Source organism: Rhizobium sp. 768_B6_N1_8, from assembly GCF_051811225.1.
In the GTDB taxonomy this organism is placed as follows: Bacteria; Pseudomonadota; Alphaproteobacteria; order Rhizobiales; family Rhizobiaceae; genus Rhizobium.
The window spans coordinates 1,677,942-1,732,989 of record NZ_JBPWPV010000001.1 but is presented as its reverse complement, the minus strand read 5'-3'; the positions used below and the strand labels follow the sequence as shown (position 1 = coordinate 1,732,989).

At 60.5% G+C, this 55,048-nt stretch carries 60 protein-coding genes, 2 tRNA genes, 1 pseudogene and 1 riboswitch (1 of these 64 running past the window's edge); of the genes and pseudogenes, 30 read left to right on the top strand and 33 right to left on the bottom strand.

The window, feature by feature from the left end; translation table 11 throughout:
- Together AB8B33_RS08855 and AB8B33_RS08850 are read left to right on the top strand one after the other, a co-directional pair.
- A protein-coding gene (locus AB8B33_RS08855; RefSeq protein ID WP_439015078.1) for an anhydro-N-acetylmuramic acid kinase crosses the window boundary here: on the top strand, positions 1-738 show its 3' portion. It extends 387 nt beyond the left edge of the window; the window shows 738 of its 1,125 coding nt (coding positions 388-1,125); the start codon falls outside the window, past its left edge; its stop codon occupies positions 736-738.
- Positions 735-1,262: a GNAT family N-acetyltransferase gene (locus AB8B33_RS08850; RefSeq protein WP_439015077.1), complete on the top strand. Its 528-nt coding sequence runs from the start codon at positions 735-737 to the stop codon at positions 1,260-1,262. Before AB8B33_RS08855 ends, AB8B33_RS08850 begins: the two co-directional genes overlap by 4 nt.
- On the opposite strand, the gene AB8B33_RS08845 is transcribed toward AB8B33_RS08850, so the two are convergent.
- Complete coding sequence (locus AB8B33_RS08845; RefSeq protein WP_113325620.1) at positions 1,255-1,932, bottom strand: alpha/beta hydrolase; 678 nt, start codon at positions 1,930-1,932, stop codon at positions 1,255-1,257. The genes AB8B33_RS08850 and AB8B33_RS08845 overlap by 8 nt on opposite strands.
- Positions 1,933-2,149: 217 nt before the next feature.
- On the opposite strand from AB8B33_RS08845, the gene AB8B33_RS08840 reads away from it, so the two are divergent.
- The 9 genes from AB8B33_RS08840 to AB8B33_RS08800 all read left to right on the top strand — a co-directional run bounded on the left by AB8B33_RS08840 (position 2,150) and on the right by AB8B33_RS08800 (position 10,245).
- Positions 2,150-3,316 (top strand): cysteine desulfurase family protein, encoded by a 1,167-nt coding sequence (locus tag AB8B33_RS08840; RefSeq protein ID WP_439015076.1) that lies wholly within the window; start codon positions 2,150-2,152, stop codon positions 3,314-3,316.
- Positions 3,317-3,457: 141 nt separating this feature from the next.
- Positions 3,458-4,927, top strand: coding sequence for a Fe-S cluster assembly protein SufB (sufB, locus tag AB8B33_RS08835; RefSeq protein WP_310388190.1), 1,470 nt, complete (start codon positions 3,458-3,460; stop codon positions 4,925-4,927).
- Between the two features lies 1 nt (position 4,928).
- Positions 4,929-5,174, top strand: coding sequence for a hypothetical protein (locus tag AB8B33_RS08830; protein WP_439015075.1), 246 nt, complete (start codon positions 4,929-4,931; stop codon positions 5,172-5,174).
- 79 nt (positions 5,175-5,253) lie between these two features.
- Positions 5,254-6,009 (top strand): Fe-S cluster assembly ATPase SufC, encoded by a 756-nt coding sequence (gene sufC / locus AB8B33_RS08825; RefSeq protein ID WP_439015074.1) that lies wholly within the window; start codon positions 5,254-5,256, stop codon positions 6,007-6,009.
- A 23-nt stretch (positions 6,010-6,032) separates the two neighbouring features.
- Complete coding sequence (sufD, locus tag AB8B33_RS08820) at positions 6,033-7,307, top strand: Fe-S cluster assembly protein SufD (RefSeq protein ID WP_439015073.1); 1,275 nt, start codon at positions 6,033-6,035, stop codon at positions 7,305-7,307.
- 12 nt (positions 7,308-7,319) lie between these two features.
- Positions 7,320-8,561, top strand: a complete 1,242-nt coding sequence (locus AB8B33_RS08815) for a cysteine desulfurase (RefSeq protein WP_112968179.1) — start codon at positions 7,320-7,322, stop codon at positions 8,559-8,561.
- Positions 8,562-8,571: 10 nt separating this feature from the next.
- Positions 8,572-8,946 (top strand): SUF system Fe-S cluster assembly protein, encoded by a 375-nt coding sequence (locus AB8B33_RS08810; RefSeq protein ID WP_113325606.1) that lies wholly within the window; start codon positions 8,572-8,574, stop codon positions 8,944-8,946.
- 76 nt (positions 8,947-9,022) lie between these two features.
- Positions 9,023-9,418: a Fe-S cluster assembly scaffold SufA gene (gene sufA / locus AB8B33_RS08805; RefSeq protein ID WP_113325605.1), complete on the top strand. Its 396-nt coding sequence runs from the start codon at positions 9,023-9,025 to the stop codon at positions 9,416-9,418.
- A gap of 206 nt (positions 9,419-9,624) precedes the next feature.
- The gene (locus tag AB8B33_RS08800) at positions 9,625-10,245 is read left to right on the top strand and encodes a LysE family translocator (RefSeq protein WP_113325604.1); all 621 of its coding nucleotides are present in this window, start codon (positions 9,625-9,627) and stop codon (positions 10,243-10,245) included.
- An 11-nt stretch (positions 10,246-10,256) separates the two neighbouring features.
- Here AB8B33_RS08800 and AB8B33_RS08795 read toward each other — a convergent pair whose 3' ends face one another.
- Together AB8B33_RS08795 and AB8B33_RS08790 are read right to left on the bottom strand one after the other, a co-directional pair.
- Positions 10,257-10,562 carry a flagellar basal body protein gene (locus AB8B33_RS08795; RefSeq protein WP_113325603.1) on the bottom strand — a complete coding sequence of 102 codons (306 nt, stop codon included), beginning with the start codon at positions 10,560-10,562 and terminating at the stop codon, positions 10,257-10,259.
- Positions 10,563-10,686: 124 nt separating this feature from the next.
- Positions 10,687-11,271, bottom strand: a complete 585-nt coding sequence (locus tag AB8B33_RS08790; protein ID WP_439015072.1) for a TetR/AcrR family transcriptional regulator — start codon at positions 11,269-11,271, stop codon at positions 10,687-10,689.
- Between the two features lie 134 nt (positions 11,272-11,405).
- Between AB8B33_RS08790 and AB8B33_RS08785 the strand changes: the two genes are divergently transcribed.
- Positions 11,406-12,374, top strand: a complete 969-nt coding sequence (locus AB8B33_RS08785; RefSeq protein ID WP_439015071.1) for an SDR family NAD(P)-dependent oxidoreductase — start codon at positions 11,406-11,408, stop codon at positions 12,372-12,374.
- Positions 12,375-12,426: 52 nt separating this feature from the next.
- Here the strand turns inward: AB8B33_RS08785 and AB8B33_RS08780 are convergent.
- From AB8B33_RS08780 to gcvT, 5 genes are all read right to left on the bottom strand, one after another.
- Positions 12,427-12,502, bottom strand: a tRNA-Thr gene (locus AB8B33_RS08780).
- Between the two features lie 297 nt (positions 12,503-12,799).
- Positions 12,800-13,045: a DUF982 domain-containing protein gene (locus AB8B33_RS08775; protein WP_025668662.1), complete on the bottom strand. Its 246-nt coding sequence runs from the start codon at positions 13,043-13,045 to the stop codon at positions 12,800-12,802.
- A gap of 129 nt (positions 13,046-13,174) precedes the next feature.
- Complete coding sequence (gene gcvP / locus AB8B33_RS08770; RefSeq protein WP_439015069.1) at positions 13,175-16,039, bottom strand: aminomethyl-transferring glycine dehydrogenase; 2,865 nt, start codon at positions 16,037-16,039, stop codon at positions 13,175-13,177.
- Positions 16,039-16,401 (bottom strand): glycine cleavage system protein GcvH, encoded by a 363-nt coding sequence (gene gcvH, locus AB8B33_RS08765; protein WP_439015067.1) that lies wholly within the window; start codon positions 16,399-16,401, stop codon positions 16,039-16,041. Before gcvH ends, gcvP begins: the two co-directional genes overlap by 1 nt.
- Before the next feature lie 24 nt (positions 16,402-16,425).
- On the bottom strand, positions 16,426-17,562 hold the full coding sequence (gene gcvT / locus AB8B33_RS08760) for a glycine cleavage system aminomethyltransferase GcvT (RefSeq protein ID WP_439015066.1): 1,137 nt from the start codon (positions 17,560-17,562) through the stop codon (positions 16,426-16,428).
- Positions 17,563-17,717: 155 nt separating this feature from the next.
- Positions 17,718-17,809: riboswitch (glycine riboswitch) on the bottom strand.
- A 259-nt stretch (positions 17,810-18,068) separates the two neighbouring features.
- Between gcvT and AB8B33_RS08755 the strand changes: the two are divergent.
- Positions 18,069-18,545, top strand: a pseudogene (locus AB8B33_RS08755) (copper chaperone PCu(A)C); the annotation flags it as partial.
- 65 nt (positions 18,546-18,610) lie between these two features.
- On the opposite strand, the gene AB8B33_RS08750 reads toward AB8B33_RS08755, so the two are convergent.
- On the bottom strand, positions 18,611-18,874 hold the full coding sequence (locus AB8B33_RS08750; RefSeq protein ID WP_439015065.1) for a hypothetical protein: 264 nt from the start codon (positions 18,872-18,874) through the stop codon (positions 18,611-18,613).
- Between the two features lie 121 nt (positions 18,875-18,995).
- On the opposite strand from AB8B33_RS08750, the gene crcB reads away from it, so the two are divergent.
- The 7 genes from crcB (at position 18,996) to AB8B33_RS08715 (ending at position 24,623) form a co-directional block, all read left to right on the top strand.
- Positions 18,996-19,373, top strand: coding sequence for a fluoride efflux transporter CrcB (crcB, locus tag AB8B33_RS08745; RefSeq protein ID WP_439015063.1), 378 nt, complete (start codon positions 18,996-18,998; stop codon positions 19,371-19,373).
- A 96-nt stretch (positions 19,374-19,469) separates the two neighbouring features.
- The gene (locus AB8B33_RS08740) at positions 19,470-20,462 is read left to right on the top strand and encodes an RluA family pseudouridine synthase (RefSeq protein WP_439015061.1); all 993 of its coding nucleotides are present in this window, start codon (positions 19,470-19,472) and stop codon (positions 20,460-20,462) included.
- Positions 20,459-21,112 (top strand): HAD-IA family hydrolase, encoded by a 654-nt coding sequence (locus AB8B33_RS08735; RefSeq protein WP_439015059.1) that lies wholly within the window; start codon positions 20,459-20,461, stop codon positions 21,110-21,112. Before AB8B33_RS08740 ends, AB8B33_RS08735 begins: the two co-directional genes overlap by 4 nt.
- Positions 21,113-21,121: 9 nt before the next feature.
- On the top strand, positions 21,122-21,907 hold the full coding sequence (locus AB8B33_RS08730) for an ATP12 family chaperone protein (RefSeq protein WP_439015057.1): 786 nt from the start codon (positions 21,122-21,124) through the stop codon (positions 21,905-21,907).
- Positions 21,908-21,975: 68 nt separating this feature from the next.
- Complete coding sequence (locus AB8B33_RS08725; RefSeq protein ID WP_439015055.1) at positions 21,976-22,428, top strand: hypothetical protein; 453 nt, start codon at positions 21,976-21,978, stop codon at positions 22,426-22,428.
- Between the two features lie 138 nt (positions 22,429-22,566).
- The gene (locus AB8B33_RS08720) at positions 22,567-24,099 is read left to right on the top strand and encodes an acyl-CoA carboxylase subunit beta (protein ID WP_439015053.1); all 1,533 of its coding nucleotides are present in this window, start codon (positions 22,567-22,569) and stop codon (positions 24,097-24,099) included.
- Positions 24,100-24,227: 128 nt separating this feature from the next.
- Complete coding sequence (locus AB8B33_RS08715) at positions 24,228-24,623, top strand: DoxX family protein (protein ID WP_439015052.1); 396 nt, start codon at positions 24,228-24,230, stop codon at positions 24,621-24,623.
- 165 nt (positions 24,624-24,788) lie between these two features.
- Here AB8B33_RS08715 and sugE read toward each other — a convergent pair whose 3' ends face one another.
- The 12 genes from sugE to AB8B33_RS08655 form a co-directional block, all read right to left on the bottom strand.
- The gene (gene sugE / locus AB8B33_RS08710; RefSeq protein ID WP_439015051.1) at positions 24,789-25,103 is read right to left on the bottom strand and encodes a quaternary ammonium compound efflux SMR transporter SugE; all 315 of its coding nucleotides are present in this window, start codon (positions 25,101-25,103) and stop codon (positions 24,789-24,791) included.
- 168 nt (positions 25,104-25,271) lie between these two features.
- The gene (locus AB8B33_RS08705; protein WP_007826122.1) at positions 25,272-25,715 is read right to left on the bottom strand and encodes a YaiI/YqxD family protein; all 444 of its coding nucleotides are present in this window, start codon (positions 25,713-25,715) and stop codon (positions 25,272-25,274) included.
- Positions 25,716-25,725: 10 nt separating this feature from the next.
- Positions 25,726-26,199: a GNAT family N-acetyltransferase gene (locus AB8B33_RS08700; protein ID WP_113323418.1), complete on the bottom strand. Its 474-nt coding sequence runs from the start codon at positions 26,197-26,199 to the stop codon at positions 25,726-25,728.
- Positions 26,199-27,326, bottom strand: a complete 1,128-nt coding sequence (locus tag AB8B33_RS08695) for an S-(hydroxymethyl)glutathione dehydrogenase/class III alcohol dehydrogenase (RefSeq protein WP_007826120.1) — start codon at positions 27,324-27,326, stop codon at positions 26,199-26,201. Before AB8B33_RS08695 ends, AB8B33_RS08700 begins: the two co-directional genes overlap by 1 nt.
- A gap of 135 nt (positions 27,327-27,461) precedes the next feature.
- Positions 27,462-29,471 carry an acetyl-CoA carboxylase biotin carboxylase subunit gene (locus AB8B33_RS08690; RefSeq protein WP_439015049.1) on the bottom strand — a complete coding sequence of 670 codons (2,010 nt, stop codon included), beginning with the start codon at positions 29,469-29,471 and terminating at the stop codon, positions 27,462-27,464.
- A gap of 100 nt (positions 29,472-29,571) precedes the next feature.
- On the bottom strand, positions 29,572-30,276 hold the full coding sequence (locus tag AB8B33_RS08685; protein WP_113323420.1) for a hypothetical protein: 705 nt from the start codon (positions 30,274-30,276) through the stop codon (positions 29,572-29,574).
- 64 nt (positions 30,277-30,340) lie between these two features.
- Entirely contained in the window at positions 30,341-31,300 is a 960-nt protein-coding gene (locus tag AB8B33_RS08680; RefSeq protein WP_113323421.1) for a DMT family transporter, read from the bottom strand.
- Between the two features lie 63 nt (positions 31,301-31,363).
- Positions 31,364-32,089, bottom strand: coding sequence for a lipoyl(octanoyl) transferase LipB (lipB, locus tag AB8B33_RS08675; RefSeq protein ID WP_439015047.1), 726 nt, complete (start codon positions 32,087-32,089; stop codon positions 31,364-31,366).
- 266 nt (positions 32,090-32,355) lie between these two features.
- Positions 32,356-32,440 (bottom strand) — tRNA-Leu (locus tag AB8B33_RS08670).
- 174 nt (positions 32,441-32,614) lie between these two features.
- Positions 32,615-32,986, bottom strand: a complete 372-nt coding sequence (locus AB8B33_RS08665) for a hypothetical protein (protein WP_439015045.1) — start codon at positions 32,984-32,986, stop codon at positions 32,615-32,617.
- 330 nt (positions 32,987-33,316) lie between these two features.
- Entirely contained in the window at positions 33,317-33,820 is a 504-nt protein-coding gene (locus tag AB8B33_RS08660; protein WP_439015043.1) for a BON domain-containing protein, read from the bottom strand.
- A 78-nt stretch (positions 33,821-33,898) separates the two neighbouring features.
- Complete coding sequence (locus AB8B33_RS08655; protein WP_439015041.1) at positions 33,899-34,393, bottom strand: peptide deformylase; 495 nt, start codon at positions 34,391-34,393, stop codon at positions 33,899-33,901.
- A gap of 243 nt (positions 34,394-34,636) precedes the next feature.
- Between AB8B33_RS08655 and mgtE the strand changes: the two genes are divergently transcribed.
- A complete protein-coding gene (gene mgtE, locus AB8B33_RS08650; protein ID WP_113323426.1) occupies positions 34,637-36,052 on the top strand; it encodes a magnesium transporter in 1,416 nt (471 codons plus the stop codon).
- A gap of 64 nt (positions 36,053-36,116) precedes the next feature.
- The gene (locus AB8B33_RS08645) at positions 36,117-36,509 is read left to right on the top strand and encodes a MerR family transcriptional regulator (protein WP_037102513.1); all 393 of its coding nucleotides are present in this window, start codon (positions 36,117-36,119) and stop codon (positions 36,507-36,509) included.
- Here the strand turns inward: AB8B33_RS08645 and AB8B33_RS08640 are convergent, their stop codons facing one another.
- Together AB8B33_RS08640 and AB8B33_RS08635 are read right to left on the bottom strand one after the other, a co-directional pair.
- Positions 36,510-37,529: a heparan-alpha-glucosaminide N-acetyltransferase gene (locus AB8B33_RS08640; RefSeq protein WP_439015038.1), complete on the bottom strand. Its 1,020-nt coding sequence runs from the start codon at positions 37,527-37,529 to the stop codon at positions 36,510-36,512. It abuts the gene before it with no gap.
- Positions 37,530-38,297 (bottom strand): DUF599 domain-containing protein, encoded by a 768-nt coding sequence (locus AB8B33_RS08635; protein ID WP_113323430.1) that lies wholly within the window; start codon positions 38,295-38,297, stop codon positions 37,530-37,532. It lies immediately after the preceding gene.
- Between the two features lie 486 nt (positions 38,298-38,783).
- On the opposite strand from AB8B33_RS08635, the gene AB8B33_RS08630 reads away from it, so the two are divergent.
- Both AB8B33_RS08630 and AB8B33_RS08625 read left to right on the top strand, forming a co-directional pair.
- A complete protein-coding gene (locus AB8B33_RS08630) occupies positions 38,784-40,190 on the top strand; it encodes an L-serine ammonia-lyase (protein WP_439015036.1) in 1,407 nt (468 codons plus the stop codon).
- 61 nt (positions 40,191-40,251) lie between these two features.
- Positions 40,252-40,689 (top strand): DUF1489 family protein, encoded by a 438-nt coding sequence (locus AB8B33_RS08625; RefSeq protein WP_310388143.1) that lies wholly within the window; start codon positions 40,252-40,254, stop codon positions 40,687-40,689.
- 54 nt (positions 40,690-40,743) lie between these two features.
- On the opposite strand, the gene AB8B33_RS08620 is transcribed toward AB8B33_RS08625, so the two are convergent.
- From AB8B33_RS08620 to AB8B33_RS08590, 7 genes are all read right to left on the bottom strand, one after another.
- Positions 40,744-41,019 carry a hypothetical protein gene (locus tag AB8B33_RS08620; protein ID WP_310388317.1) on the bottom strand — a complete coding sequence of 92 codons (276 nt, stop codon included), beginning with the start codon at positions 41,017-41,019 and terminating at the stop codon, positions 40,744-40,746.
- A 112-nt stretch (positions 41,020-41,131) separates the two neighbouring features.
- Positions 41,132-42,715, bottom strand: coding sequence for a serine hydrolase (locus tag AB8B33_RS08615; RefSeq protein ID WP_439015035.1), 1,584 nt, complete (start codon positions 42,713-42,715; stop codon positions 41,132-41,134).
- Between the two features lie 119 nt (positions 42,716-42,834).
- Positions 42,835-43,581 (bottom strand): hypothetical protein, encoded by a 747-nt coding sequence (locus AB8B33_RS08610; RefSeq protein ID WP_439015033.1) that lies wholly within the window; start codon positions 43,579-43,581, stop codon positions 42,835-42,837.
- 217 nt (positions 43,582-43,798) lie between these two features.
- On the bottom strand, positions 43,799-44,404 hold the full coding sequence (locus tag AB8B33_RS08605; protein WP_439015031.1) for a transglutaminase-like cysteine peptidase: 606 nt from the start codon (positions 44,402-44,404) through the stop codon (positions 43,799-43,801).
- A 383-nt stretch (positions 44,405-44,787) separates the two neighbouring features.
- Complete coding sequence (gene pip / locus AB8B33_RS08600; RefSeq protein WP_439015030.1) at positions 44,788-45,747, bottom strand: prolyl aminopeptidase; 960 nt, start codon at positions 45,745-45,747, stop codon at positions 44,788-44,790.
- Between the two features lie 198 nt (positions 45,748-45,945).
- Entirely contained in the window at positions 45,946-46,557 is a 612-nt protein-coding gene (locus AB8B33_RS08595; RefSeq protein ID WP_007816614.1) for a PilZ domain-containing protein, read from the bottom strand.
- 122 nt (positions 46,558-46,679) lie between these two features.
- Positions 46,680-47,297, bottom strand: coding sequence for a PAS domain-containing protein (locus AB8B33_RS08590; protein ID WP_310388132.1), 618 nt, complete (start codon positions 47,295-47,297; stop codon positions 46,680-46,682).
- Between the two features lie 292 nt (positions 47,298-47,589).
- On the opposite strand from AB8B33_RS08590, the gene AB8B33_RS08585 reads away from it, so the two are divergent.
- On the top strand, positions 47,590-48,369 hold the full coding sequence (locus AB8B33_RS08585) for a rhomboid family intramembrane serine protease (protein WP_439015028.1): 780 nt from the start codon (positions 47,590-47,592) through the stop codon (positions 48,367-48,369).
- A 99-nt stretch (positions 48,370-48,468) separates the two neighbouring features.
- Positions 48,469-48,903 (top strand): CBS domain-containing protein, encoded by a 435-nt coding sequence (locus AB8B33_RS08580; protein WP_439015026.1) that lies wholly within the window; start codon positions 48,469-48,471, stop codon positions 48,901-48,903.
- Positions 48,904-48,971: 68 nt separating this feature from the next.
- On the opposite strand, the gene AB8B33_RS08575 is transcribed toward AB8B33_RS08580, so the two are convergent.
- The 3 genes from AB8B33_RS08575 to folE form a co-directional block, all read right to left on the bottom strand.
- Entirely contained in the window at positions 48,972-49,940 is a 969-nt protein-coding gene (locus AB8B33_RS08575; protein ID WP_310388127.1) for a patatin-like phospholipase family protein, read from the bottom strand.
- 117 nt (positions 49,941-50,057) lie between these two features.
- On the bottom strand, positions 50,058-50,510 hold the full coding sequence (gene hisI, locus AB8B33_RS08570) for a phosphoribosyl-AMP cyclohydrolase (RefSeq protein ID WP_439015024.1): 453 nt from the start codon (positions 50,508-50,510) through the stop codon (positions 50,058-50,060).
- A 25-nt stretch (positions 50,511-50,535) separates the two neighbouring features.
- Positions 50,536-51,150 carry a GTP cyclohydrolase I FolE gene (folE, locus tag AB8B33_RS08565; RefSeq protein WP_037102484.1) on the bottom strand — a complete coding sequence of 205 codons (615 nt, stop codon included), beginning with the start codon at positions 51,148-51,150 and terminating at the stop codon, positions 50,536-50,538.
- Between the two features lie 307 nt (positions 51,151-51,457).
- Between folE and AB8B33_RS08560 the strand changes: the two genes are divergently transcribed.
- The 4 genes from AB8B33_RS08560 (at position 51,458) to thrS (ending at position 54,970) form a co-directional block, all read left to right on the top strand.
- Positions 51,458-51,904, top strand: coding sequence for an iron-sulfur cluster assembly scaffold protein (locus AB8B33_RS08560; RefSeq protein ID WP_037102481.1), 447 nt, complete (start codon positions 51,458-51,460; stop codon positions 51,902-51,904).
- A 3-nt stretch (positions 51,905-51,907) separates the two neighbouring features.
- Positions 51,908-52,312: a membrane protein insertion efficiency factor YidD gene (gene yidD / locus AB8B33_RS08555; RefSeq protein WP_310388121.1), complete on the top strand. Its 405-nt coding sequence runs from the start codon at positions 51,908-51,910 to the stop codon at positions 52,310-52,312.
- A gap of 1 nt (position 52,313) precedes the next feature.
- A complete protein-coding gene (locus AB8B33_RS08550) occupies positions 52,314-52,841 on the top strand; it encodes a DUF1697 domain-containing protein (protein ID WP_439015021.1) in 528 nt (175 codons plus the stop codon).
- 122 nt (positions 52,842-52,963) lie between these two features.
- Positions 52,964-54,970, top strand: a complete 2,007-nt coding sequence (thrS, locus tag AB8B33_RS08545) for a threonine--tRNA ligase (protein WP_439015019.1) — start codon at positions 52,964-52,966, stop codon at positions 54,968-54,970.
- Positions 54,971-55,048: the final 78 nt, after the last annotated feature.

Here is a 55,048-nt window from a genome sequence, read left to right as displayed (position 1 = left end):
CGATCAGGCATTCCCGTCGTCTATGATATGCGCGCCAATGACATGGTGCATGGCGGGCAGGGCGCACCGCTGGTGCCGGCCTATCACGCCGCCCTTGCCGGCCGGTTTCAGAAGGAAGGGCAGGCCGTCTGCTTCGTCAATATCGGTGGCATTTCGAACCTCACCTATATCGGCGCAGAAGGGCGCATTGCCGCCTTCGACAGTGGCCCCGGCAATACGCTGATCGACCAGTGGGTGGAGATGCAGACCGGGAAGACCTACGATCCCGGCGGCGAGATCGCCGGGCGCGGACAGGTGGTGCCCGATATTGCCGCCCGTTATCTCGGCAGCCCGTTCTTCAAGGGCAATATCCGGCGCTCGCTCGACCGTGGCGATTTCAATCCGCTGGCAGATGGCGAGGCGAGCCTGGAGGATGGCGCGCGCACGCTTGCGCATGTAGCTGCCGCCTCGATCGTCAAATGCGCCTCCTATCTGCCCGAGAGCCCTTCGGTCTACATCGTCTGCGGCGGCGGACGGCTGAATGGGACAATCATGGCGGAGTTTGCCGATATGGCCGGGAAGACCGGTTCTCGTGTCATCACTGCAGAAGAGGCCGGTTTCGACGGAGATGCGATGGAGGCGGAGGCCTGGGCCTATCTGGCCGTGCGCTCGCTGGAGGGACTGCCGCTCACCTATCCCGGCACGACGGGCGTCAACCAGCCGGTAAGCGGTGGTGTCCTGGCGGAGCCGGCCAGATGAGCGGGGAAGTCATTTTCGAAACGCCGCGCCTTGTCGCTCGGATGTGGGAAGACGGCGATGCCGACCTGATCCACGACCTGCATTCGACAATCGAGACGACACGCTACATGTCTGGCGGAGCGCCCTGGTCACGCGAAAAGTGCGAGGAGCGGCTGCGAACATATCTTGCCGAGCAGGCGCGCGACGGTACGACGAAATACAAGATCGTCAGCCGACAGGACGGCCACTTCATCGGACGTGCCGGGATCTCGATCTACCACACCGGCGAGTATGAGATGGGTTATGCTTTCTACGCCCGAGAATGGGGCAAAGGCTATGCAACGGAAATCGCAGCAAGCCTTGCCGACTGGTTCTTCGCGAGAGATATTGCGCCGCATTTCATCGCTTTTACACACCCCGACAATCTCACCTCGCAGCGCGTATTAAAAAAGATCGGCATGCGAGAGCGCGGGCCGATCTTTATCGAAGGTGTTGAGGGCGTGGAATTCGAGATGACGGCCGCCATGCGGCAGGCCGTTACCTGATGCGCTTGGCTGCCGGTTCCGGCACCAGTTCGCCGTTCAGGCGGCGGTCAAGATAATCCTCGCACTCGGCCATCAGCGTGTCGACCTGGCCGTTGAAGAAGTGGTTGGCGCCAGGCACGGTGCGGTGGGTGATGAGAATGCCCTTCTGCGTCTTGAGCTTCTCGACGAGGCCGTTGACGTCCTTTTCGGGGGCTACCTTGTCCGATTCGCCATTGATGATGAGGCCGGAGGACGGGCAGGGCGCCAGGAACGAGAAGTCATAGGTATTCGGCTGCGGGGCAATCGACATGAAACCTTCGATTTCCGGACGGCGCATCAGAAGCTGCATGCCGATCCAGGAGCCGAAAGAGTAGCCGGCGACCCAACAGGTCTTCGAATCGGGATGCAGGCTCTGCACCCAGTCGAGCGCGGAGGCGGCATCCGAAAGCTCGCCCGCACCATGGTCGAATTCGCCCTGGCTGCGGCCGATGCCCCGGAAATTGAAGCGCAGTGTCGTAAAACCGCGCTTCTGGAACATGTAGAAGAGCTGGTAGACGATCTGGTTGTTCATCGTGCCACCAAACTGCGGATGCGGGTGCAGAATGACGGCGATCGGTGCGCTTTTTTCCTTGGAGGGCTGGTAGCGGCCTTCGAGACGGCCGGCTGGGCCGTTGAAAATAACTTCGGGCATCGGTACTCCGGGTTTTATTTCGCGTTCACGCCACGTTTGGCGACAACATGACTTGACGACAGTTGTCAGCTTTTCTAAAACGCAGTTTAGAACAATTCGAAACTTGCATGGCGATCCACGCAGCGTGGAACGTGTCATAAGGCAAGCCCGGCGGAAATTTCAAGAAAAATGCACCGCCGCGCCCGAAGCAAGCTCGTCAAGCGCAGGACCGAAGACAATGGCGCCGCCACGCCTTTATCTCGATTGGAACGCAACATCGCCGATGCACCCTGCAGCGCGTGACGCGATCATGCGCGCCATAGACGTGTTCGGCAATCCAAATTCCGTGCATGGCGAGGGCCGTGCCGCCCGCGCCGCCATCGAGAGCGCGCGCCGCAAGATTGCGCTGCTGACGGGGTCCGACCCCGCCAATGTGATCTTCACCAGTGGTGCGACCGAAGCGGCCAACATGGTGCTGACACCAGAATTCAGCATGGGCCGCACGCCGCTGAAGCTCGGTCGTCTCTATCATTCCGCCGTCGAGCATTTGGCAGTCCGCGAAGGTGGCCGTTTCCCGAAGGACAGGACGACCGAGATTCCGGTGACGGATGCCGGCGTCGTCGATCTGAAAGCGCTTTCCGACCTGCTCGATGCTCACGACAAGACGACGGGCCTGCCCATGGTGGCGATCATGTTCGTCAACAACGAGACGGGCATCGTCCAGCCGGTTGAAGAGGCGGGCAGGATCGTGCGCGCGCATGGCGGGCTCTTCGTGGTCGATGCGGTGCAGGCGGCCGGCCGGCTGCCGATCGAGATCGGGCAGATCGGCGCGGATTTCATGATCATTTCCTCCCACAAGATCGGCGGCCCGAAGGGCGCCGGCGCACTCGTCACCCGCGGCGAAGCGCTGATGCCGAAGGCCCTGATCCGCGGCGGTGGGCAGGAGAAGGGTCACCGGTCAGGGACACAGAATTCTCTGGCGCTGATCGGTTTCGGGGCTGCGGCGGAAGCCGTGCTGCAGAACCTTGAGGAGCGCAATGCTGCGATTGCCGTGCTGCGCGACCGGCTGGAAGCCGGCATGCACGCGGCAGCACCCGACGTCATCATTTACGGCGCCGGCGGCCCGCGCGTCGCCAACACCATTTTCTTCACGCTTCCCTGCATGAAGGCGGAGACCGGTCAGATCGCCTTCGATCTTGAAGGCGTGGCACTTTCAGCGGGTTCGGCCTGCTCCTCCGGCAGGGTAGGCGAAAGCCATGTGCTGACGGCGATGGGCCGTGATCCGAAGCTCGGGGCTCTGCGCATGTCGCTCGGCTTTTCGACGACGAAAGAAGACGTGGACAGGGCGATTGCAGCCTTCGCCAAGATTGCCTCCCGGCGAAAGCTGGCGGGCGAGGCGGCCTGAACGCCTCACAAACTTGCGGAAACGCAAATTTCTACTTGCCAACAGGGCTGAAAAGTCCCTTTTGGCCACTTACATCAGGGGTAAGTAATTGCCCCACTGACAAGCTGCCGGACCTTTTATCCGGCGAGATTGGAGAGTGACATGCCTGCTGTCCAGGAAACAGTCGATCGCGTCCGCGAAATCGACGTGGACCAGTATAAATACGGCTTCGAAACCGTCATCGAAATGGACAAGGCACCCAAGGGCCTTTCCGAAGACATCATCCGCCTGATTTCCACCAAGAAGCAGGAGCCGGAATGGATGCTCGAATGGCGCCTCGAAGCCTACAAGCGCTGGCTGACGATGGACGAGCCCACATGGGCGCGCGTCGACTACCCGAAGATCGATTTCAACGAGATCCACTATTACGCGGCGCCGAAGAGCACGCCGGGTCCGAAGTCGATCGAAGACGTCGATCCTGAAATCCTCAAGGTCTACGAGAAGCTCGGCATTCCACTGAAGGAACAGGAAATCCTGGCCGGCGTGCAGAAGCCGAAGATCGCGGTCGATGCAGTGTTCGATTCCGTGTCGGTCGTAACGACCTTCAAGGAGGAGCTGAAGAAGGCCGGCGTGATCTTCATGTCGATCTCGGAAGCCATCCGCGAGCAGCCGGATCTCGTGCGCAAGTACCTCGGCTCCGTCGTCCCGACGACCGATAACTACTATGCGACGCTGAACTCGGCCGTCTTCACCGACGGTTCCTTCGTCTTCGTGCCGAAGGGCGTGCGTTGCCCAATGGAGCTTTCCACCTACTTCCGCATCAACGAGAAGAATACCGGCCAGTTCGAGCGCACGCTGATCATCGCCGAGGAAGGCGCTTACGTCTCCTACCTCGAAGGCTGCACCGCGCCGCAGCGCGATGAAAACCAGTTGCATGCCGCCGTGGTCGAGCTCATCGCGCTCGACGATGCCGAGATCAAGTATTCCACCGTCCAGAACTGGTATCCGGGCGACAAGAACGGCAAGGGCGGCATCTACAACTTCGTCACCAAGCGTGGCGATTGCCGCGGCGACCGTTCGAAGATCTCCTGGACGCAGGTCGAGACCGGTTCCGCCATCACCTGGAAGTATCCGTCCTGCATCCTGCGCGGCGATGACTCCAGAGGCGAGTTCTACTCGATCGCCGTGTCCAACGGCCATCAGCAGATCGACAGCGGTACCAAGATGATCCATCTCGGCAAGAACACGTCGAGCCGCATCGTCTCCAAGGGCATCGCCGCCGGCGTTTCGCAGAACACCTATCGCGGCCAGGTCTCCGCCCACCGCAAGGCCTCGAATGCGCGCAACTTCACGCAATGCGACTCGCTCTTGATCGGTGACAAGTGCGGCGCCCACACGGTGCCCTATATCGAGGCGAAAAATTCGACGGCGCAGTTCGAGCACGAGGCGACCACCTCGAAGATCTCCGAAGACCAGCTGTTCTACTGCCTGCAGCGCGGCATTCCGACCGAGGCTGCGATCGCGCTGATCGTCAACGGCTTCGTCAAGGAAGTTCTGCAGGAACTGCCGATGGAATTCGCCGTCGAGGCGCAGAAGCTGATCAGCATCTCGCTCGAAGGCAGCGTCGGCTGACATGAGCGAGGCGGACAAGAAGCGAATTCTTGAACGCCTGACGAATATGCGCGGAGAGATCCTGTCGAAGATAGGCCCCCGCGAGCAAAGATACGAGACAGCAGTGCCGCCGGAGCAGCCTTATATGTTTCTCCGGCAGCGCATGGAAAAATCGGCAAAGATGTTTCCGGATATCCCGGAATTTCTCGAAGGGCCTTGGCTCATAACGGTCGCGTTTCTCCGTGTCATTCGTTTCTTTTGGCGGTAGCGCCGAGCACAATATGCAGATGTCTTAGAAATTGCGCGAGGCTCCGATGAGCTACGCAGACCAAACGCAGGAACCAAAGATGCTTGAAATCAAGAACCTTCATGCCCGCATCGCCGAAGATGGCACCGAGATCATCCGTGGCCTGAACCTCACGGTGAAGGCCGGCGAAGTTGCCGCCATCATGGGCCCGAACGGCTCCGGCAAGTCGACGCTCTCCTATGTGCTGTCCGGCCGCAGCGATTACGAAGTCACCGAGGGCGACATTCTCTATAATGGCGAGAGCATCCTCGAGCTCGATCCGTCCGAGCGCGCCTCCAAGGGCATCTTCCTGGCCTTCCAGTATCCTGTCGAAATTCCTGGTGTCGCCACCATGCAGTTCCTGAAGGTGGCGATGAACGAGCAGCGCAAGGCACGCGGCGAAGACGAGCTGACGACGCCGGACTTCATGCGCCGGGTCAAGGACGCTGCGGCCAAGCTGCAGATCAACACCGAGATGCTGAAGCGCCCGCTGAACGTTGGCTTCTCCGGCGGCGAAAAGAAGCGCGCCGAAATCCTGCAGATGGCGCTGCTTGAGCCGAAGCTTTGCGTGCTCGACGAAACCGACTCCGGCCTCGACATCGACGCCCTGAAGGTCGTGGCCGATGGGGTCAACGCGCTGCGTTCGCCAGATCGCGCCGTTATCGTCATTACCCACTACCAGCGCCTGCTCGACTATATCGTGCCGGATACCGTGCACGTTCTCTACAAGGGCCAGGTCATCAAGTCCGGCGACAAGACGCTGGCCCATGAGCTGGAAGCCAACGGTTACGCCGACATCATCGGCGCCGCAGCCTGAGCGTGGCGGAAAGGACGACGTCCATGAACATGCAAACGACGAGCCGCCTGACCGCGGCCGAAGCGGCGCTGATCGAAGCGTTCAACCAGCAGATCGGCGAACTGCCGGGCAATGGCGCGGTCACTGCGCTCCGCGACCGGCTGCTCGACGACCTGAAGAGGGAAGGCCTGCCGACGCGCCGCGTCGAAGCCTGGCACTATACGGACCTGAAGAACCTGCTGCGCAACATTCCGGCCCAGGCGGGTGACGCCGGCTCGGAAGCGCTGGAGCCGCTGGTTGACGGCTCTCCGGTTCTTGCCGTGATCCAGGGCAAGCCTGTCCACAAGGCTTCTGCCGGCGATCTTTCGGTTTCGGTCTATTCCGAAAAGCTGACCGACGGTTCGGCCGCCGCCAATCTCGACGCGCTCAGCCGCGACGATGCGGTCGGCCGCATCAACGGCAGCTTCGTCAAGGACGGCTATGTGATCGACGTGCCTGATGGCACCGAGCTCGAAGAGCCGCTGGAAATCCAGTTCGTGCATGCCGGCGGCGACATTCATACCCGCCTACCGGTTGCCTTCGGCGCCAATGTGAAGGGTGTCGTCATCGAGCGTCACCAGTCGGTGACCGACAATGCCGCACTCGTGTCGCATGTCAGTGACATCACGGTCGGGCAGGGCACGGAACTGACCTGGATCATCCTGCAGCAGCAGGGGACTGAGGATACGCATCTCGGCCAGATCCGCGTCGATCTCGGCGCTGACGCCAAGTTGAAGCTCTTCGTCATCAATGCCGGCGGCAAGCTGGTGCGCCAGGAGCTGAATATCAAGGTGACGGGCGAGGGCGCCGATCTGACGCTGCGCGGCATCAATCTGCTCGGCGCCGAGACGCACACGGACGTAACGATGGTGCTTGGCCACGACGTGCCGCACACCGGCTCGACGGAAGTGATCCGCAACGTCGTCTTCGATCGCGCCAAGGGCGTCTTCCAGGGCATGATCCGGGTCGCGCCCGATGCCCAGAAGACCGACGCCAAGATGGCCTGCAACACGCTGCTGATGTCCGACGATGCCGAATTCTCGGTCAAGCCCGAGCTCGAAATCTTCGCCGATGACGTGCAGTGCGGCCATGGTGCGACGGTTGCCGATATCGACCACAACCATCTCTACTACCTGATGGCCCGCGGCATTCCGGAGAACAAGGCGCGCGCGATGCTCGTCAACGCCTTCGTTGCCGAGATCGTCGAGGAATTGGAAGACGAAGCCCTGGTCGAGGCGCTGGAAGGCGTCATTTCGGCCTGGCTGGAAAAGCACGCCTGATCGGATATCGCCATGGACAAGATCGTGCCGGCAACCGCCTATGATGTCGAAGCCATCCGCAGGGATTTCCCGATCCTTGCGGAGAAGGTGCATGGCAAGCCGCTGGTCTATCTGGACAACGGCGCCTCCGCACAGAAGCCGCAGGCGGTGATCGATGCGATCTCGCATGCCTACAGCCACGAATACGCCAATGTGCATCGCGGCCTTCACTACCTGTCGAATGCCGCAACTGAAGCCTATGAAGCGGCGCGCGAAAAGGTTCGCCGCTTCCTGAACGCGCCTTCGGTTGATGACATCGTCTTCACCAAGAACTCGACCGAGGCGATCAACACCGTCGCCTACGGTTGGGGCATGCCCAAGATCGGCGAGGGCGATGAGATCGTGCTGACGATCATGGAGCACCACTCCAACATCGTGCCCTGGCATTTCATCCGCGAACGGCAGGGCGCGAAGCTCGTCTGGGTTCCTGTCGATGACGAGGGCGCCTTCCATATCGAGGATTTCGAGAAGAGCTTGACCGACAAGACCAAGCTCGTCGCAATCACCCATATGTCGAATGCGCTCGGCACCATCGTTCCGGTCAAGGAAGTCTGCCGCATTGCCCATGAGCGCGGCATTCCGGTGCTGATCGACGGTTCGCAGGGTGCCGTGCATCTGCCCGTCGACGTGCAGGATATCGATTGCGACTGGTACGTCATGACCGGTCACAAGCTCTATGGCCCGTCGGGCATCGGCGTGCTCTACGGCAAGAAGGACCGGCTGAAGGAGATGCGGCCCTTCCAGGGTGGTGGCGAGATGATCTTCGAGGTGAGCGAGGATATCGTCACCTATAATGATCCGCCGCACCGTTTCGAGGCTGGCACGCCGCCGATCGTGCAGGCGATCGGGCTTGGTTATGCGCTCGACTATATGGACAAGATCGGCCGCGAGAATATCGCGGCCCACGAGGCGGATCTGACTGCCTATGCCGAGGAGCGGCTCAAGGCGGTCAATTCGCTGCGCGTCTTCGGCAATGCGCCCGGCAAGGGCGCCATCTTCTCCTTCGAGTTGGCGGGCATTCATGCCCATGACGTCTCGATGGTGATCGACCGCCAGGGTGTTGCCGTTCGCGCTGGCACGCATTGCGCCATGCCGCTCTTGAAACGCTTCGGCGTGACCTCCACATGCCGTGCATCCTTCGGCATGTATAATACCCGCGCCGAGGTGGATGCGCTCGCAGATGCGCTCGACTATGCGCGCAAGTTCTTTGCTTGAGGAAGAAGCCATGAGCCTGAATGAAGAGAAGATCGACGTACGCGAAGGCATCGTGCATTCCAGCATTCCCGAAGCGGAGCTGGCGCGTCTCAGCGACGACGTGATCGGCGCTCTCAAGACCGTCTATGACCCGGAAATTCCAGCAGACATCTTCGAGCTCGGCCTCATCTACAAGATCGACATCGAAGACGACCGCATGGTGAAGATCATGATGACGCTGACGGCCCCCGGCTGCCCGGTTGCCGGCGAAATGCCGGGATGGGTGGAAAATGCCGTCGGCGCTGTTGAAGGCGTTTCGGGCGTCGAGGTCGCCATGACCTTCGATCCGCCGTGGACGCCGGAGCGCATGTCCGAAGAGGCGCAGGTCGCTGTCGGCTGGTATTGATCGATTAAGGTGATCGCCTTACATTGAATCATGAAGCACCGGATCTTGACCCCGGTTGCGGAAGGAGATTGAGCCCATGGGCTTTGCAGTAATGAGCATGACGGAAGCTGCCGCAGAACGCGTGAAGGCGATCGTTGGCAACGGTGGACCGGATGCCAAGGGCATTCGTGTCGGTATCAAGAAAGGCGGCTGCGCCGGGATGGAATATACCATCAACCTGGTGATGGAGGCCAATGCCAAGGACGACCTGATCGAGCGTGACGGTGCCAAGGTCTGGATCGAGCCGTCAGCCGTTCTCTACCTGCTCGGCACCGAACTCGGCTTCGAAACGACGACGCTACGTTCCGGCTTCATCTTCACCAATCCGAACCAGACATCGGCCTGCGGCTGCGGTGAGTCCGTCGAGCTGAAGCCCGCCGATCTGGCAGCGCTTGCCGCACGCGGCGATGCCGTGGTTCCGGCTCAGCATTAAAGCGTGTCGCGATCTTTCCGATCGCGTGACGTGCTTTAAGTCTTTGTTTTGCGCATATCGTTATCGCAAAACCGCTGCACACTTTTGCGCGACATGCTAAGCAATTTTTCATTGAAATTGCCTGATGGCCGCCATAATTGGCGGCCTTTTGATTTTTATGAGCCTGTCCGAGACCGACAAGCGACCAAGAAGAAACGAAGCGGACAATGCTCTTTCTGTTCCTGAAGGGCGCCCTGCTGGGCGTCATCATCACCGCGCCGCTCGGGCCGATCGGAACGCTCTGCATCAACAGAAGCCTCGAGAAGGGGTTCTGGTACGGTTTTTCCGGCGGGCTGGGGACGGCGCTGGGTGACGCGAGCTACGCGCTGGTCGCGGTGACCGGGATTGCTGTTTTCTCCGAGGCCATGTCGACAGCCACTATTCCGCTGGCACTCGGCGGCGGGCTGATGCTGCTCTGGCTCGGCTGGCGGGGACTGAAGAACAAAGGAAAGATAAAGGCTGCGAAGATCGATGCGGCCGACTTCCTGCACACGACCATCTCGACCTTCCTGCTGACCATCTCCAATCCGGCGACGATCCTCTCCTTCGGAGCGCTGTTTGCCGGCCTCGGCCTGACCGAAGAGACGCGCCGCTTCAGCTCGGCGATGATCGTCTCGGGCGTCTTCCTGGGGTCGCTCCTCTGGTGGTTTTGCCTCAGTGGCGCGGTCAGCCTTGCAAGAGACCGGCTCTCGGCCGATTTCACGGCGAAAGTCGGCCGAGCGACGAGCTATATGCTGATCGCCTTCGGCGCGGTGGCGCTCGGTTCGGTGGCTTATTCGATCGTATAGCGAAGGGCGCTTTAATCGCGCTTGATGCTCATCAGCACATCCCAGAGATCGGCCCCGGTCTCAAAGACTGATGCGTTTGCCTTGTAGCTCTGTTCGGTCTCGACGAGGTCGGTCAGCTCGGTCGCGAAATCCACGCCCTGATCCGTCTCGGTGACGCTTGCCTGCACGCCTGAAGGTTCGACGGACTGGAAGCTGGTGTTCAGCCGGCCATAACCCGGCGTACTCGCATTGGCGACATTGTTGGCGATCGCACTTGCGCGCGTCGACTGCGCCAGCATTCCCGAGAGAGCCGTATGCGTAATTGCAGAAATGCTCATCGACCGTTTCCCTATTTCCGGACATCCAGCGTTTTACCGACAAGGATTTAGGGAATGCTGAACGGCTTCGGTTAGCGAAAGGCGAGGGGATCTGGGACGGCTGTGCCGGAATGGCACGACAGCCTCAGCGACCGGCTTTCATACCCGCAATCAGGATATCGATGAGTTGCCTCGCTGCATTCCGCCAAGCCGGGCCGCAGCTGATGCTTGCGCCGCCCGCCAGCGCGCGCAAAATGTCGAGAGGGTCCATCGCCAGACGGATTTCTCCGGTGGCGACTGCGCGCTCCACCAGCAGATTGACGGCACCGATAATCAAATCGGCAGAATCCGCATAGAGCTCGGAGGTGCCGCCAACAAGCGAATCCAGCACTTCGGACATGCCATGTTTCGTCACCACATAGTCGACGAACTGGACAAGCCACAGGCGGAGCGCTTCGACAGGCGGATGCGTTTCGGCGAGGCTTTTAGCGGCAGCGGCAAGCTGCGCCGTCTCATTGCGGTAGATGGCGGAAACCAGTGCATCGCGCGTCGGGAAATGACGATAGAGCGTACCGATGCCGACGCCGGCAATGCGGGCGATTTCCTCCAGGCTGGCGCTGGAACCCTTTTCGGCAAATACGGTCTTTGCCGTTTCCATCAACAGAAGGCGGTTGCGTTCGGCATCCGCACGCGGCTTTCGGACGGTGGACCCGTCACTTTTTTCGGCCATTTACGAGAAGTCCCCTTGATAAGCGGAGGCGCCCTCCGTATTTATCTGGAGGCATCCTCCTTTTATTCCATTTGAGGCCGGTGGGCAATGGTTCACCAGTCCGGAGCGGTGCGTCCATGATCAAGGAGATAATCATGAGTGGACTTTTTGGCGCGACATCGACCACCGACGAGGTGCTCGCCGGCGTCGATCTCAAGGGCAAGCGCGTGCTGGTGACGGGTGTTTCGGCTGGCCTCGGCGTGGAAACCGCGCGCGTGCTGGCAGCCCACGGGGCGCAGTTGGTGGGCACGGCACGTGACCTTGCAAAGGCGAGGGCGGCAACGGAAGTCGTGCGCGCCGGTGCTGCCAATGGCGGCAGCCTCGATATCGTCGAGCTCGATCTTGCCTCTCTGGCAAGCGTGCGCGCATGCGCCGATGCGCTCATTGCGGATGGCCGCCCCTTCGATGTCGTCATTGCCAATGCCGGAGTGATGGCCGCTCCCTTCGGACGCACCGCCGATGGTTTCGAAACGCAGTTCGGCACCAACCATCTCGGTCATTTCGTGCTGGTCAACCGCATCGCGTCACTCGTCAAATCCGGCGGCCGCGTGGTGATCGTCGCATCCTCGGGCCATCGCATGGCACCTTTCAGCCTCGACGACCTCAATTTCGAGAGCAAGACCTATGAGCCCTGGGCAGCCTATGCCCAGTCGAAGACCGCAAATATCCTGTTCGCGGTGGAGCTCGACCGGCGTCTTGGCGAGCGCGGCATCCGTGCAACGGCACTGCATCCCGGCGGCATCCAGACCGAGCTCGGCCGTCATCTCGACCCCGGCATGATCGAAGGCATAATGGCGCAGATCAATGCGGCACTCGCCGCCGAGGGCAAACCGCCCTTCCAGTGGAAGACGATTCCCCAAGGTGCAGCTACCTCCGTCTGGGCAGGTTTCGTCGCCCCGGCAGATGCGGTCGGCGGCAGATATTGCGAGAATTGCCACGTCTCCGAAGTGACGGATGCCGAGATCAGCCCGATTTCCGAGGGGGTGCGTTCCTACGCGCTAAATCCCGAGACGGCCAAGGCATTGTGGGCCAGGAGCGAAGAGCTGGTTGGCGAGCGCTTCTAAGCAGCAAATCGTCCCGCTTCGACGCAGATAGAAAGCAGGGGGACTGGGAAACTGGTGCCCCTGCCGAGGAATTGAACCTGGATCGGCTGCAAACCAGACAGCTGCTCTTACGTTGAGCTACGAGGGGCGTAGTGTCTTTGTGCCAGAAATTACGTTCGCAGGCGAACGGAGTTTCGATCGACGGTTAGAGAGTAAGGTTAACCCGGCGCGTAAGGCGATACAGGAGAAGGGTGCCCGGTACAGGGGCAGGCGACCCTTCTCCCTGCTGGTTTTACAGCGTCCAGCAACGATAGTTACGCAGAGAACCGAAAATGGTTCACTAGTGCGGATGAAAGTCCCGAAAAAGTCTGGCGGCTGTCCTTCATCGTCAGGAATGCATAGCTGCGCATCATCCGTCTCCGCAGCTCCTTGCCAATCGCCGCCGTTCAGGCCTTGATATCGAGGCCCGCTTCGACTGCGGCGGCGATGAATGCTTTGCGTGCATCCTCGCCGGTGCGCTTGCCCTTGATGACGTCGGCGCAGATCAGCAGCGCCTGGTCGAGTGCGGCGCCATCTTCCGTCGGCCAGTCCTCGATCATCGCCCAGGAGGCAGCCTGGGTATTATCGATGGTCACGTATTGGCCGGGCTCTTCGAGGGCGAGGAGTACAGGCTTCGACCATGGCGCCTGCATTCTGGCTTCGCTTTGATCCTGGGGCATTTGTTGTGGCCTTTCTTCGCGCATTCTCTACCAGAATTAGGAAAGCCCCTCCCATGATGGAAGGGGCTTGGATTGCTCAACGCTGGGCGTCTGGCCTGACTGCTATTCAGCTGCCTCTGCGTAGGCCTCAACCGGCGGGCAGGTGCAGATCAGGTTGCGGTCGCCATAGACGTTGTCGACGCGGTTGACCGGCGACCAGTACTTGTCCACGCGGAAGGCACCGGGCGGGAAGCAGGCCTGTTCGCGCGAATAGGGGCGATCCCATTCGCCGACGAGGTCTTCGACCGTATGCGGAGCGTTCTTCAACGGGTTGTTCAGCTTGTCCGAACGTCCCTCTTCGATGTCGCGGGCTTCCTGACGGATCGCCAGCATCGCTTCACAGAAGCGGTCGAGTTCGGCCTTGGTCTCGGACTCGGTCGGCTCGATCATCAGCGTGCCGGCAACCGGCCAGCTCATGGTCGGTGCATGGAAGCCGCAGTCGATCAGGCGCTTGGCGACGTCATCGACGGTCACGCCGCAGCTGTCGACCAGCGGGCGGGTGTCGATGATGCATTCATGCGCCACACGGCCGGCAGCCGACTTGTAGAGCACGTCGTAAGCGCCCTTCAGACGAGCCGCGATATAGTTGGCGTTGAGGATCGCAACCTTCGTCGCCTGCGTCAGGCCTTCGCCGCCCATCATCAGGCAGTAGCTCCAGGAGATCGGCAGGATGGAGGCCGAGCCGAAAGCTGCTGCGGAGACCGCACCCGAACGGCCGTCCGTTTCCGGATGGCCGGGCAGATGAGGCGCCAGATGCGACTTGACGCCGATTGGGCCCATGCCCGGACCGCCGCCGCCATGTGGGATGCAGAACGTCTTGTGCAGGTTGAGGTGCGAGACGTCGGAGCCGATGTCACCAGGGCGGGACAGACCGACCATGGCGTTCATGTTAGCGCCGTCGAGATAGACCTGACCGCCGTGCTGATGCACGAGGTCGCAGATTTCCTTGACGGTTTCCTCGAACACGCCATGCGTCGACGGATAGGTGATCATGCAGCAGGAGAGATTATCCGCATACTGCTCCGCCTTGGCGCGGAAATCGTCGAGGTCGATATCGCCGTTTTCACGGACCTTGACGACCACGACCTTCATGCCGACCATCTGGGCCGAAGCCGGGTTGGTGCCATGCGCCGAGGTCGGGATCAGGCAGACGTCGCGGTGACCTTGGCCGTTCGCAATGTGGTAATTGCGAATAGTCAGAAGACCCGCATATTCGCCCTGCGCGCCGGAATTCGGCTGCATGGAGAAAGCGTCGTAGCCGGTGACAGCGCAGAGCTTTTCCGTCAGGTCATCGATCATTTCGCGATAGCCGAGCGCCTGGTCGGCCGGCACGAAAGGATGGATGTCGGAAAATTCCGGCCAGGTGATCGGCAGCATTTCGGCCGTGGCGTTCAGCTTCATCGTGCAGGAGCCGAGCGGGATCATCGAGCGGTCGAGCGCCAGATCGCGGTCCGAGAGCCGGCGGATGTAGCGGGTCATTTCGCTTTCGGCGCGGTTCATGTGGAAGATCGGGTGTGTCAGGTATTCGCTGGTGCGCAGCAAATCCTTCGGCAGGCGATAGGACGGCTCGAAATCGGCAATCTGGAAATTGCCGCCGAAGGCGCGCCAGACGGCTTCCAGCGTTGCCGGGCGGGTGCGTTCGTCGAGCGACATGCCGATCTTCGTCTGGCCGACCTTGCGAAGGTTGACGCCTTCGGCGACGGCTGCGCGCAGGATGAGGCCCTGCATGTGGCCGACATCGACGGTGATCGTGTCGAAGAAGGTATCCGGCTCGACCTTGTAGCCGAGCTTTTCCAGGCCCTTGGCCATCAGCACGGCCTTTTGGTGGACCTGCTGGGCAATCGCCTTGATACCCTTGGGACCATGGAAGACGGCATACATGGAGGCCATGACGGCGAGCAGGACCTGCGCGGTGCAGATGTTCGACGTCGCCTTTTCGCGGCGGATATGCTGTTCGCGTGTCTGCAGCGACAGGCGATAGGCGCGGTTGCCACGGGCATCGACGGACACGCCGACGAGACGGCCGGGCATGGAGCGCTTGATGGCATCCTTGACCGACATATAGGCCGCATGCGGGCCACCGTAACCGACGGGAACGCCGAAGCGTTGCGAGGAACCGATCGCGATATCGGCGCCCATTTCGCCCGGCGACTTCAGAAGCGTCAGCGACAGGATATCAGCGGCAACGACAGCGATGGCGCCCGTCTGGTGCAGGCGGGAGATCAGGCCGCTGAAATCGCGCACATGGCCGTGCGTGCCCGGATACTGGAAGATTGCGCCGAAGACATCGACCGGATCGAGATCGGTGAAGGGATTGCCGACGATAACGCTCCAGCCGAGCGGCTCGGCACGGGTCTTGATCAGCTCGATCGTCTGCGGATGGCAGTCGGCATCGACGAAGAATGCCCTGGCCGTCGACTTGGAGACACGCTCGGCCATGGCCATGCCTTCGGCAGCGGCCGTCGCTTCATCGAGCAGCGAGGCGTTGGCGACGTCGAGGCCGGTCAGGTCGCAGATCATCGTCTGGTAGTTCAGGAGCGCTTCAAGGCGCCCTTGAGAGATTTCCGGCTGGTAGGGCGTGTAGGCTGTGTACCAGGCCGGGTTTTCCAGGATGTTGCGCTGGATGACCGGCGGCGTGATCGTGCCGTAATAGCCCTGGCCGATCAGCGAGGTCAGAACCTTGTTCTTGTTGGCGGTTTCGCGCAGCTTGTCGAGCGCTTCACGCTCCGTCATCGGCGCGCCCCAGAGGAGCGGCGCCTTCTGGCGGATCGATGGCGGCACGGTGGCGTCGATCAGCGCATCGAGGCTCTTGTAGCCGATGGTGCCGAGCATATCCGACATTTCAGACGGCGAGGGGCCGATATGACGACGGTTGGCGAAGTCATAGGGCTGATAGTCGGTGAACTGGAATTCGGTAGGCGTCGTCATTACGCAGTCAGCTCCTTATAAGCCGCTTCGTCGAGCAGGCCATCGGCATCGGCAAGGTTCTTGAGCTTGAGCTTGAAGAACCAGCCAGCACCCTGCGGATCGGAATTGACGAGCGACGGGTCGGCGACGATGGCCGGATTAACCTCGACGATCTCGCCATCAAGCGGGCAGTAGACATCCGAAGCCGCCTTGACGGATTCGACTGTCGCAGCATTGCCATCCTTGGAGAAGGTAGCGCCGACTTCAGGCAATTCCACGAAAACGAGGTCGCCGAGCTGCTCGACAGCGTAGGTGGTGATGCCGACGGTCGCGACATCGCCTTCGAGCTTCAGCCATTCATGTTCAGCAGTAAATTTCAGCATGGAAAAATCCTCTCGCAATAGGGGTCAGCGTTTGTAGGTCGGCGTGATGAAGGGAAGGGCGGAAACGGTGACAGGCAGATACTTGCCACGCACTTCGGCATAGACTTGCGTGCCGGCTGCGGCATGGGAGACCGGAACATAGCCCATGGCGACAGGGCCTTCGACGGAGGGGCCGAAACCACCCGAGGTGACTTCGCCGATCTCGGTCTTGCCCTCGGCATCGGCATAGAGCTTGGCATGGCTACGCACCGGCGCCTTGCCCTCAGGCTTCAGGCCGACGCGCTTGCGGGCCACACCCTTGTCCAGCTCGCCGAGAATGCGATCTGCACCCGGGAAACCGCCGGCGCGCGCACCGCCGGTGCGGCGGGCCTTCTGCATGCCCCATTCGATGGCCGCCTCGACCGGCGAGGTGGTCGTGTCGATGTCGTTGCCATAGAGGCAGAGGCCGGCTTCGAGGCGCAGCGAGTCGCGGGCGCCAAGGCCGATCGGCTCGACATCGGGATGCTCGAGCAACCGGTTGGTGACATCCACGGCCTTGTCGGTGGGAATGGAGATTTCAAAGCCGTCCTCGCCGGAATAGCCAGAACGCGAGACGAGACAGGAAACGTCGTGCAAGCGGCAGTGACGCACGTCCATGAACTTCATGGCGGCGACATCTGCCCAGAGTTCAGCCAGCGCTTCGACGGCGCGCGGGCCCTGCAGTGCGATCAGGGCGCGGTCGAGGACGGTGATCTCGCAGGTGTCGGAAAGATGCTTCTGCAGGTGCGCGATGTCTTGTTCCTTGCAGGCAGCGTTGACGACGACGAAGAGGTGGTCGTCGAGATGGGCGATCATCAGGTCGTCGAGGATACCGCCATTCTCATCCGTGAAAAAACCGTAGCGCTGGCGTCCTTCGGCAAGACCGAGAATATCGACGGGCACGAGGCTTTCGAGCGCAAGCGCCACATCCTCATACTTGCCGGACTTCGCCTTGATGATGAGCTGGCCCATATGGGAGACATCGAAAAGACCGGCGGCGGTACGGGTCTGCAGGTGTTCCTTCATGACACCGGCCGGATATTGCACCGGCATGTCATAGCCTGCGAAAGGCACCATGCGGGCGCCGAGCGACAGGTGCAGCGCGTGTAGCGGGGTTTTCTTGAGGGCAGCAGTATCGTCCAAACGACGCCTCCGGGGTTTGCGCCGGATATTCCGGGCGCGGGCTCAAAACTGAAGGCGCGGTTGCGCCTTGTCTCCTTGAGCCCCCTCTGTCCCTGTGCCTGAGATTGTTATCCCTTCGGCGGACGTTTCGAGAACGCCTCTCTCCAGAGTTCCGTCTGCCCCTTGTGGTCCTTTTGCCTGAGAGTTTCCGGGGCGGTTGCTCCTTCGGCACCGGCATTGCGCGCCGGATTCTCCCAACAAGGTTGCGGCAATTATCCGGGGGTGGCAGGCCTTGGCAAGCAAAATGTCGCGACCGCACAAATTTTTGTCGCGGCTCTGAAACCCCGGCTGCGGTCCGCGGCAAATGGGCTTTTGCATTCGCAGGCGAAATTGGCTATCGGCAGCCGAGAGCCTTTCCTGGTTAGATTGAAACATTCTGACCAGGAAAGGCTCTGAGAGCGAGGAGATATTCGATGAAGATTGTCAGGACATCAGCTTTGGCGGCGCTGCTTTGCGCTTGCGGCTTTGCCGGATCCGCTGTCGGCCAGGACCATCAGCACATGCAGGGCATGGACATGGGCAACATGGGTTCCCTGAGCATGGCCGCTGACGGCGACGTCGTGAAAGTCGGCGATCTCGAAGTCTCCGGCGGTTTTGCCAAAGCGATGCTGCCCGGCCAACCCGTTGGCGGCGGCTTCTTCACAGTGAAGAACAACGGCTCGACCGATGACCGCCTTGTGTCGGTCACGTCGCCCGATGCCGGCGCGGTACAGCTTCACGAGATGGCCATGAAGGACAATGTCATGAAGATGCGCGAGCTGAAGGATGGCATTGCGCTTCCCGCAGGCCAGACCGTGGAGCTTTCGCCCGGCAACCTGCATCTGATGTTCCAGAAGGTGAAGACGCCCTTCAAGCAGGGCGACAAAGTACCGGTCACACTGACTTTCGAAAAGGCCGGCAAGGTCGATCTGGTGCTGAACGTGCTGTCGGCGCAAGGCAAATAAGCGCTGAAAAACAAAAGCCCGCGACCAAAGTCGCGGGCCTTGCTCCTCCCAGCAATATTTAAATCTCAGACATCCTCGTAGGACTGCAGGGCCTGCTGCAAGCCTGCCTGCGGCTGCCGATAACCCTTGGTCATGAGATCAAGCGCAACTTCGGTATTCTGGATGATATTGGTCGATTCTTCCGGATCTTCGCCGCTTTGATTGAGCTGGCGTTCGGCAATCTTTCGGGCCTCCCGCGCGGCCGTGCCCGTCGCCACGCGCTGAGGAATGCGCAGGGATTCGAAGGCGAGGGCAGCTGTACTTGCCGATATGGAAACAAGCTGTGTCATGCGCCCGTCATACCGGTGCGATCTTCGCGTTCGGCTTAAGAAAATCATTCGCATTTTACCGAATGGCAAGAATTCCGCAGATGCGATTGGAATCAGGATGGAATCGCAATAAACCGGAGGCATGTTCCAGGCTCTGCTCGTCGCGGTCGGCGGCGCAATCGGTTCGCTTCTGAGATATTATGTCGGCCTGGGTTCGTTGCGGCTCATGGGGCCGGGCTTTCCCTGGGGCACGCTTATCGTCAATGTCGTCGGCTGCTTCATCATCGGTGTCCTTGCCGAGATGATCATGCGCCGTTTCAATGCATCGGTGGAGCTGAGGCTGCTGCTGATCACCGGTTTTCTCGGAGGTTTCACCACCTTCTCCGCCTTCTCTCTGGATGCGATCACATTGTTCGAGCGCGGTGATGTATTTGCCGGCGGCATCTATATCACAGCAAGCGTCGGGCTTTCGATGGTTGCCGTCATGGCCGGCCTCGGCCTGATGCGCGTGTGGCTCTGATTTCGATTCCGATTTCCGTTTTGTGAAAAATGCTCTAAAGGCAGCGGCAAGAGAGGCGCCGGCTCCGACCGCGCCCATATTTTCCGAAAGAATTCCATGGCAGGTATAGAACACATCAAGGTGGAGCCCGATGAAGCGGGCATGCGGCTCGACCGCTGGTTCAAGATCCACTATCCGGGGCTCGGCTTCGGTCCGCTGCAGAAGCTGCTGCGCTCCGGCCAGGTGCGTGTCGATGGCGGCCGCGTCAAATCGGATGCGCGTGTGCAGCCCGGCCAGATGGTGCGCATACCGCCACTCGATGTCGATGCCAAGGCGAAGTCCGGGCCGATCGCCGGCAAGGACCTCAAGCATTCGAGTGATTTCGAGCTTCTCTCCCGCATGGTGCTGCATGAAGACGAAAAGGTCATCGTGCTCAACAAGCCGCCCGGCCTTGCGGTGCAGGGCGGCTCCGGTGTCGCAAGGCACATCGACCAGATGCTGGAAGCCTGGACCAGCCCGAAGGGCGAGAAGCCACGCCTCGTTCACCGCCTCGATCGCGATACATCAGGTGTACTCGTCATTGCCCGCACGCGCGGTGCCGCCCAGAAGCTGACGGCCGCCTTTCGCGAGCGCGACACCAAGAAGACCTACTGGGCGCTGGTGAAGGGCGTGCCGCGCAAGCACGAGGACAAGATCTCGACCTGGCTCGTCAAGGAACCGACGGCCGATGGTGACCGCATGCGCATTGCCAAGCACGGCGAGGATGGCGCCGATCACGCGATTTCCTTCTACCGCGTCCTGGAGACGGCGGCACAGAACCTCGCATGGCTGGAGATGGAGCCCTATACCGGCCGCACCCACCAGCTGCGCGTCCATGCACTGCATATCGGCCACCCGATCATCGGCGATCCGAAATATTACGACGAGGATCCCAACTGGGATTTCCCCGGCGGTATCCAGAAGAAGCTGCATCTGCACGCGCGTCACATCGACATTCCGCACCCCTCGGGCGGGCGCCTGCGCGTCAGCGCGCCACTGCCACCGCATATGGTGCAGACCTGGAACCTTCTCGGTCTCGACCTCGCAGGCGCTGAAAGGGACAGCGAATGAAGCTCGCGCTTTTTGATTGCGACGGCACGCTGGTCGACAGCGCCGGGCTGATCCACGAAACAATGCGCCGCACCTTCGATAAGTTCGGCAAGCCGGAACCGCGATTTGAAGACACCAAGGCCATTATCGGTCTGACGCTGGATATCGCCATTGCCCGCATGCAGGGCAGGCCGCATGTCGAGCAGGAAGATATCGACATGACGGCGCATTACAAATCGCTGTTTTCGGTCGTGCGGCAGGATCTCGACTACCGGGAGCCGCTCTTTCCCGGCATCCGCGAGATGATCGACGCCATCAGCGGGCGCGAGGATCTGTTGATCGGCGCGGTGACCGGCAAGTCCCGGCGCGGGCTGAACCTTGTCATGGAAACGCACGGCTTCGACAAGCATTTCACCGTCGCGCGCACCGCCGACGATTGCCCCTCCAAGCCGCATCCGGCCATGGTGACGGAATGCTGCGACGAAACCGGCATGAATGCCGCTGATGCCGTTGTCATCGGTGACGCGATTTACGATATGCAGATGGCAAAGGCTGCCGGTGCCAAGGCGATTGGCGTTGCCTGGGGCTATGCCAGCGTGGATGAGCTGATCGCCAACGGCGCCGATGCGATTGCCTATCATCCGAACGAGATATTGCGCCATTTTTCCTGAGGTGAGCCCATGCGCGACCTGCTGAACGACCTTTCCGAAGGCCTGAGCCATCCCGATCCGATCCGCCGCGCGCAGATCCAGATGAAGAAGCCGCTGCCGAAGCGCTTCTATCAGGCCGTTGCCGTTGCGCCCCACGAGGATCGTTTTGCGATCGAACTCGATGGCAAGATGGTGCGCACGCCCGCCCGTCAGATCCTGGCCGTGCCGAGCGAGACGCTGGCAAAGCTCGTTGCCGCCGAATGGGATGCGCAGGCCGAGGTGATCGATCCGTCGCTGATGCCGGTGACGCGCCTCGTCAACACGGCAATCGATGGTGTCGCGACCGACACGCAGGCGGTCTTCGAGGATATCCTGCGCTTTTCATCGAGCGACCTGCTCTGCTACCGCGCCGATGGCCCGGAAAAGCTTGTCGAGCGGCAGACGGAGCGCTGGGATCCGGTGCTCGACTGGGCAGCCGCCGATCTCGGCGCGCGCTTCATCCTCGTCGAGGGCGTGATGCATCATGAGCAGCCACGCGAGGCAATCGCCGCCTTCGGCTCGGCACTGCGCCGGCACGACAGCGCACTGGAGCTGGCAGCGCTCCACACGGTGACGACGATCACCGGTTCGGCGCTGCTGGCGCTTGCCATTGCCGAAGGCGAGATCACGCCTGACGAAGCCTGGTCGCTCGGCCATCTCGATGAGGACTGGACCATCGAACATTGGGGAAGCGACGAAGAAGCCGAGCAGCGCCGGGCCAAGCGTTTTGAGGATTTTAAAGCCGCAACGGATGTTTTTTTCGCGCTAAGGGCCTGAATCATATTGCGTTGATGGGCTTTATGACCAAATCTGCGACTCCAGACGGGGATGTGCGGGAATTTGGAATGAATTGGCCGAGGTCGAGATTTTGCCTGATAGCGCTTGTTTGCGTGGCGCTAACGGCCTGCGCCAGCCTCATGCCGAAGAAGCAGGAAAAGCCTGTCTATGACGTGCGCAGCGCCGTCGTGCTCTCGAGCACGACTATGTCGGCGGAACTGCTTTCCGGCATCAGCGACCGTGTCAATGCCGCGATTCGCGCGACGGTCCGTACCAGCGAATTGCCGCGCGTGGTGCTGACGATCCGCGTCGTTTCCGTCACAAAGAGCCTCGGGTTCCAGAAGGACCGCAATGTCGCCAAGGTGAGCATCGATGCCGCCTCCGTCGAAGACGGATCTGTGATCGCCGTGACCTCCTTCGAAGTCACAAGCTTGACTGCCGATCCTGATCTGGCCGACGACATTCTGGCAGAAGATATCGCGGCGCGCGTGCGCTCCGCCTTCGCACTCAGCGGACGCTAGATCATTTCGTTTTTCTTCGAAACCCGGAAGTGATCTATCTCTTTGTTTTAACGCAATTCCGGACGCAAAACCGCTGCACACTTTTGCTGGAATTGCTCTAGCTGTAAAATCGGCCGTCAACAGCGGCGAGGGGAGATCATGAAGGATATTCTGGAAGAGCTCGAACGCCGCCGTGGTATCGCCCGTCTCGGCGGCGGACAGGCGCGCATCGACGCGCAGCACCAGCGCGGCAAACTGACGGCGCGCGAACGCATCGATCTCTTTCTCGACGAAGATTCCTTTGAAGAGTTCGACATGTTCGTGGAGCACCGCTCCACCGATTTCGGCATGGACAAGAGCCGCATTGCCGGCGACGGCGTGGTGACCGGCTGGGGCACGGTCAACGGCCGTACCGTCTTCGTATTCGCCAAGGATTTCACCGTCTTCGGCGGCTCGCTCTCGGAAGCCCATGCCGAGAAGATCATCAAGGTGCAGGATATGGCGCTGAAGAACCGCGCGCCCATCATCGGCATCTATGATGCGGGTGGCGCGCGCATTCAGGAAGGTGTCGCAGCCCTTGGCGGTTATGCCGAGGTCTTCCAGCGCAATGTGCTGGCCTCTGGCGTTATTCCGCAGATCTCCGTCATCATGGGACCGTGCGCGGGCGGCGACGTCTATTCGCCTGCCATGACGGATTTCATCTTCATGGTGCGCGATACGTCCTACATGTTCGTGACCGGTCCCGATGTGGTGAAGACCGTCACCAACGAGACTGTTACGGCCGAAGAACTCGGCGGCGCGAGTGTGCATACGACGCGCTCTTCGATTGCCGACGGCGCCTATGACAATGATGTCGATACGCTCCTGCAGGTGCGCCGGCTTATCGATTTCCTGCCGCAGTCGAACATCTCGCCGGTGCCTGAGATCGAATGTTACCAGTCGGTGACCGATGCCGACAATTCGCTGGATACATTGATCCCGGCCAATGCCAACAAGCCCTACGACATCAAGGAATTGATCCAGAAGGTGGCGGACGAGGGGGATTTCTTCGAGATACAGGCGAGCTTCGCCAAGAACATCGTCTGCGGCTTCGGGCGCATCGAGGGCTCGACTGTCGGTTTCGTCGCCAATCAGCCGATGATGCTTGCCGGCGTGCTCGACAGCGACGCCTCGCGCAAGGCGGCGCGCTTCGTGCGCTTCTGCGACTGCTTCAACATTCCGATCGTCACCTTCGTCGATGTGCCGGGCTTCCTGCCGGGCACGGCGCAGGAATATGGCGGGCTCATCAAGCATGGCGCCAAACTGCTCTTCGCCTATGCGGAGGCGACCGTGCCGAAGCTGACCGTCATTACCCGCAAGGCCTTCGGCGGCGCCTATGACGTGATGGCGTCGAAACATCTGCGGGGCGATCTCAACTATGCGTGGCCGACGGCGCAGATCGCCGTCATGGGCGCCAAGGGCGCCGTCGAAATCATCTTCCGCAAGGATATCGCCGATCCCGAAAAGATCGCGGCGCATACGAAAATGTATGAGGATCGCTTCCTGTCGCCTTTCGTGGCGGCCGAGCGGGGCTATGTCGACGAGGTGATCATGCCGCATTCGACACGGCGCCGACTGGCTCGCGGCCTGAAGATGCTGCGGAACAAGGATCTCAGCAATCCCTGGAAGAAGCACGACAACATCCCGTTGTGAACGGATAAAGGAGGTTCTTCAGGTGTTTATCCACTGTCGAAGTTGTGAACGCCTGTCAGCAAACTGTGTCTTCAATCCCTGTTAGAGACACGGTAACGCTCGGCAGTACACCCTTAAGGAGAGTCTTTATGTCAACTTTCGAGCGTCTATCCGCCTACCGCCCCTATGGTCTGGCCGCTCTCAGAATCATGACCGCGCTTCTGTTCATCGAGCACGGAACGATGAAGCTTTTTGGCTTCCCGGCAGCGCAGGGCGACGGCCCGCTGTCCACTTTGTTCCTGGTAGCGGCACTGCTGGAAACCTTTGGCGGTATCCTCATTCTCATCGGCTTCGCAACACGGCCGGTGGCCTTCCTGCTGTCGGGCGAAATGGCGATCGCCTATTTCATGGCGCATATGCCGCACAGCTTTTTCCCGGCTCTCAACCAGGGCGACGGCGCGATCCTGTTCTGCTTCGTCTTCCTCTACCTGTTCTTTGCCGGCGCCGGTGCATGGTCCGTCGATAACAGAAACGCGACAGCCTAAAGCGCGTCGCGATCTTTCAGATCGGCTTGCTGCGCTTTAGGTCTTTGTTTTTACGCGTGTCGTTGTCGCAAAACCGCTGCACACTTTTGCGCGACATGCTTTAACAGAAGAGGCTGCGGGTGCTTCATCGCTCGCAGCCTCTTCTTCATTTCAGATACTTCTCTTTCAGGCGGTCATTTTGAGGCCGGCAATGCCGGCGACGATCAGCGCGATGCAGATCAGACGAGAGGCGCTTGCCGCGTCCCCCAGAAGCCAGATGCCGAGCAGCACAGTGCCGACCGTGCCGATACCGGTCCAGATCGCATACGCGGTGCCAATGGGCAGGCTTTTGACGGCAAGACCGAGCAGGATGATACTCACCACCATGGAAATGACCGTGAGGATCGTCGGCATCGGACGGGTGAAGCCATCGGTGTATTTCAGACCGATTGACCAACCGCATTCAAAAAGGCCAGCGAGAAAAAGTAGGAACCAAGCCATCATACTCTCCTTGTCAAGAGCGAGGCCGTCCCCGCGACTTTGCGCCCGGACTGATCCAAGCGCCGCAGTCGTCTGCGTCACATCCCATATGTGCGAGGGAACGGCCGAGTTCAAGCTAGGAATTGGCATAGCTGCCATGCCACCCGATTTCAGCGCGCAAGGCGATGATCATGCATTCTTTGCCCGGCGGCAGAGACGGTCGAAGGTTTCCAGGAAACGCGAACGGTCCTTCGGGCTGAAGGAAGCGTTGTAGCCCTTGCTCTCGCCGGTTTCACGCAGATGCGCGCCGAGATCGCGCATGGCACTTGCCATGCCTATATTGGTTTCATCAAAGACGCGACCGGTCGGGCCTGTGACAAAGGAGCCCTTGGCAACGCAACGAACCGCAAGCGGCACATCGGCGGTGACGACCACATCTGTCGGGCCGGTATTGTCGGCAATCCAGTTGTCGGCAGCGTCGAAGGCGTTGGAGACGATGACGTTGCGCACCATCGGATCGCGCGACGGGCGGAGGCCCGAATTGGCGACGAAGGTCACTTCCATGCCGAGGCGTTCGGCCACTTTCAGGATTTCGGGTTTGACGGGGCAGGCGTCCGCATCGACATAGATCATGGCGATATCCTCACGCCAGCTGGGTGGCCGGCTGGCGGACCATGTCGAGATGGGGAATTCCGTCTTCCAGATATTCCTCCGAGGTTTTCATGAAACCGAAGGATTCGTAGAAGCGGCGCAGATGCGCCTGCGCCGAAAGCGCGATGGGATTTTCCGGATAAAGCCGCTCGCAGGCGGCGATCGATTCGGTCATCAGCGCGTCACCGAGCCGCTTGCCGCGATGGGTGGGCGAGACGACGACGCGGCCGATCTTTACCGGATCCTGCGCGCTGTATGGCTTCAGGAGCCGCGTCGAGCCGAGCAGTTCGCCGTCATCCAGCAGCCGCAGATGCAGGGCGTCGATATCCTTGCCGTCGAGTTCCGCATAGGGGCAGTTCTGCTCGACGACGAAGACGTCGACACGCATCCTCAAGAGATCGTAGAGCTCCCGCGCGGAGAGCTCATCGAGACCCTTGAGGTCGGCCATGTAGGCAGGCGTGGCCATCAATAGACCACGACGCCACGGATGCTTTCACCCTTGTGCATAAGATCGAAGCCCTTGTTGATGTCTTCGAGCGGCATTGTGTGTGTGATCATCGGGTCGATCTGGATCTTGCCTTCCATGTACCAGTCGACGATCTTCGGCACGTCGGTGCGACCGCGGGCACCACCGAAGGCCGTACCCATCCAGTTGCGGCCGGTGACGAGCTGGAAGGGACGCGTCGAGATCTCCTGGCCGGCGCCTGCGACGCCGATGATGATGGACTTGCCCCAGCCGCGGTGGCTCGCTTCCAGCGCTTGGCGCATGACCTTGGTGTTGCCGGTGCAATCGAACGTGTAATCGGCGCCGCCGATCAGGTCGCCGTGGCGCTTCGTCATGTTGACCAGATAGGGCACGATGTCGTCACCGACTTCCTTCGGGTTGACGAAATGCGTCATGCCGAACTTCTCGCCCCATGCCTTCCGATCCGGGTTGATATCGACACCGATGATCATATCGGCACCGGCAAGACGCAGACCCTGCAGAACGTTGAGGCCGATACCGCCGAGACCGAAGACGATGGCCGTCGCGCCCATCTCGACCTTGGCCGTGTTGATGACGGCACCGATGCCGGTCGTCACACCGCAGCCGATGTAGCAGATTTTGTCGAAGGGCGCGTCCGGATTGACCTTGGCAACGGCGATCTCCGGCAGGACAGTGAAGTTGGAGAAAGTCGAGCAGCCCATATAGTGGTGGATCTTGTCCTTGCCGATCGAGAAGCGGGAGGTGCCATCCGGCATCACGCCCTGGCCCTGGGTCGCGCGGATCGAGGTGCAGAGATTGGTCTTGCGCGAGGTGCAGGAATAGCACTCGCGGCATTCCGGCGTGTAGAGCGGAATGACGTGGTCGCCCTTCTTCACGGACGTGACGCCCGGGCCGACGTCGACGACGATGCCTGCGCCCTCATGGCCGAGGATTGCCGGGAAGAGGCCTTCCGGATCAGCGCCGGAGAGGGTGAAATCATCGGTGTGGCAGATGCCCGTCGCCTTGACCTCGACCAGCACTTCGCCGGCCTTCGGACCCTCCAGCTGAACGGTCATGACCTCGAGCGGTTTTCCTGCCTGAACGGCAACGGCGGCGCGAACATCCATCTTCGATCTCCTCGTGATTTGCGTGTCGGACTCTTGCACGCCCGGCAAGGACGGCTCAAGCGGAAAAAGATCGAGAGAGCCGTGGATCCATCCGGATGCAGGCCGCTCTTCCTCTTTGAATTTATGCATCAGGCTTTAGGCGAATTCCATGATGACGGCATCGACCGCGAGGCTCTCGCCGGGAGCGGCCTTGATCTTGCCGACAACGAGGTCGCGCTCGGCACGCAGCACGTTTTCCATCTTCATGGCTTCTACCACGGCAAGCGTTTCGCCCGCCTTGATCTCCTGGCCCTCGGAGACGGCAATGGAAACGACGAGGCCGGGCATGGGGCAAAGCAGCAGCTTGGACGTATCGGGCGGCAGCTTGACGGGCATCAGACGGTCAAGCTCGGCATGGCGGGGCGTAAAGACACGCGCCTTGACCGACAGGCCCTGCCAGTCGATGCGCAGGCCGTTGAGGATCGGGCGGATCTGCGCCGTCACCTGCCGGCTGGCGACCCTGCCGTGCCAGACCGGATCGCTCGGTCTCCAATCGGTGACAACGGTTTCCGTGCGGCCGCCGACCTCCATTTCCATTTCGAAGGGAATGGTGACGAGGCCATCGACCAGTTTGACCGGCACATAATTGCCGCCGAGCTTGACGACCCATTCTTCGCGGAGCGGGCCGCTGGGGTGACGCAGGCGATCGGCGAAGCCTTCGCGCCTGATAGCATCGACCAGGGTCGCCGACAGCGCGATGGCAGCAAGGGCTGCCTCCTCCGAAGCATCCGGCGCGATCGGCGCAAAGCCCTCAGGATATTCCTCAGCGATGAAGCCGGTGGAAAGACGCCCTTCACGCCAGCGCGGATGTTTCATCAGCGCCGAGAGGAAGGGGACATTATGCTCGATGCCATCGACCACGAAGGCGTCGAGCGCCTGTCCCATCGCTTCCACCGCCTGCAGGCGACTCGGCGCCCAGGTGCAAAGCTTGGCGATCATCGGGTCGTAATACATGGAGATTTCAGCGCCTTCGAAGACGCCGGTATCGTTACGGATGATCACATCGCCGTTGCGGCCTTCGGCCGGCGGGCGGTAGCGCGTCAGGCGGCCGATCGAGGGCAGGAAGTTGCGGTAGGGATCTTCCGCATAGAGGCGGCTTTCGACCGCCCAGCCCTTCAGCTTGATATCCTTCTGGGCGAAGGGCAGCTTTTCGCCGGCGGCGACACGGATCATCTGTTCGACGAGATCGATGCCGGTCACCAGTTCCGTCACCGGGTGCTCGACCTGCAGGCGGGTGTTCATTTCGAGGAAATAGAAATTGCGGTCGCGATCAACGATGAATTCCACCGTGCCGGCGCTCTGATAGTCGACGGCCTTTGCCAACGCCACCGACTGTGCGCCCATGGCGGCCCGCGTTTTTTCATCAAGGAAAGGTGAGGGCGCTTCTTCGGCGACCTTCTGGTTCCGGCGCTGGATGGAGCATTCGCGCTCGCCGAGATAGACGACATTGCCGTGGGCATCCGCCAGAACCTGGATTTCGATATGGCGCGGATCGACGACATATTTCTCGATGAAGACGCGGTCGTCGCCAAAGGAGCTTTTGGCTTCGGAACGGGCGCGGTCGAAGCCGTCGCGCACTTCCGATTCGTTCCAGGCAATGCGCATGCCCTTGCCGCCGCCGCCTGCCGACGCCTTGATCATCACGGGATAACCGATCTCGGCCGCGATCTTTTCAGCGTGAGGTGCATCCTCGATGACGCCGAGATAGCCCGGCACGGTCGAGACCTTGGCGGCATTGGCGAATTTCTTCGATTCGATCTTGTCACCCATCGCCATGATGGCCCTGGGCTTCGGACCGATGAAGATGATGCCTTGTTTTTCCAGCGCCTCGCAGAAGGAGGCACGTTCCGACAGGAAGCCGTAGCCGGGATGCACGGCTTCAGCACCCGTCTCCTTGCAGGCGGCGATGATCTTGTCAGCGACGAGATAGCTTTCGGCTGCAGGAGCAGGGCCGATATGGACGACCTCATCCGCCATCTCGACATGCAGGGCATCCCGATCCGCATCCGAATAGACCGCAACGGTGGCAATGCCCATGCGGCGCGCGGTTTTGATCACGCGGCAGGCAATCTCGCCGCGATTCGCGATCAGGATTTTCTTGAACATCGAGACTCCACCCAGGAAATGCGTTCCGGAGTTTTACGCATAAAAAGCCGGAACGCACAATTGGGCTGAAGAATCAGAGGCAGTCTGAAGATTTGGGAGATCAGGCAACTGCGGCGGCGGCGACAGGCTCTTCGTCGATGATGCGCAGCCAGCGGCTGCGTCTCGGCTGGGCATAATCCCGGAGTTCGACCGAAGCCATGATCTCGCCCCAGCGCTGATGATTGGCGCCTGATAGCGTTGTCGTCTCGATGCGCTGCAGGACGCCATATTCGATCGACGAAACGCCGATGACGCCGCCTTCGCTGACGCTTCTCAAAACGCGCATGACGTAATCCACGTCCTGCCGTGTGATGCTCCTGCGGTCGGTGGCACGGGTCAGCTTGTAACCGCCGATATCCTCGCCGAGCGCCAGGCGGAGCTGATCCAGCGCTAGCGCCCGCAGCTCATCGGGCACGTGAGCGCTGAGTTCCATGACGTGCAGGATGAGCTCAAGCTCGAGCGCGGAATTCACGACGCCGTCGGTCGTGAACATGCGCATGATCCATGCGACGTTGATCTCGTCCAGCGAGCCCTGCGGATAGGTATAATCGACGATGAAGCCTGCCAGCTGTTCAACGAAGAACGTGTTCCATTCGGCGCATTTTTCGGGGCAGGAATTATTGAGCGCTAACATCACCACGACATGATCGGATGTCCGGATTCCCTCCGGAAAGGTGTGTTTGCGTAGCAGCACTATGTCTTCGGCCGTCAGCCGATGCTTCCCGGCGATGACACACGCCGGAAAAGCGAGACGGAACTCACTCATGTTTTATCTCCAGACTTCATCATGAAGTCGGAAATGGTTTTAGCGATCCCGAATTGAAGATCCCTCAAGAAGCAGGGTTAACCTTCGATGCCGCATTTCGTGCGGATTTTAGTGATCGCGCCTGGAGACGCTCGCGCCAGATGATAAAAAGCCCCGATGCAACAATGATGGCGATGCCGATCCATTTGGAAACATTCGGAAAATCGCCGAAGAGGGCGTAACCAAGCACGGTCGCCGAAATGATCTCGAAATACTGGAACGGAGCGAGCAGCGAGAGCGGCGCCAGCCGGAAAGCCTTAACAACCAGCATGTGCGCATAGCCCGAAATCGTGCCGAGAATGAGCAGCAGCACGAGGCCGAGCCAGGAGGCGGGCAGGGAGGGCGTGAAGTCGGCACTGCCGATGCTGTTTCCGACGAAAAGTGCCGCGGTCATGAAAATCGTGCCGCCGATGCCGGACATGGTCTGCATCGTCAGCGGCGAATCCGCCTCGCCGATGGCGCGATTGAGGAAGAGATAGAGCGAGAAGAGAAAGGCGCAGAAGACTGGCAGCAGTGCTTTCAGGCCGAAGATCTCATAGCTGGGCTGGATGACGATCATGGCGCCGCCGAAACCGACGACAATTGCCATCCAGCGCCGCCAGCCGACCTTGTCTCCCAGGAAGAGCGCGGAAAGCGCCGTCAGCATGAAAGGCTCAACGAAATAGATGGCGAAGACATCGGCGAGCGGCATGTATTTGACTGCGACGAAGAAAAGCAGGCTCGCCGCACCATGCAGCGCGCCGCGCAGCAGGTTCATCCACGGGCGCTTGGCCGACAGAGCCCGCATGCCGAACATGGCAAAGAGGATCGGCAGGGTGCAGACGAGCTGGAAGAAGAAGCGGTAGAAGGTTACCTGTCCGGGCGACATGCCCTCGAAGGTCGCCATATATTTGGCGATCGCATCCATCGTCGGCAGGATGGCCATGGCACCGGCCATGATGGCCATGCCCTGGAGCGGATTCTGTGCGGAGGGAGATTCGGACATGATGGCTGCTTCTTGCGGATGGTGTCATGAACCACAGGAAGCCTGGGCAATCAAGGACGGCAATCAGGGACAGTGTCCGGTATCGTTGACGGTTTCGCCGAAGATTTCTTCGAAGGCGGCACGCAAGCGGATATCGGCATCGGTCATCATGACCGGCAGGCCGAGATCGACGAGGCTGGTGACGCCATAGGCCGAGATACCGCAGGGCACTATGCCACTGAAATGATCGAGATCGGGATCGACGTTGAGCGACAGGCCGTGGAAGGTCACCCATTTGCGCAGGCGGATGCCGAGTGCCGCAATCTTGTCTTCCGCCATGGTGCCGTCAGGCAGCAGGGGTCTCTCCGGCCGGCGGACCCAGACGCCGACGCGATCTTCGCGGCGTTCACCGCGCACATTCATCGAATCGAGCGTGCGGATGATGACCTCTTCCAGTGCAGCGACGAAGGCACGCACATCCTGCCTGCGGCGCTTGAGATCGAGCATGACATAGGCGACCCGCTGGCCGGGGCCATGATAGGTGTATTCGCCGCCGCGTCCTGTGGCGAAGACCGGAAAACGATCCGGCTGGACGAGATCTTTAGCATCGGCGCTGGTACCCGCCGTATAGAGCGGCGGATGTTCCAGCAGCCAGACAAGCTCGTCGCCGCCATCTGCAATATCAGCCACTTCCCGTTCCATCGTCTCCACCGCTTCCTGATAGGGAACGAGCCCATCGGCGATGCGCCAGCGAACGGGGCGCGAACCAAGTTTCGAGAGCATGGAGAAGTCGAGATCGGTGCGTAGCATGGCAGTCCTTGACGCTATCCGCAAAAAGAGAGGGCGGGCGCGGGCTTCTATATGGACGCAGGCGCAGAGCGATTCAATCGCTCTTTGCGGCGGGCAGCCGTCTCACAGATGCAATCAGCCGGTGCCAGCAGGCGTTGCTGTGATATCCACGAGGGGCGGTATCGGCGGGAAAGGGCTGCCGCGCGCTCGTCTTGCGGCAAGGACATCAGCACCGGAGAACTAAGCCTATGGCCAAAAAAGAAAAAACCCGCCGAAGCGGGTTTCTTTGGTGCGGTCGAGAAGACTCGAACTTCCACGGGTTGCCCCACAGCGACCTCAACGCTGCGCGTCTACCAATTCCGCCACGACCGCATCGTGGTAGAGCCGATTTGCGTCGGCGAGGCAGCATGTAGCAAAAGCCTCAGACGGACACAAGCGCGATGTGACAGTTTTTTTTTAAAGCTTGCCACAGGTGTGGATTACGCGGCGCGGGACATTGAATTTACAAGAGAAAAGGGCCGGAAACCGGCCCTTTCTTAGATCATGTCAATGCATTGCGCGGCATGCCTCTGTGCGGCTTGCACCGCTATCGGCACCTTTCTGACGCGAGCCTTTCGGGCCGATCATGCTGTGGCAATCCGGAAGCGGCTTGATGCTGGCGGTCGCGGTGTTGTCGACTTTCGCGGGCTTAGACATCGCGGCAGGTGCGAAGCCGTCGCTGTCATTCGTATAGTCGCTGGAATAGGCCGGGGGGGCCACACGCGTCGGGTAGTGGACGGGCTTTGCCGGCGCGACCGGCGTCTGGTAGAGGCCATCACCATCGTTGGAATAATCGTCCATAAATTTCGGCTGCGCGAAAGCGGCACTTGCCATGCTGACGGCAAACAGGGTGGCGGCGACGGCGAATTTCATGCGCATGGGTCTATCTCCTCAATCTGTTGTTGAATTCAACAACGCAAAACCAACCCTCGGCAAGATCGAGTCCGCTCCCCAATTCGGGCAATTTTGTGAGAGTGATGACAGCCATCTTGCGACGTTTTGTCCAAATGAAATCACATATTTGTCAATGTTCTTGAGGGGCGCGTTACCTTAGCCGGCACAGTTAATTGCCTGAGATGTCAGCGCTTTCGCCAACATGACAATCCTGCAATCTTTAATTGATTAACTATTTGTAATTTTAGAGACATAAAAACCGGAAAGCAGGTCGCTTTCCGGTTTTGAAATGCGGCAACTTTGTGTTTTTCGGCCTTAATCCTCGTTCGGGATGTGGGCATCGACACCTGTCATCTGCAGCCGGTTGCGCACGCGACGAACACCATCCACCGACAGGGCGGCGAGCTCAACCTTGCGGGCAATGCCGATTGTTTCGACGGAACCCTCCAGCGTCACGGTATGGCCGTCGGCGTGAACTTCCACACTGTCGATATCCACGTCAGGGATGTTCTCCAGAGTCTCGGTCACGCGGGCTTCGAGGTCGTCACTCTCGTCGCGGTCGATCGTATCGGGCTCAAGCGAATCCTTCAGGCGGTTTTCATTGCCATCCTCATCCGTGCCATCGATGCGGAAGCCGCTATTGCGGTCGCGGTCGAAATTAGCCGAGGTTTCGCCATACGCACGGTTTCCGGTTGCCTCAGCCCTTGCGCCGCTGCCGTCGGCATAGGGCCAGCCGTCATCCAGATTGCGTTCTTCGAAGTCGCGGTAATCCTCTTCGCGGGAAAGCGGGGTCTTGTCATCGATCTTTGACTTTGCCATTTCCGTCTCCTTCCGGGTTTCGTTCTGCAAGGCAAACGCCGCAAGGGTGCTGATGGTTCGGCCGATCGTAGCAGGACCTCAGCTTTTCGTCTTTTCCCATTTCCTGATCAGCCGATCACGCTTCAGCCGTGACAGGCGCTGCAGCCAGAAAATTCCGTCGAGCTGGTCGACTTCGTGCTGGATACAGATGGCGAGGAAGTCCGATGCCTCTTCTTCGTGCTGATGGCCATCCAGATCCTGATAGCGGAACCTTATTGCCTTCGGGCGCGTGACCTCGTCCGTTGCGCCGGGCATGGAGACGCTGCCTTCCATATGAACCATCGTCTCGTCCGAAAACCACGTGATCTCGGGATTGGCGTAGATGCGCACGTCATCCGCCTTGTCGAGCTCCAGCACCGTCAGACGCTGGAAGACGCCGGTATGGGCAGCGGTGATGCCGACGCCGGGGGCTGCGCGCATCGTCAGCAGCAGATCGTCGGCAAGCTGCGACAGGGCCGAATCGAACACCGTCACGGGGGCACAGACCGTCTTCAGGCCGGGATGCGGATAGCGGAGAATCGGGCGGATCGGCACAGCTAAGCTTCCTTTCGGCAAATGGCAGCGGAAACTATAACCGACCGCAGGCATTGTCATCAGAAAGCATAGGTTTGCGCTTTACGGCAGAAATGCTTTCGGCTAGCTGGTCAATGAGAATTCCGACGGCCGCAAGGGCAGGGCGGAATTCGCTTATCCGCTTGTTGACAATGCATTTTCAGCCGACATTCTCGAATGCGGCTCGTTAGTCTTTGAAATCAAATTGAGATGCGAGGGCGGCATATGACGACGACCGACACGGAAGACCGCAATCGCAGACGTCCGGCCGACGGGGACGTCGACATCTACAACGAAGACGGCAATGTGCGCAGCGACTTCCTGGCGCGCCTGGGTGCCGCCATCGCCGACCGCGACACGCTGTTTCTTCGCCAGAATGTCGCGCGCCTGCACGAATCGGAAATAGGCGACCTGTTGGAATCGCTGCAGCCGGATCAGCGCCTGGCGCTGGTGCGCCTGCTCGGCGACGATTTCGACATGACGGCGCTGACCGAAGTGGACGAGACGATCCGCCGCGAGATCGTCGACCAATTGCCGAACGAGCAGATTGCGGCTGCCATCGGTGAACTGGATTCGGACGACGCCGTCTACATTCTCGAAGATCTCGACCAGGAAGACCGGGAAGAGATTCTCGCGCAGCTGCCGTTCACGGAGCGCGTGCGCCTTCGCCGCGCGCTCGATTATCCCGAAAGCTCCGCCGGCCGCCGCATGCAGACGGAATTCGTCGCCGTACCGCCATTCTGGACGGTCGGCCAGACGATCGATTACATGCGCGACGAAGAGGATCTGCCTTACTCCTTCTCGCAGATCTTCGTCATCGATCCGACCTTCAAGCTGCTCGGCGCGGTCGATCTCGACCAGATCCTGCGCACCAAGCGGCAGATGAAGATCGAAACCATCATGCGGGAAACGAACCATCCGATCCCCGCCGAGATGGACCAGGAAGAGGCTGCCCAGCTCTTCGAGCAGTATGACCTTCTCTCCGCAGCCGTCGTCGACGAAAACGAACGGCTCGTCGGCGTGCTCACCATCGATGACGTGGTCGACGTGATCCACGAAGAGGCGGACGAAGACATCAAGCGCCTCGGTGGTGTCGGCGACGAAGAACTGTCAGACAACGTCATCTCGACCGTGCGTTCGCGCTTCCTGTGGCTGCTGATCAATCTCGGCACGGCGATGCTGTCTGCCAGCGTCATCGGCCTGTTCGACGGCTCGATCGAGAAGATGATCGCGCTTGCGGTGCTGATGCCGATCGTCGCCTCCATGGGCGGCAATGCGGGCACGCAGACCATGACCGTGACGGTGCGTGCGCTCGCGACCCGTGATCTCGATATCTACAATGCCGGCCGCATCATCCGCAGAGAGGCGGGGGTCGGCATACTGAACGGAATGCTCTTCGCCTTGCTGCTGGGCGTGATCGCCGGCACCTGGTTCCACAATTACCAGCTCGGCGCCGTCATCGGAGCGGCAATGATCATCAATCTGATTGCAGCGGCGCTTGCCGGCATCCTGCTGCCGCTGCTGCTCGACAAGATGGGAGCGGACCCGGCAATCGCCTCGTCCGTATTCGTCACGACCGTCACCGACTGCACCGGCTTCTTCGCCTTTCTCGGCCTCGCGACATGGTGGTTCGGTATCTGAGCAGATGCCGAAATTGACTATTACGTAAAAGTCAATATTATGCCGGGTCGATGACGGGGATGAGATGCTAGTGAACAAGTATTATACCATAACGGAGCTGACGCGCGAATTCGGAGTCTCGACGCGCACGCTTCGCTTCTATGAAGACGAAGGTTTGATCCATCCGGAGCGCCGCGGACGCACGCGGTTGTTCCGGCCTGCCGACCGGCGCCTCATTCAGGAAATCCTGCGCGGCCGGCGCATCGGCTTCACCATTGCTGAAATCCGCGAAATCATTCAGGTCTACAAGGAGCCGCCGGGCGAACTTGGCCAGATCAAGCTGCTCATGAAGCGCGTCGACGAAAAGCGCGAAGACCTGCGCCAGAAGCGCAAGGATATCGACGAGACGATTACCGAGCTCGACAATATCGAGGAGGCCTGCCTCGGCCGTCTCGCCGAGATCGGCGTCACCACCTGATTATTGTTGGGGCTCGGGCTGTGACTGCGGCGCAGGCTCTATTTCGGCGCTGCACTGGCTTGCAAGCGCCATAATCCGCTCATCATCCGCCTTGACCTCGCCGGCCTGGAACGGCGCGAAGAGTTGTTGCGCCTGCAGCTGATCGAGCGTGCACTGGCAGAAGCCGCGGCAGAGCGCTTCGCCCTGCTCGACCGTGCAGGACGTGTTGCATTGGCGCAGATAGGTCGCGGCCGGATCGGGCTTTGGCGGCGCGACGATGAAGGTCAGGCCATAGGCGATGGCGATCAGCACCGGTTGGTGGATGAGGTAGAAGGCGAGGCTGTGGCGGCCGAGGCGCGCGAGCCATGTTCCACCCGTGCCCAATGATGCCAGCTTCTGCGGCAGGTTCGCACGGAAGGAAAGACGCGCGAGGCCCATGCCGAGGAAGAAGGGCGTTGCCCAGGGGAAGAGTGGCACAAAATCGTTCGACCGGTCTGGCGTGGCCGCAAAGCCGATCCAGGCCAGATATTTCGGGTCGAACAGGTGCGAATCCAGCACACCGGGCATGACGAAGGCATCGGCGATCCAGGCGACGAACAGTGCCAGCGCGACGAGCAGGGTCACGGGCAAGGGTAGGCGCAGGAAGACCACACCAATCAGGCTCAGAACCGCGATGGAATGCAGGATGCCGAAATAGATCCATCCGCCGGGCACGAAATAGGCTGTCGCTGCCGATATCACCACGGCCGCGCCGGCGATCATGGCGAAACGCTTCCAGAAGGAAGGCCAGCGGATGTCCGGCCGGCTGGAAAGCACAAGACTGACACCGACGATGAAGAGGAAGGTGGTGGCGATCGCCCGGGCATAGATCTTCAGCCAGCCGCTCTCGGCCGTTCCGGGCGTAAGGTAGCCCATGAACTCCAGATCCCAGCTGAAATGGTAAGTGGCCATGGCAATGAGCGCCGCGCCACGCACCGTATCCACAAGGCCTATACGCGGCGGTTTTGCGGCAGCCGCCGCTTCCGTTGCCGACACTATCATTCACAATCCCTCGGACAGCTCATCACCGTCACTCGCTGACGGCTTGTTGCGCTGAACAGGAGAAAGGTGGAGATTTGGTGGCGGGTTTGCGTCCATGATGGCGAGGCGCGCTTCCGAAAAGAATTGCCGGCGGGTAAGGACGAAAACCACGATTGATGTCGTACCCATAAAAACATAGGGGTTAATGAACCAGCCGAGATAGCCGATCGATAGGAAGATCGCCCTGAGACCCTCGTTGAAATGGCTGCCGGCGATGACGTTCATGCGGATGACACGCTCCGCCGCCCGCTCGGCGGCAATGATGTCCTTTTCCGTATCATGCACCATCGGAATGCCGCCGAAGAGAATGGTGCAATAGTTGAAGAGGCGGTAGGACCAACCGAACTTGAAGAAAGCGTAGCCGAAAAGGGCAGCAAGGCCGCCGACCTTCATTTCGAAGACGGCGTGGCCACTGTGGAAGACGAAAGGCAGGTCGGCGAAGACCGCATCCACCTTTTCCGTGGCGCCGAGCAAGGCGAAGCAGCTGCCGATCGCGAAAATGGATGTGGAAGCAAAAAAGGCAGTGCCATTTTGCAGCCCGGCCATGATCTGGGTATCGATCATCTTCAAATCGCGGCGCAGGGAATTATATATCCATTCACGGCGCCGCTCTGCCATGGCATGGGTCAGGCTGGTGCGCCCGAAGAAGGTCTGGCCGTGCAACAGCCACGAATAGCCCATCCAGATAAAGATAAAGAAGGCAAGCGCGATATAATCCGCCGTCGTCATCATCAGTGATTCATTTCCCGCATCAAACGTGGCCACTCTACATATGCATGCGATTGCTGCAATGACCGGCAAAGATGAGAATGACTAGCAAGATGGGCCGCTTCGAACGAGAGCCTTTCCCGGTCAGCTTGAAGCATTCTGCCGGAGCAGGTTTTCGTCAGGGCAGAAGCGATTGGCGAAGGGCATACCTCTGGGGTATGTCCGAGCCGATCGCTTCTGATCCTGGCGGAAAGATGCCCGGCCCTTCGGGTTGGCTGAAACGGGCCGCCTGATCGACCGGCCGGCTTGGCCGTAGATCTGGGCTACGACGCGCGCCGGCCGGTCGATCATCCGACTCCGTTTGAGCCAACAGAATGCTTCAATCTGACCGGGAAAGGCTTTAGTGTCCGGCCGGATGTCGCACCGGTTCAAGGCGATGTCGGTCCGCCACGCGGATGCGGAACCGGGCTCGCATAGTGTGCATCGTGAAATTTAAAAGGCGCTTCCATGTTTCTTTCGGTATTCGATGTGTTCAAGATCGGTGTCGGGCCGTCGAGCTCGCATACGATGGGGCCGATGACGGCTGCCAACCGGTTCCTTGAACTCATCCTGTCCAACGAATGGCCGCGTCCTTCCACCGGCGCACAGGTGGCCGCCATCAAGGTCAGCCTGCACGGTTCGCTCGCCCACACAGGGATCGGCCATGGAACAGGCAGGGCGGTCATCCTCGGCCTGATGGGCGAGGCGCCCGACAAGGTCGACCCCGATCGCATGGATGCGATCATCAATGGGGTGGAAAAGAGTGGCCGGATCACGCCCGAGGGGCATCCGGCCTACCAGTTCCAGCCGAAGACGGACCTGATCTTCGACAAGAAGCAGCCGCTGCCGGGTCACGCCAACGGCATGAGCTTCTCCGCCTATGACAAGGACGGTCGGCTTCTCGTCAAGCGCATCTATTATTCCGTCGGCGGCGGCTTCGTCGTTACCGATACGGAGCTGGAGCAGATGCGGGCGCGCAAGAAGGCCTCGCAAGGCAATTACAAGGTGCCTTACCCCTTCGCCAATGCCAAGCAGATGCTGGAAATGGCAGAACGTTCCGGCCTGTCGATCGCGCAGATGAAGCGCGCCAATGAGGAAAGCCAGCGCAGCCGCGAGGAGCTGGATTCCGGCCTCGACCGCATCTGGGAAGCGATGCGCTCCTGTATCGAGCGCGGGCTTAAGGTCGAGGGCATCATGCCCGGCGGCCTGAACGTCAAACGCCGGGCCAAGCATATTCACGACAAGCTGCAGGAAGAATGGCGCAGCAACCGCGTCAACCCGCTGCTCGCCAACGACTGGCTGAGCGTGTACGCCATGGCGGTCAACGAGGAGAATGCTGCCGGCGGACGCGTCGTGACCGCGCCGACCAATGGCGCGGCAGGCGTCATTCCCGCGACGATCCGCTACTACGAGCATTTCCACGAGGACTGGGACCGGAACGGCATCCACGACTATCTGCTGACCGCAGCGGCGATCGGCGGCATCATCAAACACAATGCGTCGATCTCGGGCGCGGAAGTGGGCTGTCAGGGTGAGGTCGGCTCGGCCGCCGCGATGGCAGCAGCCGGCCTCGCAGCCGTCATGGGCGGCACGCCGGCCCAGATCGAAAACGCCGCGGAAATCGCGCTCGAACACCATCTCGGCATGACCTGCGATCCGATCGCCGGCCTGGTGCAGGTCCCCTGCATCGAGCGCAATGCGCTGGGTGCGGTGAAGGCGGTCACGGCCGCATCCCTCGCAGTAAAGGGCGACGGCCAGCATTTCGTGCCGCTTGACGCCTGCATCGAGACGATGCGCCAGACGGGTTACGATATGAGCGAGAAGTACAAGGAAACCTCGACTGGGGGCCTTGCCGTCAACGTCGTAGAATGCTGAGTTTGTGGACGCCCGTTGCTTCCTCCTTGACGCTGCCGGTCAAAAGGATTTCAACGGCAGCATGGCACTAAATCTCATCAAGCTCTGCGTCGGCTGCGACTCGATCGAAGACCTGCGCGAATGGGTGGCAGAACGGTCGTTGCGCGCCATCGCCGCTGGACTGGAACCGCATTCGGTCCATACGACCCGCATGGTACCGAAGCGCGTGGAAGAACTGCTCGACGGCGGCTCGCTCTATTGGGTGATCAAGGGGCAGGTACAAGCCCGCCAGAAGATCCTCGATATCCAGACATTCACGGACGGTGAGGGGATCGGCCGCTGCCATCTGGTGCTCGGTCCTGAGGTGATCGAAACCTCGGTGCAGCCAAAGCGGGCCTTCCAGGGCTGGCGTTATTATCCTGATGAGGATGTGCCGCGCGATCTCCACAGTCTCGGCGCCGGTATTGCCGAAATGCCAGCAGATCTTCGCCGCGAGCTGTCGGAACTCGGATTGCTTTAAAGCCGTTTGTTTTTACGCAAAACCGCTGCGCACTGCTGGAATTGCTTTGACGCCTCAGCGCAAACGCAGCACGACCGGCGAATTGCCATCGGGCGACGTGATGTGCAGGTGGATATGCGCCTCCGGCTGCGAGTAGCGCCAGGCGCGCGCACCGTGGCACAGCAGCAGGTTGATGAGATCACGGGTCTTCGGCGACTTCGCTCTTGGGCGCTGCAGCCCGATTTCGGCAAGACGCAGCGCTGCTTCGTGCAGCGGATGCAGGCCGGAACGGCCCTTGTTGACCGCCCGGCGCCCTGCAGGCGCATTTGGAATATTCTCGTTGATCGACATCATCTTCCTCGTACGCAATACAAATCGAACTAGGATCGACTGCCGGCGGCGCGAACACCGCAGCCGGCAGGCGGGAGCGCCGCCAAATCATTCATAGGCAGCGCCGGATATCTCATTGAGCAGCCGCCCAGCACTTGACGCCGGCCTTCTTCAGGGCCTTGCAGGCGTTGACCGCATCACGCTGGCCATCGAAGCCGCCGAAACGTGCGCGGTAGATTTGATCGCCGTCATTGGCATAGGCGACGGCGAAGGGCTTGGCGGAGCTCAGCGCCTTGCCGCCCTTTGCCTTGGCGTTTGCCAGGAGGTCCATCGCCATTTCACGACTGGAGGAAACGCCGATCTGGACGACCCAGCCGGATGGCTGTGGCACTTCCTTGGCGGCAACTTCCTTTGCCGGGGCAGCCTTGGTGGAGGCTGTCGTCAACTCGTCGACGGAAGTGTCGCCCTGTTCCGGCGGTATATAGGCAGGTGCCGGCGTCGGCACGGCGACGGAAGCCTGTTCCTGCTGCTGCTTGATCGGCACGGTCTTGACCTTGGTCGGAGACGGCATCGGCTGCGTCAGCAAGGGATTGTCTGTCTTGGGTGCGGCGGTTTCCGCATAGGCAACTTCGGTGCTTGCCGTCTGATAACGGCTGTCCGGAAGCGGACCCTTGTGCGGCAGGCCGAGATCGGCAGCGGCTGCCGTGACCGGCGGCTGATTGGCTGTGATCGTTTTCTTTTCAGCCACCTGGGCAACCTTGGCAGGGGAAACCGGAGCAGGTGTTTCGATTATCTCGGGCATCGGCTTCGACTGGGCGACAAGCGCGCCGCCGCTGCTGGAAGCCTTCGGCATGTAGGTCGCGAGCAGATTGCGCATCTGCGAGTCGCGGGCAGGGGTGGATGCACCGCCGAGAACCACGCCGACAATCGACTTGCCATCGACCTGCAGGGAGCTGACCAGATTGAAGCCAGCGGCGCGGGTGTAACCAGTCTTGATACCATCGACACCACGCACGGAGCCGACGAGACGGTTATGGCTGCGGATCACGCGGTTGCCGAACTTGAAGGCGCGGGTGTTGAAATAGCCGTAATATTGCGGGAAATGCTGGCGAAGGGCGATGCCGAGGCGGGCCTGATCGCGGGCCGTCGTCATCTGCGCGGTATTCGGCAGGCCGTTGGCATTGCGATAGGTCGTGCGCGTCATGCCGAGTGCATGGGCCTTGGCTGTCATCATCTGGGCGAAACGATCTTCCGAACCACCGAGCATTTCGCCGAGGGCGGTCGCAGCATCATTGGCAGACAGCGTCACAAGGCCGAGGATACCCTGTTCGACGGTGATCGTGCCGCCGGCGCGCACACCAAGCTTGGTCGGTGCCTGGGCGGCAGCGTGAGCGGAGAAGGGGACGGGCGTATCGAGGCGGATGCGACCCTGCTCGAGCGCCTCGAATGTCATGTAGAGCGTCATCATCTTCGTGAGCGACGCCGGATATTGCAGACGGTCGGCATTCTCGCTGTAGAGAACATTCCCCGTCCGGGCATCGACGACGATACCGGCATATTTCGGATTTGCAGCTTCCGCTTCGGCATTGACCGAGTCGACCGCGACGATCGCGATAGCCATCGAAAGGATCGTCAGCACCTTTGCGAGGAAACCGGCAGACCGCGGCGATGATACGGAGGAAATTGACCTTGACACTATTCCACTCTTCGCTTGCATTTTGGATATTCGGCGGATCACGCGCCCCCTACTGCGTAACCGGCTGCCTTGGAAAACTACCGGTTCAGCGTTACCAATCCGTTTATGATGAATCGTTTCTTCAGACATTTGCGGGGATTTTAGCGGAGTGTTGCAGACCGGCTCACAAGCCGGCTTTCCACAAAAATCCTGATCGCGGCATCAATATGGTCCCAGTCGGCCAAATGGCGGCTCGAGAACCGGTAGAGCACACTTAAATCCTTGCCGACCTTGATATCGCGCTGGCAATCGCCGCTGGTTGCCATTTCCGCAGACGAGGGCAGGACGCAGCGCACGACGTAATCGGCGCTTCCTTCGCGCGGCGCGGTCAGCAGCACCTCGCCGTTGTAGCCGGCATCGGCTCGCAGGCGGTGCAGCGTCAGGCCATGGGCAAAGGTTTCCGAGGCACCATCCATCAAGTGCGAATAGATCGGCTCCAGCCGGCCCGACATGTCCCGCGACATCGTGCCTTGCGTGATCTGCAGGAAAATCAGGCCTGACGATTGGGCAACGTCGTCGAAACGCTGGCGCGTTTCCTTGCTGTAGCCCTGCATTTCCGGCCAGGTGAGATAGAGATCGACCCGTTCGGCCGTGCCGTCATGACGTTCGCTGGGGAAGCGAATCGTGTTGGCAGGCAGGCCGACCGTGTCGAGGCCGATGGTGAGCGTGATCCCGGCATTGCTTTCAGTATTGCCCGCAAGCGAGATGTGACGGCCGAACCAGCGGCCGGCAACGCTGATCGCAACCGTCAGCAGCGCCAAGACCGCAATCGTCGCCGTGACGCGAACCAGGAAGCGGGTCGAAAGAAGGGGCTGCTCACCAGGGTGGCCCACGGCGGAATTGCTCATCGTCGTCCTCGGATATCGGGCCGCCGTAAGAAAAACGCGAGTCGTCGGTGCCGGTGAAGAATCTCCTGATGAGGATGGAGCGGCGGGAGTTAATGGGCCGTTAACTCAACCAAAAGGAAGTGCCACAAAAGAAGCGAGCCGTTCCCGGGACAGCGGGAACGGCTCTGGGCGCCGGTCGGGACGGGGATGCGGGGACTGACCGGGGCCGGTATGCCTGTTACTTCACGCTACCGACAGCGACGGCGCGGCCGTCCTGCAGCTTCGTCCAGCGGGCCGGATCATCGGCGGACTGGCGCTTCAGGTAAGTGTATTCGGTATCCGACCACAGCAGCACCTTGTTGCGCATATTGTCGAGAATGAAGTCGCCGTGATCCGTACGCACCGTCAGCACCGCATGGCCCTCGCCATTCGGCTGCAGCACGACAGTCATCAGCGTATCTGATGGAGAGAAGCCGGCATCGATCAGCATCTTGCGCTTCAGCAGCGCGAAATCCTCGCAGTCGCCGACAGTGCGCGGATAGGCCCAGCGCTCCTCGACACCATAGATCTCCATGTCCGTCATCGGCTGGATGGTCGAGTTGACGGTGTAGTTGACCTTGAGGATCTCCTTCCAGCGATCCTCGGTCAGGATCGCCGGGCCGGCATCACCGCCGGCATAAGCGCATTCACTCGGATTGGCCTGACAGAATTCATAGTGCCCAATCGGCGGGCTCGCATTGCCTGCAAGTGTCATGCTGGCGGGTGATGCCTGTCCTGCGCCCGCCATTGTCACCGTTACGCTAACGGCCAGAAGGCCGCTCTTCAGTAGATTTCGAATTGACATTATCGTCTCCCCGTTATGAGGACGACAATGACACGGACGTTTTTATCTCACGCAAAATTACGCAATCAAATTAATGGCTTAGTTTATTCAAAAGCGCATCGAACTTGATTCAAATCCACATCGAATACGCTTAAAATTAAAAGCGCATTCGTCGCGAATTCGATTAAAATTGAAGGATTGGGAAAAAGGCTTTCGGGCGGGAAATGGCCGAAAAACGGACAGGCTGTTAACGATTTTCGATAAGCCGGATAAATTTCTGCAACAAGCTGCAGTGGGGATGGCGACCGGCGGAGATCCGATTGAAGCGTACAAACAGGCGGAATCGCCGTGCAGAAAGCCGATTTCGCCTTACGTCCCGATTTTCCGCCGTAAAAATAATTTCGTCAGAGATCGCGGAATCTGTTCGTCGCAGCGACGATTGCGGCGGCAATATCCGTATTTGCAGTCGAATGGGCCGCCTTTGGCAGCACGATGAACTCGGCGCCCGGCCATGCGCGGGCAAGTTCCCAGGCGGTGACAAGCGGTGCTTCTATGTCGAAGCGTCCGTGGATGAGAAAGCCGGGGATGCCGGCGAGGCGATCGGCATTCTTCAGTAGAATGCCGTCTTCGAGCCACGCGCCCTCGCGGAAATAGTGGGTGATGATGCGGGCGCGCGTCAGAAGGTAGCGCGGATCGGACCAGCGCCCGGGCAGACCGGCGGGATCGGCAAGAAGGATTGTCGCCGCTTCCCATTCATGCCAGTCGCGCGCCGCTTTCAGCCGTACCTGCTCTTCGGGATCGTTGAGGAGTTGATGATAGGCGCTCACCCTGTCGATGCCACGGAGCTCCGGTGGCAGCGCCTTGCCGAAACGGTGCCATTCCTCGGGAAAGAGCGGCGCCATGCCGCGATAGAGCCAGTCGATTTCGGAACGCCGTGTCGTGGTGACTCCTGCAATAACTATGCCGCTGACATGATCCGGATGGGATTGCGCATAGGCGAGCGCCAGCGTCGAACCCCAGGAATTGCCGAAGATGATCCACTTTTCCACGCTAAAGAGGCTGCGCAGCCTCTCTATATCCTCGATGAGATGAGCGGTCGTGTTGCGGGAGAGGTCGGTCGCGGCGTCGGCGGCATTCGGCAGGCTGCGCCCGCAATTGCGCTGATCGAAGAGGATGATGCGGTACACGGACGGGTCGAAATAGCGGCGCGCAGCGGTGGAACAGCCGGAGCCTGGTCCGCCGTGCAGGACAAGCGCCGGCTTGCCTGCCGGATTGCCGCAGGCCTCCCAATAGATCAGGTTGCCGTCGCCTGTATCGAGCAGGCCGTGTTCATAGGGTTCGATTTCCGGAAACAGGACCGACATGACCGTGCCGCTTGTTGAGGTGCGCTGTATCCTTCAAGTCTGTGACGGATAAATGACAAGAGTGGCGGCATTCTATGGCATCGGCCACACGAGATGCAGGAGATTATTCAGCCCAACATGGAAATTGTCGTCCTACCTCTTGCAGTGCAGGACAGAAAACCGGGAGTAAAACCGCGGCGCACTTTTGCTGGAATTGCTTTAGAGAAATTCGCGCAACGTCTCGCGCGACTGGACCGACAGGAACTCGATCGCAACACCCTCCGAGAAGTGGCGAACGACGCGGCCGCGCATGTTGCCGAGGCGAACAGGCGTGCCGAGCGGCGGGCGCACTTCGCAATCGACGGCGGCGCCCGAGAGCGAAAGGTCCATGATGCGGCAGGTGTAGCGCGTGCCGTCTTCGAGCGTGAGGTCGGTCTTGGTCTCGCGCGGGGTCAGACGATCATGACGGCGATCTTCCGGCAGGCCGAGCTCGTGTTTGTTGGCAAGCCAGGTGAGCTGGGCCGCGAGCTTCTCGCGCTTGCGCTCGGTGGCGTTGATCGACATGGTGAAGCCGCGCATATCGACGGTCTGTACATGACCTTCGACGCGGCCGAGATGGTCGATGTAGGCGACGATGCGTTCATTGGCGCGTGGGCGGCCGGCGCAGGTGACATACATGTCGCCGGGCGACATATCGATCACCATGCACTCGAATTCCTCGTAGTTCGCAAGCATCAGCCGGCCCTGCATATTGATGGGCACGCGCTGGAACACTCCCTGTTCTGGGCGCGGCGCAGGTCGGTGCGTCTGAGCGGGCTGGAACGAGTGCATCAAAGGGCTTCTTTATGAAATCGCTGAGCCCAATCCTTACCTGCAATCCCTTAACAGAAGGTTGTGGAACGAGCCGCCGCATAACCCTAAAGTACTATAGGCGGCGACCCAAAATGGAACGGTCAGCGAGCGGCTGCCCCATGCAGGAAATGCGACATGGCGCGCAGCATGGCCCGGCCGAACGTGGCCTGTTTTTCGGCGGCGACCTCGACAGGGCGACGCGGTTCGGCCTCGGCCGTGCGGCCAAACTTGTCATGCAGCAACCGGCTGCGATCGAGGGCGAGGAGCTCCAGCGGCACTATCTCCAGCCAGCTCGCAGCAGCGGCAGGCGCGATGGCGCCGAGCAGCCGGTCGCAGCCGCCTTCGGGCGAACGCAGCGGCATCATGATGATCTCAAAGGCCGCATGATGGCCGGCGGTGCTGTAGCCCGTCGCGTTGAAAAGCGTTGGAATGGCGTGAGCCATGACGCCCTGTGCCGTCCTTTCGATATCCTCGTGTTGGCCGTTGGCCCAAAGGGCGGAGAAACGCTCGCCGCGCAGATCGCGACCGAAGAGATCGCAGATCTTGGTGCCGGCGAGGCGGAAGCGGATATGCCGGTCTGCCGCCGTCTCCAAGATGAAGAGGCTCGACAGGAGATGAGGGATCGCGCCGGGCTCGATCTGCGATTTCAGCGGTGCATCCCGCCCGCCGCGCAGAGCATTCCAGTAGTCGAATATGTCGATCGTGATCTGAAGGCGCATGGCAGTGTCTCATTTCGGTTCATTGGGGCGCGGTTTTCGCCCCTTCACCTTCTACCTTGCGGATTTCATGCCAAATCCAGCGAGTTAAGGTTAAGAAAGGGTTTCGCTTGAGCGCCGAGGCCTGTCATGAGACCGTCTCTCCATCACTTCGAACAGTGAAGTTCTGCACAAGACTGCCAGGGGGAGGGGCATCCTTCGGGGAACCCAGGCGAGCCGTCCGGCCAGTTCCGGACGGCTTTTTTTTTGAAGCTGGCTCCTGTATGGCTGTGACCTCCAACGAGGCGAGATGAGCATGAACGAACAGACGTCCGGGCCTGACCAGGCATTCCAGCCTATGCAGCCCGAACCGCCGGCCAGGCCGCCACGCCAGCCGGTTTTCAATCTTCCGCCCGCGCTGTTTGCGACGCTCCTGCTTCTGATCCTGATCTACGCCGGGCAGTCGGTACTGTCTCCCGACGGGCTTTCCTGGTTCCTGTTCAACTTCGGCTTCATTCCGCTGCGCTATGCCGTTTCGCTTGCAGAGCAGGGGCCGCAGCTCTACTGGACGCCGGTCACCTATTCGCTGCTGCACGGAAGCATCGAGCATATCGTCTTCAACGGCCTGTGGCTGATGGCCTTCGGCGCGCCCGTCGTGCGCCGCATCGGCGCGTTCCGCTTCATCGTCTTCTGGATTCTTTCCTCTGTCGCCTCGGCGGCCCTGCATGCGGCCCTGAACTGGGGCAGCGAAGGGCTGCTGATCGGTGCATCGGGTGTGGTCTCGGGCCTCATGGGCGCGGCCTGCCGCTTTGCCTTCCCCTCCGGGCGGCAGATGGTCCGCCCCGCGCACCTCAATCCGCGACTGTCGGTGCTGCAGGCGATGCAGAGCCGCACGGTGATCATCTTCACGCTGTTGTGGCTGGTCGGCAACGCGCTGATCGCCGTCGGCATCCCGCTCGTCGGCGACGGCAGCCAGGAGATTGCCTGGGATGCGCATATCGGCGGTTTCGTCTTCGGCTTCTTCCTTTTCGCTCTCTTCGACCGGAAACTGCCTGAAGAACCCGTGCCCCATCCTGACGACGAGTTGCAATCCTGACCCAAGCAGTGCACCATTGATCAATCCGCGATGGGAGGAGAAACCACCGCGGAGCCTGTGTTCCCGACAAGTGTTTCACTTTCGCCATGGGAGGTACAAATGGCCAGTTCCGTCAAGGCAATACTCGATCTGAAGGGTCGTGACGTCGTCACCACCGGGCCGAACACCACGGTTGCGGAGGCGGCTTCGATTCTGAGCAAGAAGAAGATCGGCGCGATCGTCGTCGTCGGCATGGAAAACAAGATTTCCGGCATGTTCACCGAGCGCGATCTCGTGCATGTCATCGCCAAGTCCGGCAAGGACGGGCTAGATCAGACGCTTTCTTCCGTCATGACCTCGAAGGTCCTCCGCTGCAACGAGCAGACCTCGGTCAACGAGCTTATGCAGCTGATGACCAGCAAGCGTTTCCGCCACGTTCCCGTGGAAGCCAACGGCAAGCTTGCCGGCATCATTTCGATCGGTGACGTCGTGAAGTCGCGCATCGCCGAGGTCGAGCGAGAAGCCGATGAGATCAAGGCTTATATTGCAAGCTGAGTGACTCTTTATTCTACGCAATTCCGAACGCAAAACCGCGACGCACTTTTGCTGGAATTGCTTGGGCGTCAGGGGTGCCTGGCGTAGAGTTCCTGCATACGCTGCAGCTCGGGCAGCCTTGCCCGGGCTTCCTCATAGCCACGTTCGATGGCTTCCCCCGCACGATGGAATTCCGACAGGCCGATGTCCGACAGGCGCGGCTGCAGCGAGATATCGGGCGGATCGCCGGCAAGGCGCGCTCGCGCGATACGATCCTGAATGATGTTGAAGGCCTGCACCATGACGCCGGTCATGCCCATCCTGGCGGCATAGGGCGCATCCCTCTGCTGCTGCACTTCGGCAGGCGAGAGGCTGGCATTGTGGCGAACGACGGCGGAACGGCCGTAGAGATCATAGTTGAGGTTGACGGCGACGACGAGCGGCTGCTCGTAGCTTCGGCAGACTGAAACCGGCACGGGATTGACAAGCGCGCCGTCGACCAATGTGCGGTTATTGCTGCGAACCGGCTCGAAAATGCCGGGCAGAGCGTAGGATGCTCGGATCGCCGTGATCAGCGAACCATTGGCGATCCAGACTTCGTGCCCGGTGTTGACCTCGGCCGCGACGGCAACAAAGGGCCGGTCGAGATCCTCGATCGTCAGTCCTTCCAGATGTTCCTGCATGCGTTTGGTCAGCCGCATGCCACCGAAAAGGCCGGAGCCGCCGATCGTCAGGTCGAGCAGGCTTGCGATGCGGCGCATGGTGAGCGAACGAGCGAAACCTTCCAGCTCGTCCAGCTTGCCGGCCAGATAGCAGCCACCAACAAGCGCGCCGATCGAGGTGCCAGCGATCATGCCGATCTCGATGCGGGCCTCATCGAGCGCACGCAGCACGCCGATATGCGCCCAGCCTCGAGCGGCGCCGCCGCCAAGCGCCAGGGCAAGCTTTGCTTTCTTTTCGGGAACGGCGAGCACGGGAGAAACGGGCGTATCATCACGCACCGCCAAGCCGGAACCGCCCCCATCGGAGCTTTGACGATTCATACTCCAGCCCAACATGGCGTTCCTTCCTCCCGGCAGAACACTGGGTTCCTATTAACCGCCCCGAACCCTTTCCAAATTGTATATAGAGACGACCGGCGTCGCAATAAGGAGCAGGTGGCTGGGATATTTGGCCTATTTTCCGTAGATGTCCTTGGGATCGAAATGCAGGTCGTCATCGACGATGGTCAGCATGGGCTTTCCATTTTCCAGGGTGACGGTGCGGTAGAAGCACGAGCGGCGGCCCGTGTGACAGGTCGCGTCATGGCCGGCGACCTCGACCTTCAGCCAGATGGCGTCCTGATCGCAGTCGGTGCGGATCTCCTTGACGGTCTGGAGATTGCCCGAGGTCTCGCCCTTCTTCCAGAGCTTGCCGCGCGAGCGGCTGAAATAGTGGGCGAAGCCGGTCTGGATGGTCAGCGCCAGGGCCTGCGCATTCATATGGGCGACCATCAGCAGTTCGCCATCACCGGCATCGGTGACAATGGCCGCGATCAGACCGCGATCATCGAAGCGTGGCGTGAAATCGCCAGCATCCTCCAGCTCGGATTTGTCGTCCGACGGCCGATTGAAAATCAGTTCACTCATCGCGGCCCTCCTGAGGGAGCTGATCTCAGCGGCCCCTTACCATTGTCATGAATCGGACCTGATCGGCCGGTTCAGTCTTGAACGTTCCAGTAAAGGTTGTCGTCAATGTGGTCGAGCCCTGCTTCTGAACGCCGCGCATGGCCATGCACATATGTTCGGCCTCGATCATGACGGCGACACCGCGCGGGCGCAGCGTCTCATCAATGGCCTTGGCGATCTGCGAGGTCATCGTTTCCTGCGTCTGCAGGCGGCGGCCGTAGATTTCGACGACGCGGGCGATCTTGGACAGGCCGAGAACGCGTCCGTCCGGCATATAGGCGACATGCGCCTTGCCGATGATCGGCACCATGTGATGTTCGCAGTGAGAGAAGAAGGGAATGTCCTTCACCAGCACCATGTCGTCATAACCGGCAACCTCCTCGAAGGTCCGGCCGAGCACGTCTTCCGGGCTCATCTCGTAGCCGGCGAAGAGCTCGCGATAAGACTTGGCGACGCGGGCAGGCGTATCCAGCAGGCCCTCACGCGACGGATCGTCGCCAGCCCAGCGCAGCAGGACACGAACGGCGTCCTCTGCCTCCTGCTGGGAGGGGCGATCGGATTCACGGGCGGTCTGCGGAAAATTCTTGACGATGGCGTCCATATTCAATGGTCTCCTGGTCCGCAACGCGGACCTTATTCGGACTAGCCACTGGTACCCCAAGCGGGAATTCTTGCACCTTTGGCAGGCTCCGGGGCTTTCCAGGCTCGCTTTCTCGAACCCTTCCGGCACGGTTTCCCAATCAAACTTATCCGGGGCCATTGCATTTCAATGGCCCTCGAACGACATACATATAGGAAGACGACCCTGGTATGTAAGTATGCTGTCGTTTGACTGTGTGTTTTTTGTTTACATGACAATCACATAAGAATTAGCGTCGCTTTTAGGCGTTTTTGGAGCCAAATCCGTCATGGATGACATCTATAACAGCAAAATCCTCGAATTTGCCGGCAATATTCCTCTGACCGGCACGCTTGACGATGCGGATGCGAGCGCCCAGGCGCATTCCAGGCTCTGCGGCTCGAAAGTGCGCATCTGGCTGAAAATGGATGGCGATAGGATCAGCGCCTTTTCGCATGACGTGAGGGCCTGCGCCCTCGGCCAGGCCTCCTCCTCGATCATGGCCCGCCATGTTGTCGGCGCGACATCAGGCGAAGTGCGCAAGGCGCGCGAGGATATGCTCGCCATGCTGAAAGCGGATGGCGAGGGGCCAGATGGACGGTTCGCCGACATGCGCTATCTCCTTCCCGTGCGTGATTACAAGGCGCGTCATGCCTCCACCATGCTGACCTTCGACGCCGTCGTCGATGCCATCGGCCAGATAGAGGCAAAGCGCGCTGAAACCGTCGAGGCGTAAGCTATGTGCGAATTCTGTCTGCTGCGCGAAGAAGAGGAAGACGAGGGCGGTGCCGCCGCGCCGAAGCCTCGCGCCCGACCGCTGCAGAGATTTTCGCGCAACTACCAAGGCCCGTTCCGCAAGACGCCTGACCGGCTTTTCGGCATGGGGCTCATCCGCCTCTATCAGCTGACGCTCTCCGGCTTCGTCGGCAATTCCTGCCGGCATATCCCGACCTGCTCCGAATATGGCTATGAGGCCGTCGCCCGCCATGGGCTCTGGGCCGGCGGCTGGATGACGCTCTTCCGCGTCGGCCGGTGCGGTCCGGGCGGCACAAGTGGGCTCGATCCGGTACCTGACAACCTCGAATCCCGTTTCCGCTGGTTTACGCCGTGGCGCTATTTCGGGCTCGGGCGGAAGGAGGCATAAGGTGTGTACCTTCATCGCACTTCTGCACAGCATCGTCCTGACCTCCGAGCGGCGCGTGATCATGGAAGATCTGCGAAAGCTTGCCGAAGAGTTGGGCTATCGTGAACCGCGCACGCTGGTCTCCACCGGCAACCTCGTGTTCGAGGCAGATGAAATGCGGCCGCACGAAGTCGAAGAGCAGTTGGAGGAGGCTTTTGAAGAAAAATTCGGCAAGCATGTCGATATCATCGTGCGCAGCGACTGCACCTGGATGGCGCTCTGCAGCGCCAATCCCTTCAAGGACGGCGTTGGCGACCAGGTGATCGTGCGCGTCAACCGGCTGCCGATCGACCCGGACAAGGTGGAAGCGCTGAAGCCGCTCCTTGCCGAAGGGCAGCGGATGAAGCTTGTCGGTTGCGATCTCTGGATCGATTTCCACGGCAAGCCGAGCCAATCGAAGCTGCTATCGGCGCTCACGACCAAGCGCATGGGCGTGGGGACGATGCGCAACTGGAACACAGTGCGCGGCCTTTTCGATATGGTCCTCTAGGCTCGCTTCTCCTTTACTCAGACACCAAATATCAGTATCAGGCGGCAGCGGCATTCCCGGTGGATGACGCTTCCGTTTCAACCACCCGCATTCGTTGGCGGGACTGGACAAGGAGAATTTGAATGTCCCAATCCGTTTCCCTGACATTTCCCGATGGTTCGGTACGCAGCTTCCCGGCTGGCGCGACCGGCAAGGATGTTGCCGAATCCATTTCCAAGTCGCTTGCCAAGAGCGCCGTCGCCATTGCGATCGACGGCACCGTGCGCGACCTTTCCGATGCCGTGACCGACGGCAAGATCGAGATCATCACACGCAAGGATGGCCGCGCGCTGGAGCTCATCCGGCATGACGCCGCACACGTGATGGCTGAAGCCGTACAGGAACTATGGCCCGGCACGCAGGTGACGATCGGCCCTGTGATCGAGAACGGCTTCTATTACGACTTCGCCAAGAACGAACCCTTCACGCCCGACGATCTGCCCAAGATCGAAAAGAAGATGAAGGAAATCATCGCCCGCAACGCGCCCTTCACCAAGGAAGTGTGGTCGCGGGAGAAGGCCAAGGAAGTTTTTGCCGCCAAGGGCGAACAGTACAAGGTCGAGCTCGTCGATGCGATTCCCGAAGGGCAGGATCTGAAGATCTATCACCAGGGCGAGTGGTTCGACCTTTGCCGCGGCCCGCACATGGCCTCCACCGGCCAGATCGGCACCGCCTTCAAGCTGATGAAGGTTGCCGGCGCCTATTGGCGCGGCGACAGCAACAACGCCATGCTGTCGCGCATCTACGGCACGGCATGGGCCGACCAGGCCGATCTCGATAACTACCTGCATATGCTGGCCGAAGCCGAGAAGCGCGACCACCGCAAGCTCGGCCGCGAAATGGACTTGTTCCATTTCCAGGAAGAAGGTCCGGGCGTCGTCTTCTGGCATGGCAAGGGCTGGCGCATCTTCCAGTCGCTCGTCTCCTACATGCGTCGTCGGCTCGCCGTCGACTATCAAGAGGTCAACGCGCCGCAGGTGCTCGACACCGCACTCTGGGAAACCTCGGGTCACTGGGGCTGGTATCAGGAAAACATGTTCGCCGTGAAATCGGCCCATGCCATGACGCATCCCGAAGACAAGGAAGCGGATAACCGCGTCTTTGCGCTAAAGCCGATGAACTGCCCCGGCCACGTGCAGATCTTCAAGCATGGCCTGAAATCCTATCGCGAACTGCCGATCCGTCTCGCCGAATTCGGCCTTGTGCATCGCTACGAGCCCTCCGGCGCACTGCACGGGCTGATGCGCGTGCGCGGCTTCACGCAGGACGACGCGCACATCTTCTGCACCGACGAGCAGATGGCAGCCGAATGCCTGAAGATCAACGACCTGATCCTCTCGGTTTATGAAGACTTCGGCTTCAAGGAAATCGTCGTGAAGCTCTCCACCCGTCCGGACAAGCGCGTCGGCACCGATGCGCTCTGGGATCGGGCGGAAGCCGTCATGACCGATGTGCTGAAGACGATCGAGGCGCAGTCCGAGGGACGCATCAAGACCGGCATCCTGCCGGGCGAGGGCGCTTTCTACGGGCCGAAGTTCGAATATACGCTGAAGGACGCGATCGGCCGCGAATGGCAGTGCGGCACGACGCAGGTCGACTTCAACCTGCCGGAACGCTTCGGCGCCTTCTACATCGACAGCAATTCGGAAAAGACGCAGCCCGTGATGATCCATCGCGCCATCTGCGGCTCGATGGAGCGCTTCCTCGGCATCCTGATCGAGAACTTCGCCGGCCATCTGCCGCTGTGGGTTTCGCCGCTGCAGGTCGTCGTCGCCACGATCACCTCGGAAGCTGACGGCTACGGCCAGGAAGTGGCCGAGGCGCTGCGCGAAGCCGGACTGCATGTCGAGACCGACTTCCGTAACGAGAAGATCAATTACAAGATCCGCGAACATTCCGTTACGAAAGTTCCCGTCATCATCGTCTGCGGCAAGAAGGAAGCCGAGGAGCGCACGGTCAATATCCGCCGCCTCGGCAGCCAGGAGCAGACATCGATGTCGCTGGATTCGGCTGTCGAAAGCCTTGCCCTGGAGGCGACTGCGCCCGATATCCGTCGTAAGCTCGAGGCAAAGAAGGCCAAGGCAGCCTGAAAATTGCCTTTTGGATAATGGCAGCGCCCGGCATTGATCTGCTCGGCGCTGTCAGAAATCTGACATGCAACAGTAATA

Coding starts and splice junctions, on each gene's coding strand:
- AB8B33_RS08720 (WP_439015053.1), top strand. CDS start 22,567: ATGAAGGATATTCTGGAAGAGCTCGAACGCCGCCGTGGTATCGCCCGT.
- AB8B33_RS08610 (WP_439015033.1), bottom strand. CDS start 43,581: ATGAGCAATTCCGCCGTGGGCCACCCTGGTGAGCAGCCCCTTCTTTCG.
- yidD (WP_310388121.1), top strand. CDS start 51,908: ATGTGCGAATTCTGTCTGCTGCGCGAAGAAGAGGAAGACGAGGGCGGT.
- crcB (WP_439015063.1), top strand. CDS start 18,996: ATGTTCCAGGCTCTGCTCGTCGCGGTCGGCGGCGCAATCGGTTCGCTT.
- AB8B33_RS08640 (WP_439015038.1), bottom strand. CDS start 37,529: ATGATAGTGTCGGCAACGGAAGCGGCGGCTGCCGCAAAACCGCCGCGT.
- AB8B33_RS08695 (WP_007826120.1), bottom strand. CDS start 27,326: ATGGATGTTCGCGCCGCCGTTGCCGTTCAGGCAGGAAAACCGCTCGAG.
- AB8B33_RS08715 (WP_439015052.1), top strand. CDS start 24,228: ATGTCAACTTTCGAGCGTCTATCCGCCTACCGCCCCTATGGTCTGGCC.
- AB8B33_RS08580 (WP_439015026.1), top strand. CDS start 48,469: ATGGCCAGTTCCGTCAAGGCAATACTCGATCTGAAGGGTCGTGACGTC.
- sufB (WP_310388190.1), top strand. CDS start 3,458: ATGCCTGCTGTCCAGGAAACAGTCGATCGCGTCCGCGAAATCGACGTG.
- AB8B33_RS08740 (WP_439015061.1), top strand. CDS start 19,470: ATGGCAGGTATAGAACACATCAAGGTGGAGCCCGATGAAGCGGGCATG.
- sugE (WP_439015051.1), bottom strand. CDS start 25,103: ATGGCTTGGTTCCTACTTTTTCTCGCTGGCCTTTTTGAATGCGGTTGG.
- AB8B33_RS08605 (WP_439015031.1), bottom strand. CDS start 44,404: ATGTCAATTCGAAATCTACTGAAGAGCGGCCTTCTGGCCGTTAGCGTA.
- sufA (WP_113325605.1), top strand. CDS start 9,023: ATGGGCTTTGCAGTAATGAGCATGACGGAAGCTGCCGCAGAACGCGTG.
- AB8B33_RS08830 (WP_439015075.1), top strand. CDS start 4,929: ATGAGCGAGGCGGACAAGAAGCGAATTCTTGAACGCCTGACGAATATG.
- AB8B33_RS08635 (WP_113323430.1), bottom strand. CDS start 38,297: ATGACGACGGCGGATTATATCGCGCTTGCCTTCTTTATCTTTATCTGG.
- AB8B33_RS08700 (WP_113323418.1), bottom strand. CDS start 26,199: ATGGCCACGCCTGCCTACATGGCCGACCTCAAGGGTCTCGATGAGCTC.
- gcvH (WP_439015067.1), bottom strand. CDS start 16,401: ATGCTGAAATTTACTGCTGAACATGAATGGCTGAAGCTCGAAGGCGAT.
- AB8B33_RS08590 (WP_310388132.1), bottom strand. CDS start 47,297: ATGCGCCTTCAGATCACGATCGACATATTCGACTACTGGAATGCTCTG.
- AB8B33_RS08850 (WP_439015077.1), top strand. CDS start 735: ATGAGCGGGGAAGTCATTTTCGAAACGCCGCGCCTTGTCGCTCGGATG.
- AB8B33_RS08800 (WP_113325604.1), top strand. CDS start 9,625: ATGCTCTTTCTGTTCCTGAAGGGCGCCCTGCTGGGCGTCATCATCACC.
- sufD (WP_439015073.1), top strand. CDS start 6,033: ATGAACATGCAAACGACGAGCCGCCTGACCGCGGCCGAAGCGGCGCTG.
- AB8B33_RS08690 (WP_439015049.1), bottom strand. CDS start 29,471: ATGTTCAAGAAAATCCTGATCGCGAATCGCGGCGAGATTGCCTGCCGC.
- AB8B33_RS08575 (WP_310388127.1), bottom strand. CDS start 49,940: ATGTTGGGCTGGAGTATGAATCGTCAAAGCTCCGATGGGGGCGGTTCC.
- AB8B33_RS08665 (WP_439015045.1), bottom strand. CDS start 32,986: ATGCGCATGAAATTCGCCGTCGCCGCCACCCTGTTTGCCGTCAGCATG.
- AB8B33_RS08815 (WP_112968179.1), top strand. CDS start 7,320: ATGGACAAGATCGTGCCGGCAACCGCCTATGATGTCGAAGCCATCCGC.
- AB8B33_RS08735 (WP_439015059.1), top strand. CDS start 20,459: ATGAAGCTCGCGCTTTTTGATTGCGACGGCACGCTGGTCGACAGCGCC.
- AB8B33_RS08845 (WP_113325620.1), bottom strand. CDS start 1,932: ATGCCCGAAGTTATTTTCAACGGCCCAGCCGGCCGTCTCGAAGGCCGC.
- AB8B33_RS08625 (WP_310388143.1), top strand. CDS start 40,252: ATGGCACTAAATCTCATCAAGCTCTGCGTCGGCTGCGACTCGATCGAA.
- folE (WP_037102484.1), bottom strand. CDS start 51,150: ATGGACGCCATCGTCAAGAATTTTCCGCAGACCGCCCGTGAATCCGAT.
- hisI (WP_439015024.1), bottom strand. CDS start 50,510: ATGAGTGAACTGATTTTCAATCGGCCGTCGGACGACAAATCCGAGCTG.
- AB8B33_RS08680 (WP_113323421.1), bottom strand. CDS start 31,300: ATGTCCGAATCTCCCTCCGCACAGAATCCGCTCCAGGGCATGGCCATC.
- sufC (WP_439015074.1), top strand. CDS start 5,254: ATGCTTGAAATCAAGAACCTTCATGCCCGCATCGCCGAAGATGGCACC.
- AB8B33_RS08750 (WP_439015065.1), bottom strand. CDS start 18,874: ATGACACAGCTTGTTTCCATATCGGCAAGTACAGCTGCCCTCGCCTTC.
- AB8B33_RS08705 (WP_007826122.1), bottom strand. CDS start 25,715: ATGATCTATGTCGATGCGGACGCCTGCCCCGTCAAACCCGAAATCCTG.
- AB8B33_RS08620 (WP_310388317.1), bottom strand. CDS start 41,019: ATGTCGATCAACGAGAATATTCCAAATGCGCCTGCAGGGCGCCGGGCG.
- AB8B33_RS08560 (WP_037102481.1), top strand. CDS start 51,458: ATGGATGACATCTATAACAGCAAAATCCTCGAATTTGCCGGCAATATT.
- AB8B33_RS08810 (WP_113325606.1), top strand. CDS start 8,572: ATGAGCCTGAATGAAGAGAAGATCGACGTACGCGAAGGCATCGTGCAT.
- AB8B33_RS08730 (WP_439015057.1), top strand. CDS start 21,122: ATGCGCGACCTGCTGAACGACCTTTCCGAAGGCCTGAGCCATCCCGAT.
- AB8B33_RS08840 (WP_439015076.1), top strand. CDS start 2,150: ATGGCGCCGCCACGCCTTTATCTCGATTGGAACGCAACATCGCCGATG.
- gcvP (WP_439015069.1), bottom strand. CDS start 16,039: ATGACGACGCCTACCGAATTCCAGTTCACCGACTATCAGCCCTATGAC.
- AB8B33_RS08795 (WP_113325603.1), bottom strand. CDS start 10,562: ATGAGCATTTCTGCAATTACGCATACGGCTCTCTCGGGAATGCTGGCG.
- mgtE (WP_113323426.1), top strand. CDS start 34,637: ATGACGACGACCGACACGGAAGACCGCAATCGCAGACGTCCGGCCGAC.
- AB8B33_RS08660 (WP_439015043.1), bottom strand. CDS start 33,820: ATGGCAAAGTCAAAGATCGATGACAAGACCCCGCTTTCCCGCGAAGAG.
- AB8B33_RS08585 (WP_439015028.1), top strand. CDS start 47,590: ATGAACGAACAGACGTCCGGGCCTGACCAGGCATTCCAGCCTATGCAG.
- AB8B33_RS08645 (WP_037102513.1), top strand. CDS start 36,117: ATGCTAGTGAACAAGTATTATACCATAACGGAGCTGACGCGCGAATTC.
- pip (WP_439015030.1), bottom strand. CDS start 45,747: ATGTCGGTCCTGTTTCCGGAAATCGAACCCTATGAACACGGCCTGCTC.
- AB8B33_RS08775 (WP_025668662.1), bottom strand. CDS start 13,045: ATGCAGGCGCCATGGTCGAAGCCTGTACTCCTCGCCCTCGAAGAGCCC.
- lipB (WP_439015047.1), bottom strand. CDS start 32,089: ATGCTACGCACCGATCTCGACTTCTCCATGCTCTCGAAACTTGGTTCG.
- AB8B33_RS08615 (WP_439015035.1), bottom strand. CDS start 42,715: ATGCAAGCGAAGAGTGGAATAGTGTCAAGGTCAATTTCCTCCGTATCA.
- AB8B33_RS08790 (WP_439015072.1), bottom strand. CDS start 11,271: ATGGCCGAAAAAAGTGACGGGTCCACCGTCCGAAAGCCGCGTGCGGAT.
- AB8B33_RS08785 (WP_439015071.1), top strand. CDS start 11,406: ATGAGTGGACTTTTTGGCGCGACATCGACCACCGACGAGGTGCTCGCC.
- thrS (WP_439015019.1), top strand. CDS start 52,964: ATGTCCCAATCCGTTTCCCTGACATTTCCCGATGGTTCGGTACGCAGC.
- AB8B33_RS08725 (WP_439015055.1), top strand. CDS start 21,976: ATGAATTGGCCGAGGTCGAGATTTTGCCTGATAGCGCTTGTTTGCGTG.
- AB8B33_RS08685 (WP_113323420.1), bottom strand. CDS start 30,276: ATGAGTGAGTTCCGTCTCGCTTTTCCGGCGTGTGTCATCGCCGGGAAG.
- AB8B33_RS08595 (WP_007816614.1), bottom strand. CDS start 46,557: ATGCACTCGTTCCAGCCCGCTCAGACGCACCGACCTGCGCCGCGCCCA.
- AB8B33_RS08630 (WP_439015036.1), top strand. CDS start 38,784: ATGTTTCTTTCGGTATTCGATGTGTTCAAGATCGGTGTCGGGCCGTCG.